A 43,429-nucleotide genomic window follows, 5' to 3' on the forward strand; every position below is an offset into this window, starting at 1 on the left:
AGGCCTTCCTCTCAGCCATCGCGTTAGCCGCAACCGTCATGTTCTGGCTATGAAATGTGAATGAGTCCTGACCCTAAGGTTCGCGGCGGATGGCGTCAAATCCAAAAGGCCACGGCCTTGCAGCACGATCTGGTCTTCCGGCGCCGGGTGTGGAATACCAAGCGCAAGCCATCGGAAAGGAGCCTGTCTTGAGCGATTACGATTACGATCTGTTTGTCATCGGCGGCGGCTCTGGCGGGGTGCGCGCGGCGCGCGTGGCGGCCGGTGAGGCGGGCGCGAAGGTCGCGCTGGCAGAGGAAAGCCGATACGGCGGCACCTGCGTGATCCGGGGCTGTGTGCCGAAAAAGCTGATGGTCTTCGCCAGCGGCTATGGCGACATGCCGGCCGAGGCGCGCGCCTATGGTTGGGATATCGCCGACGGGTCCTTTGACTGGACGAAGTTCAGCGGCAAGCTGAACCAGGAACTCGACCGGCTGGAACAGGTCTACCGCAACCTGCTGTCCGGCTCGGGGGTCGAGATGTTCGACTGCCGCGCGCGGCTCAAGGATGCGCATACGGTCGTGCTGGACGACGGCACCGAGAAGACCGCAAAGAACGTCCTGATCGCCACCGGCGGTCGCCCGGTGAGGCCCGAGATGGAGAACGCCGGGCTGGGCATCGTGTCGGACGACATCTTTCATCTGCCCGAGCTGCCGAAATCCATCCTGATCATCGGCGGCGGCTATATCGCCTGCGAATTCGCCTGCATCCTGCAGGGGCTCGGCGTGAAGGTGACGCAATATTACCGCGGCGCGCAGATCCTGCGGGGCTTCGACGACGAGGCGCGCGGGCTGATCGCCGAATCGATGCGCGAGCGCGGCATCGACCTGCACACCGGTACCAACATCGTCGAGATGCGCCGCGCCCTGCCCGAGGATTACGAGGACGACGACGGCCACATGGCCACCGCCCCCGTCGAGGCGCGCCAGATCGGCCGGCGCGAAGACGACACCGACGGGCAGGGCCCGGTCTGGGTCAAGGCCACCAACGGGCGCACCGGCATCTTCGACCAGGTGCTCTTTGCCACCGGGCGCAGGCCCAACAGCGCGGACATGGGGCTGGAGGATCTGGGGATCGAGCTGGGCCGCAACGGTCAGATCGCGGTGGACGAATTCAGCGCCACCTCGGTGCCCTCGATCCACGCCATCGGCGACGTGACCGACCGCGTCAACCTGACGCCGGTCGCCATCCGCGAGGGCATGGCCTATGTCGAGACGGTCTTCAAGAACAACCCCACGCCGGTCGATCACGACCTGATCCCCAGCGCGGTCTTCACCCAGCCCGAGATGGGGACCGTGGGCCTGAGCGAAGAGGCCGCCCGCGAACAAGAGCCGGTCGACATCTTCTGCACCTCGTTCCGCCCCATGCAAAGCGCCTTTGCCGGCCAGTCGGCGCGGGTGCTGATGAAGCTGGTGGTGTCCAAAGAGACCGACAAGGTGCTGGGCTGCCACATCGTCGCACCGAACGCGGGCGAGATGATCCAGCTGGCGGGCATCGCGATCAAGATGGGCGCGACAAAGGCCGATTTCGATCGCACCGTCGCGGTGCATCCGACCATGTCCGAAGAGATCGTGACAATGCGCAATCCGGTCCGCAGCGCTTGAATTTCATGGTTTGGCGCACAGGTATGAACCCAGACGCGTGAAGCCAGGACGATGAGAAAGGGAAGTTTCCATATGGCAGGTAACAACGGCGGCCCCTGGGGCGGCGGTGGCAGTGGACAGGGCGGCGGACGTCCGCCTAGCGGTGGCGGCGGGGGCGGCGGCGGTCGCAGGCCCGATCACGAGCCCGGCCAGATCCCCGAAATCGACGAGCTGATGAAGAAGGGCCAGGAACGGCTCAAGGTGCTGATGGGCGGCCGTGGCGGCGGCGGGCTGAACGGGTCCGGCGGCGGCGGTGGCGAAGGCCCCGGCCTCGGCAAAGGCACGGTCGGCCTTGCGGTTCTGGGCGCGCTGGCGCTCTGGGGCTTCGGCAGTTTCTACACCGTCAAACCCGAAGAGCAGTCCGTCGAGCTTTTCCTCGGCGAATACGCCTCGACCGGCAACCCGGGTCTGAACTTCGCGCCCTGGCCGGTGGTCTCCTACGAGGTGGTCAATGTGACCTCGGAACGGACGGAAAACATCGGCACGGGCCGGGGCACCGGCGACGGGCTGATGCTGACCACCGACGCCAACATCGTGGACATCAACTTTCAGGTGGTCTGGAACATCAACGACCCGGCCAAGCTGCTTTTCAACATCCGCGACCCGCAGCTGACCGTGCAGGCGGTGTCTGAATCGGTGATGCGCGAGATCATCGCGGCCAGCAACCTGGCGCCGATCCTGAACCGCGACCGTGGGCTTATCGCCAATACGGCGCTGGAAAGCATCCAGACCACGCTGAACGAATACGACAGCGGGATTACCGTGGTCCGGGTCAACCTCGAGACCGCGGACCCCCCGCGCGAGGTGATCGACGCCTTCCGTGAGGTGCAGGCCGCCGAGCAGGAACGCGACCGTCTGGAACGCCAGGCCGACGCCTATGCCAACCGCGTCGTGGCCGAGGCCCGAGGCGAGGCCGCGCAGGTGCTGGAACAGGCCGAAGGCTACCGCGCACGCGTCGTCAACGAAGCCGTCGGTGAGGCCAGCCGCTTCAGCGCGGTTCTGCAGGAATACGCCAAGGCCCCGGAAGTGACCCGCAAGCGTCTTTACCTCGAGACGATGGAAAAGGTGCTGGGCGGCGTCGACAAGATGATCCTCGACGAATCCGTGGCCGGCGGCTCTGGCAGCGGGGGCGGCGTCGTGCCGTACCTGCCGCTGAACGAACTGAACCGCAACGCGACGGGAGGAAACTGAGATGCGTAAAACGACTCTGCTTCTGCCGATCCTCGTGATCGCTGTCGTGACCTTTCTGTCGTCGATCTTTGTGGTCGACGAACGCGAAAAGGCGCTTGTGCTGCAATTCGGCCAGATCCGGGCCGTCAAGGAAGAGCCCGGGCTCGCGTTCAAGATCCCGATCATCCAGGAGGTCGTGCGCTATGACGACCGGATCCTGTCGCTTGACACCGAAACGATCGAGGTCACGCCCTCGGACGACCGGCGTCTGGTGGTCGATGCCTTCGCGCGCTACCGCATCTCGGACGTGGTGCAGTTCCGTCAGGCCGTCGGCGTCGGCGGTCTGCGCGCCGCAGAGGACCGGCTGAGCTCGATCCTCAATTCGCAGATCCGCGAGGTGCTGGGCGCCGATCAGGTGACCTCGGACACGATCCTGTCGGAGGATCGCCGCGATCTGATGACGCGCATCCGCGACCAGTCGCGCCGCGAGGCGCGGTCGCTGGGGCTCGATGTCGTCGACGTGCGTCTGAAACAGACGAACCTGCCGGCGCAGAACCTCGAGGCGACCTTTGCCCGGATGCGGGCCGAGCGCGAGCGCGAGGCCGCCGACGAGATCGCCCGCGGTAACGAGGCTGCGCAGCGGGTCCGCGCGCTGGCCGACCGGACCGTGACCGAGACCCTGTCGGTCGCCAACCGCGACGCCAACGTGGTCCGAGGCGAGGCCGACGCCGAGCGCAACGCGATCTTTGCCGAGGCCTTCGGCGCGGACGAAGAGTTCTTCGCCTTCTACCGCTCGCTTCAGGCCTATGAGAACGCCCTCACTGGCAGCAACAGCCAGATGGTCATGACCCCCGACAGCCAGTTCTTCGACTACTTCAAGAACGAGACCGCGGGCGCCGGGCGGAATTGACCGGATCGGACATCATAACAGGGATCGCGATGGTCCTTGTGATCGAGGGGCTGGTGTACGCGCTGGCCCCTTCGCTTGTGGAGCGCATGCTCGAGGCGCTGCGCCTTATGCCGGTCGAGACGCGCCGCCTGCTGGGGCTGGTGACGCTGACCACGGGGCTGATCATCCTCTGGATTCAGTTCGGCTGATCCCTGCCGGTCCGCAGCCCCCGCCGCGCCGGGGGCGGTTGTAAAAAGACGTTCGGATATCAAATACCAATCACATCCAGTTGATTGAGAGTTTTCAGCCTTTGGTGTTGCCGATCAACACCTATCTTTGACACACTGACACGAGCCATCCAGTCCGGCGACAGACCGGGCAGGATGACGCAGACAAGGAGTTCCATGTGAAACCGCAAGCAATCGCCAAGACACAAGAGGACACGACGCCGTTGCGCCTGTTCTGGCTCACGTCGCTGTCGATCTTTCTGATCGTGTCATCGACGCTGATGGCCCAGGCGCGGGGCGTGCCCGAAAGCTTTGCCGACCTGGCCGAACGGATCAGCCCGTCGGTGGTGAACATCACCACCTCGACCACGGTGGCCGGGCGCACCGGGCCGCAGGGTATCGTGCCCGAAGGCTCGCCGTTCGAGGATTTCTTCCGCGAATTCCAGGACCGCCAGGGCCCGCGCGGCGACCGTCCGCGCCGCAGCTCGGCGCTGGGGTCGGGTTTCGTGATCTCTGAAGACGGCTTCATCGTCACCAACAACCACGTCATCGAGGGCGCGGACGAGATCCTGATCGAGTTCTTCTCGGGCGAGGAGCTGCCGGCGACGCTGGTTGGCACCGACCCCAACACCGACATCGCGCTGCTCAAGGTCGAGGCGGACGCGCCGCTCGACTTCGTCAATTTCGGCGACAGCGACACCGCCCGCGTGGGCGACTGGGTCATGGCCATGGGCAACCCGCTGGGTCAGGGCTTTTCGGTGTCGGCCGGCATCGTGTCGGCGCGCAACCGGGCGCTGTCGGGCACCTATGACGATTACATCCAGACCGACGCGGCGATCAACCGCGGCAACTCGGGCGGGCCGCTCTTCAACATGGACGGCGATGTGATCGGCGTGAACACCGCGATCCTGTCGCCCAACGGCGGTTCGATCGGCATCGGTTTTTCGATGGCCTCGAACGTGGTGACGCGGGTGATCGACCAGCTGCAGGAATACGGCGAAACCCGCCGCGGCTGGCTGGGCGTGCGCATCCAGGACGTGACCGACGACGTGGCCGAGGCGCTGGGCCTCGAAGAGGCCAAGGGCGCGCTGGTCAGCGACGTTCCCGAAGGTCCCGCGATGGAGGCCGGCATGGAAGCGGGCGACGTGATCGTGCGCTTTGACGGCAAGGACGTCGAGGACACCCGCCAACTGGTGCGCATCGTCGGCAACACCGCCGTCGGCAAGGCCGTGCGCGTCGTGGTCAACCGCAACGGCGAGACCAAGACGCTGATGGTCACCCTGGGCCGCCGCGAAGAGGCCGAGACCGCCGTTCCCGCCGCCCAGCCCGTTGAGCCCGAAGAGCCGATGCAGTCCGAGCTGATGGGCCTCACCCTCAGCCCGCTCAGCGACGAGATCCGCGGCGAACTGGGTCTGCCGGAAAGCGCCAAGGGGCTCGCGGTGATGGATGTCGACGAAACCTCGGAGGCCTTCGAGAAAGGCCTGCGCGCCGGTGACGTCATCACCGAGGCCGGCCAGGCAAAGATTCTGAGCGTGAGCGAGCTCGAGGACAAGATCGAGGAGGCGCGCGAAGCGGGCCGCAAGTCGATCCTGCTGCTGGTGCGCCGCGCCGGCGACCCGCGCTTTGTGGCGCTGGGGCTCGACGCCGACGAGTGACGCTTTGACCGGTTAGACATAGGAGGGGGCGGCCCGGGGCCGCCCCTTTTTGCTGTCCGGCGGGCGGCGCTGTCAGCCCGCGCCGCGTGCGACCGCGACCAGCCCCAGCGTGCGCGCGGTTTCAAGCGACAGCTGCCCGCTGTCCAGCCCGCGTTCGGACTGGAAGCTGCGGATCGCGGCGGTGGTGGCGGCGTCGAAGCGGCCGGTGACGGGCCCGCGGAAATAGCCCCGCGCGGCCAGCGCGCGCTGGACCGAGCCGATGAACTCGGGCGTCAGCATGGCGGCGCAGGGGGCCTCGAAGCGAATCTCGCCGCGCGGCTGCACCACGCGCGGCACCGGTGCGCGGCGGTAGATCGGCGGGCGGATCACGGTGCCGTCGGGGGCGATCTCGGCCTGCACGACCTGTACCTCGCCCATCACCTGTTCGTAGACCGCCGGGGTGATCTCATGCGCCCAGCAGCTGCCGTCGGCGGCCTGGGTCTGGGGCGGCGGTTCGGGTGCCAGCTGCGCGCGGCTGACGGTGTCGCCGCCGCTGCAGGCGGTGAGCAGCGTCAGGGCGGCGGCCGCGCCGGCGGGAAGGGGCAAACGTGTCATCGGAACTGCTCGGGCCTCGTGCTGCGGGCGTCGTTGCGGCGCAGTCTATCCGCTTTGCGGGCTTTGGGGAAGATGCCCGGGATCGGTCGGCAGGCTGTCGAGCAGGGGCGAGATATCCTCGATCTCTTCGGCAATGACATGGGTCACGGCGGATTCGCGCTGCAGCCGCCCGGTGACGCGCAGCAGCCGGCCCGCGATCACCGCCCGGCGGAAGCGTTCGTAGAGCTTGCGCCAGACGATGACGTTGACCACGCCGGTTTCATCCTCGAGCGTCATGAAGATCACGCCCTTGGCGGTGCCGGGGCGCTGACGCAGGATCACGAGCCCCGCCACGGTGACGCGCGCGCCGCCCGGCGGATCGTCCAGCCGGTTGGCGGGCAGGGCCGAGGGCGGGCGCGGCCAGGTGTCGGGGGCGGTGCGATGCATGAGAACAATTGTAGAACATTTACCGATCCTTGCAAGACCGGTGCGAAAGGACTGGCGCGGGGCGGGGGCGGGCATTAGGTAGTGCCGCGACGTATTTTCCAGGAGAGACAGTAAATGGCGAAGATCACCTATATCGAGCATGGCGGCAAGGAGCACGTTGTCGACGTGGCCAACGGGCTGACCGTGATGGAAGGCGCGCGCGACAACGGCATTCCCGGCATCGAGGCCGATTGCGGCGGCGCTTGCGCCTGCTCGACCTGCCATGTCTATGTGGACGAGGCCTGGGTGGACAAGCTGCCCGCCAAGGAGGACATGGAAGAGGACATGCTCGACTTTGCCTACGAGCCCGATCCCAAACGCTCGCGCCTGACCTGCCAGCTGAAGGTGAGCGATGCGCTGGACGGGCTGGTGGTGCAGATGCCCGAAAAGCAGATCTGATTTGACCCGGGCGCCGCGTCCGCCGTCGCGTCTGTGCAGCGGTTCCGCCCGCGGCGCGTGGCGGGTGTTGTGCCTGTGGCTGGCGTCGCTGGCGCTGGCGTCCTCGGCCGGGGCCGAGATCGTCTCGGCGCGCTATGGCGAGCCGACCACGCGCTATGCACACGGCGTGCTGGGCGACGCGGTGGAATGGGGCGCGCTCGAGCTGGTGCTGTCCGGCGGACAGAAGCTGCGCGCGGTGCTGCCCGAGCGGCTGGTTTTCGAGGATATCGCGCCGCGGCTTGCCGATCTGGACGGGGACGGCGCGCCCGAGGTGATCGTGGTGGAATCCTCGCTGACGGAAGGCGCGCGGCTGGCCGTCTGGGACGAGACCGGGCGCATCGCCGCGACCGCGCATATCGGCCAGCGCAACCGCTGGCTGGCACCCGCGGGCGCGGGCGATCTGGATGGCGACGGCAGGGTCGAGATCGCCTATGTCGACCGGCCGCATCTGGCCAAGGTGTTGCGGGTGCTGCGGGTCGTGCCGGACGATCCGATACGGTTGGAGCCGGTGGCCGAACTTGCGGGGCTCAGCAATCACCGGATCGGCTGGGATTATATCCTCGGCGGCCTGCGCGATTGCGGCGCGGGGGCCGAGCTGGTGCTGGCCGATGGCGGATGGTCGCGCATCCTCGCGGTGCGGCTGGATGCCGGGACCTTGCAGGCTCGCGAGATCGGCGCGGACCCGTCGCGTTCACGGATCGGCGACGCGCTGCGCTGCGGTTTCTGAATGGCGCGTCGCCAGCTTTGCCTGGCCGTCGACGCAAGCACCGCTGGCGGCGTCCTTACCAGCCCTGGCGTCGTTTCGTCAGTCCGCGCGGCGCCGCCACGGCTGCCCGGCAGGACATCGACGGCAGCGCTGGTGGCTGTGTGCGTCCCTCGCACCACGTGCATCGGCACCGGCAGGGCGGCATTGCCATCAATGGACCCGTCGCCGCTATTTTTCGAACCGATCCGGGCTTCGGTGTCCGATCTTTAGGTGAAGTCGTGCCCCGGCATCGGCAGCGCGGCGCGCCCTATGGATCGACGCCCTGCCGGTTGGGGCAGAAGCCGCCGGGATGTGAGGCGCGCGAGGAGGTGTCGGAGGAATCGGGAAAACCGGTTGCCCCTGGTCAGGGCCAAGCGAGGCGCCGTTTGGCCTACAAAGTCGCGCGCGCCCGACCGCGTTCGCGGCCAACTTGGGTTGCTGCGGGATACGCGGTCGGTCTCTGCGAGCACCCGTCCAGCGGTGCCAGGCTCGCGGATGCCGCCATGCCGCGCCCTTTGCGGGCGCGTGCATGTGCGACAGGCGCGGGCGCTATTCGACCATGCGGAAATGCTGCGCTAGCAGAACGGGATCCATGCCGATACCACCGCAAAAGCCCATGACCATGTTGGAGGTTCCAATGACGTCCTGCCCGGAAATCAGCGAGATCCCCTGAATGCCGCTGGCGTTCGCGCTGAACTCGATGGATTTCCTGGCAATGATCTGGCCGCCATAGGACTGCATATCGGCAGGGGCCTCGAACCCGCCATAGGTCATCAACGTGGCGCCGCCGCCCGGCGCGCAATTGTCGTTCCGTCCGATCTGCAGACCCGAGGTGGCGCTCATGGCCTTGGCGGTCGTCGAGGTCGAGATGATCAGCGCATCCTCGAGGATCACGCCGTTCTGGAACTTGATCTTGCAATTGGTGATCAGGACCATCTGGCTGTAAAGACCGCCCACCATGTTCATCTGTTGGTTGGTGCCGGGGCACTCCATGCGATGCACCGAGCCGGGGACCACATCGGTTGTGCGGAATTGCTTGTTGGAGTGATAAACCGGGAGCGGGTTGACGATGTAATCCGGCAGATAGCTCGTGCCGCCGGCCCAGATATCTTCCACCATCATCTCCATCTTGCGCAGGATGCGCAGACGGTAGGACCCGTCGTCCAGCGCTTCGTCCAGACCCGGGTTCGATTCCATGCCGGAGGTGGGCAGCTGCACATTCGTTTCGATGGGCAGGGTGACATGGGTGTTGTCCTCGAACACGTTGCCCGAGCTCAGCTTGAGGTTCTGGTTCGAGTGGATGCAAAAACCGCTCTTGAATTCGTTGTTGGATTGCATGTCCACGGTGCGCTCGGCCACGAAGCCTTCGAGCATGCATTCGGGCACGTAGGTTTCCCAGGTGCTTTGCGCCGCGATCTCGAAGCCCTTGAAGCCGACAATGCGCAGCAGCAGGTTCTCGACGATGTTGCCGCGCTCGACGTTTCTCAGGGCGGTGACGCGCACGGCGTCGTTCGAGCCGGGCACGGCCAGGAAGGTGCGGGTCACCGGATCCCAGACGCCGAATTCGATGTCGTCCGCGGTGATCGCCGCGCCGTAGACCTCGGAGGGCATGCCGACCTGGGCCACGGCGAGAGCGCCTGCCTTGGCGTCGCCTTCGCTGTTCTCGTCGCGGAGATAGAGCGCGGCATGCGCGACGGCGTCCGTCGCCGCCTGCGCTTTGGATTCGCTGGCGCTTCGGTTGGTGAAGTCGATCGCGATTCCGGCGAGGATCAGCGACGCCATGAAGAAATACAGCGAAAGAATGGTAAAGGACCCGGTTTCGTCGCGATGCCATGCCTTGATGCGGGCCGTGATGCCGGAGTTGGACAAGCCGATCATGATCAGAACTCCGCGTATTGTTGTGAACTGAGCGTGACCGTCTTGGAATTCAGCGCGGCGAAGATCCCGAAGGGCATCAGATCGCCGGTGGGGATGTCGACGCGGGTGGTGATGATCCCGCCGGCTTCCTGGCTGGTCACGATGGCGTTCGAGGTCAGGCCGCCGATGGCGGCGCTGATGGCGTTCTGCACCTCGTTGGTGCTTTTCAGATAGCCCGTCGAATACGAGCGGTTGGCGTCCTGAACGATGCGGATGACCTCGGCCTGACGGTTGAAGATGATCGAGATGTTCACCAGAAGAGCGATGACCACAAAGAAGATCGGCAGCCAGATCACGGCCTCGACCGTGTGACTTCCGTCCTGATCCTTCAGGAATGTCTTAACGCGACGGAACAGGGCTGTTCTCGCTCGCGGCTGTCTTGCAGGCATTTTCGTGCTCCTTTGCGAACGCTGTTCTACCGGAAAACCATCAACACTCGGCGCAGGTCGCGAACATGCTCCGGGGATTTGGCGAACTTAAGGCGAAATTTCGGCATTTTCCGTTTGATCAGTTGTCCCGGTGCCGCGCGGCGCGATCCGAATGGCGCTGGCTTTCGGCAGAGCCTCCTGATGCCAGCAAAAATGGGCAGAACGAAGGCGGCGCCATGAACAAAATTGGCAACCGGCGGATAAGGTGCTTTTATTGCAGGCGGACCAATCGGAAGGGCGGGGGCGACATGGCCGGCGGGCTTTCACGCGACCTGATCGCGGATCGGCTGGACGAGGCGGCAGAGCTTCTCGAAGCGCAGGGCGCCAACAGGTTCCGCGTGCGCGCCTACCGGATGGCCGCCGATACCGTCCGCAGCTTGACCGAAGACCCCGCCGAGATTCTGGCGCGGGACGGGTTTGCCGGGCTGACCCGGCTGCCCAATATCGGCGACCGTCTGGCACGCGCCATCGACGAGATGTGCGCCACCGGCCGCTGGGGTCAGCTGGAACGGATGCGCGGCGAGGCCGAGCCCGAGGAGGTGTTTCAATCCGTCCCGGGCATCGGGCCGCAGACGGCGCGGGCGATCCACGAGACCCTGCACGCCGACACGCTCGAGGCGCTGGAGATCGCCGCGCATGACGGCCGGCTCGAGGACGTGCCCGGCATCGGGCCGCGCAAGGCGGCGGCGATCCGGGCCTCTTTGGCGTCGATGCTGGCGCGGCGGGGGCGGCAGGGGCCGGACGATCATGCCGAGCCTTCGGTGGCCGAACTCCTGGCGGTCGACAGCGACTATCGCCAGCAGGCCAAGGCCGGGACCTTGCGCAAGATCGCGCCGCGCCGCTTCAACCCGGGCGGCGAGGCCTGGCTGCCGATCCTGCATACCGACCGCGACGACTGGAGCTATACGGCGCTCTTTTCGAACACCGCGCTGGCCCACGATCTGGGCCGCACAGACGATTGGGTGGTGATCTATTTCGCCCGGGACCGCGGGCGCGAGCATTCCCGCACCGTCGTGACCGAAACCCGCGGGCCGCTGGAGGGCCGGCGCGTGGTGCGCGGGCGCGAGGCGGAGTGCAGGGCGCATTATTTCGCAGAGTAGACGCGCGGGAAAGAGCCCGCCCTGGCGGCGGGCTCAGATCCGGTTTTGTCAGGCCGCTTTGGCCCACGCGCCAGCGGCTGCGGCTTTCGTGCAATAAGACGCGAAATCGCGGGCCGGGCGGCCAAGCGCGCGCTGGACCCCGTCGCCAAGCCGGGCGTTGCGCCCGTCGAAGATCTGGCGGCAAACCTCGGTGAAGACATCCGCCACCTCCGGCCCCTCAAGGCCGGTCAGCGCCTCGTGGAACATGTCGAAGCCGATCGGGGCATAGCCGACCTCGCGCCCCATCGCGGCGCCAAGCATCGCCGCGGCGGCGTGGAAGGTCAAAAGCTGCGGGCCGGTCACGTCGTAGACCTGCCCGGCATGTCCGTCGCCGGTCAGGGCCGCGGCTACGACCTCGGCCACATCGTCGATATCGACGAAGGGCTCGGCCACGTCGCCGGCGGGCAGGGCGATCATGCCGTCCATGGCCGCGTCGAAAAGGAAGCCTTCGGAAAAGTTCTGCGCGAACCACGCCGCCCGGACCAGCGTATAGTCGATGCCGGAACGGCGGACGATGTCCTCGCAGGCCTCGGCCCGGGGCTCGCCACGCCCGGCCAGCAGCACCAGACGGCCGACCCCGGCCTGTGCCGCCATTTCGGTCAGCGCCTGGATCCGGTCGGCCGCGCCGGGAAAGGCCATGTCGGGGTAATAGGTGATGTAGGCGGCCGAAACGCCGCCCAGCGCCGGGGCCCATGTGCCGGGCTCTTCCCAGTCGAACGGGGTGTCCGAACCGCGCGAGGCGCGGCGCACGGAATGCCCCGCCGCGTCGAGCAGGTTGGCGACGCGGCTGCCGGTCTTGCCGGTGGCGCCGATCACGAGGATGGGGGAGGTCTGCATTGTCGCATCCTTCGGTCTGTTTTTACGATGGGCGACAGATAGGCAGGCGGGGCTGGACGATCTATGACAGTTGATCCGGATATCTGTGCATATCGTCCAAAACGATGGACGCCCCGTTCAACCGCCTGTATCAGGCCGCATGAGCCATCCGGATCCCGACCAGCACGATCCCCTCGGGTCCAGCCTGCATCTGCTGCGGCTGGAGGGCACGTTCTATAGCCGCGGTGAGCTGACCGCGCCGTGGAGCATTTCGGTGCCGCGCGACAACGGGCTCTTGAACTTTCTTGTGGTCACCTCGGGGCGCTGCTGGCTGGTTGTCGACGGCGAGCCGCCGCTCTTGATGGAGCGTTCGAGCCTGGCGCTGATCCCCCACGGCACGCCCCATCGGGTCTGCAGCGACCCGGATCTGCCTGCGGTGCCCCTGGCGGATATTCCGGTCGACCGGGTTTCGGACCGGCTGGAGGTCATGCGCCACGGCGGCGGGGGCGAGGTGACGCGCACCATGTACGGCTGCGTGCGGTTCGATCATGTCGCGGCGCAGCACCTCTTGCGCCACCTGCCGCCGGTGATCCGCATCCACAGTTGGGAGGACGGCGCGGACAGCTGGCTGCAAAGCACGCTTCAGTTCATCGCCGACGAGGCTACTGGGATGCGGCCTGGGGGCGAGACGATCCTGACCCGGCTGGCGGACGTTCTGGTGATCCAGGCGCTGCGGGCTTGGCTGGCGTCGACCAACGCAGAGACAGGTTGGCTGGCCGCGCTGCGCGATCCGCAGATCGGGCGGGCGCTGTCGATCATCCATGCGGACCCGGGGGCGCCGGTGTCGCTCGTTGCGCTGGCGCGGGCCGTCGGCATGTCGCGCTCGGCCTTCGCGGCGCGGTTTGCGGCGCTGGTGGGTCAGCCGCCGATGGCCTATGCCGCGCAATGGCGCTTGACCACGGCCCGCGCGCGCATCGCGCAGACCTCGGACCCGCTGGCCGTCATCGCGGCAGAGGCGGGCTATCGTTCGGAACCTGCGTTTTGCCGGGCGTTCAAACGGCATTTCGGCGTGCCCCCGGGCCGCCTGCGCAACCGCCCGGACAGCGCAAGCGTGCTTTTCGGGGTCGCCGGACCAGCGCTTTTGTAAGGCTTTCTTTCAAAAATCAATAATTCTTATTCCTTTTCGTTAGCTGGTGCCGGGGTTATGATCCGCCTGCATTCACGAGAAGGGATTCCGCGTGTCCGAAGCGTCCACACCATTGTCGGTGACCGTCCAGAGGGGGGACGGCGACACGCAGCATTCGGAAAATTTCACCGTCCCGGCCTATGAAAACCAGACGGTTCTGGACGTGGTGTCGTGGATCCAGCAGAACGCCGACGCCACGCTAAGCTATCGCTTCGCCTGCCGCGTGGGCATGTGCGGAAGCTGCGCCATGATGGTCAACGGCGTGCCGCGCTGGACCTGCCGAACCCATGTCAACAAGGTGCTGGAGGACGGCAGTCTTAAGATCGCGCCGCTGCGCAACCTGCCGGTGATCAAGGATCTGGCCGTCGACATGGACCCGTTCTTCGACAAATGGGTGGCGGCCGAGGCGGTGCATCACCCGACCCGGGGACGAGAGGACGAGATCGCCCGGATCGACCCCGCCGACGCCGCGCGCCAGACCGCGAATGCGGGCATCGAATGCATCAATTGCTCGGTCTGCTATGCGGCCTGCGACACCGTGGCGGGCAATCCGGATTACCTCGGTCCGGCGGCCCTGCAGCGCGCCTGGACGCTGCTCAACGACGCCAAGGACGGCGACCGCGAGGGCATCCTCGCTGCCGTCAGCGGGTCGGGCGGATGCCACAATTGCCATTCGATGGGCAGCTGCACGATGTATTGCCCCAACGAGCTTGACCCGATGTCGGCGATTGCCGGGCTGAAGCGCGAAACCATGCGCGGCTTTTTCAAGGGGCGCGGCTGATGCTCGATCTTCGTCTCTACATGCTGCAACGGATCACGGCGCTCATGATGGCGCCTTTCGTGCTCGTGCATCTGGGTGTGATGATCTACGCCATCCAGGGCGGGCTTTCCGCCGCTGAGATCCTGGGGCGCACGCAGGGGTCGGTCGGCTGGTTGCTGTTCTACGGAACGTTCGTGCTGGCCGCGGGCGTGCACGGAGCCATCGGGCTGCGGGTGATCCTGCATGAATGGGCGGGTCTGGCTGGGGTCAGGCTGAACGCCCTGAGCTGGGGCATCGGCGCGCTGCTGATCCTGATGGGTGGCCGCGCGGTCTTTGCCGTCACCTTCGGAGCAGGCACATGAAACGTCCGGCGCGCGCGCATCCGCTCTGGCTGGCCTTCGTGCTGCACCGGCTGTCGGGGCTGGGTCTGGCGCTGTTCCTGCCGCTGCATTTCTGGGCGCTGGCGCTGGTGCTGACCGGGCCCGACCGGCTGGACGCCATGCTGCATTTCACCGAGACGCCGCTGGTCAAGCTTGCCGAATTCGGGCTGGTCTTTTTGCTGGCGGTTCATGCCTTCGGCGGGCTGCGGCTGATCGCGCTTGAATGGCTGCCGTGGTCGGGCCCGCAAAAGACCGCCGCCGCGGCGGCTGTTGCCGCGTCGCTTTTCCTGTCCGGCGCATTCCTTCTGAGGGCGATCTGACCCATGCTTTCCATGCAAGACATCGACCGTCACGACACCGACATCCTGATCCTAGGGACCGGGGGCGCGGGGCTTTTCGCCGCGCTGCACGCCAGGCAAACGGCGCCCGAGGGCACCAGGATCACCATCGCGGTCAAGGGGCTGATCGGCAAATGCGGCTGCACCCGGATGGTGCAAGGCGGCTATAACGTGTCGCTGGGTCCGGGCGACAGCGTCAAGCGGCATTTCATGGACACGATCAACGGCGGCAAGTGGCTGCCGAACCAGGACATGGCCTGGCGGCTCTGCGAACTGGCGGTCGAGCGGGTGCGCGAGCTGGAAAACGAGGTCGGCTGCTTTTTCGACCGCAACCCGGACGGAACGCTGCACCACAAGGCCTTTGCCGGGCAGACCGCCGACCGGACGGTGCACAAGGGCGACCTGACCGGCATCGAGATCATCAACCGCCTGATGGAAAAGGTGCTGGCCAGCGGTGTCGAAAAGCTGCAGGAGCATCGCGCGGTCGGGCTGATCCCCACGCGGGACGGCAGCGCGCTGGCGGGCGTGCTGATGATCGACATGCGCACCGGGCGCTTTCGCTTCGTGCGCGCCAGGACGGTGCTGATGGCGACGGGCGGCGGGCCGACGATGTACCGCTACCACACGCCGTCGGGCGACAAGACGATGGACGGGCTGGCCATGGCGCTGCGCGCGGGCCTGCCGCTGCGCGACATGGAGATGGTGCAGTTCCATCCCACCGGGCTTTTGGCCGGGGATCACACGCGGATGACCGGCACGGTGCTGGAGGAGGGGCTGCGCGGGGCCGGAGGGCAATTGCTGAACCACGCCGGGCACCGGTTCATGTTCGAATATGACGGCAAGGGCGAGCGTGCCACCCGCGACGTGGTCAGCCGCGGCATCTATGCCGAGATGCGCAAGAACAACAATCCCGACCAGCAGGGCGTCTTCATCTCGATGGCGCATCTGGGGCCCGACAATGTCCGCCAGAAGTTCAAGGGCATGGTCAAGCGCTGCGCCGATTGTGGTTTCGACCTTGCGGGCGGTCTGGTCGAGGTGGTGCCGACCGCGCATTACTTCATGGGCGGCGTTGTGGTCGATGTGGATACGCGCACCGCTTTGGAGGGCCTCTACGTGGCCGGCGAGGATGCGGGCGGCGCGCATGGCTCGAACCGGCTGGGCGGCAACGGGGTGGCCAACTCGACCGTCTATGGCGGCGTCGCGGGCGACACGATGGGGCAGGATATCCGCAAGATGGGCGCTTTGCGCGATCCCGATGAGACCGTGCTCGAGGCCGAGCTCGCCCGCGCCTGCCATCCGCTGACGCGGACGCCGGACCTGGTGCAGCCGCTGCGGCGCGAATTGCAGGACGCCATGTGGGATCACGTGGGCGTCATGCGCACCGCCGAGGGCATAACCGCGGGGCTGGGCCGCATCGCCGAGATTTCCGACCGGCTGATGGAGATCGGCGTCGCGCCGGACAACCTCGCCTTCAACCTGACCTGGCACGACTGGCTGAACCTGCGCTCGCTCTGCGACGTGTCCGAGGTCATCGCCCACGCGGCGCTGGCGCGCGACAATTCCCGCGGCGCGCATTACCGCGAGGATTTCCCCGACGCCGGCGCGCTGGAGGACAGCTATTTCACCGTGGTCCGTCAGGACGGCGGCACGGTGACCACCGAACGCCAGCCCGTGGAATTCACCATCGTGCGCCCGGGCGAAACAGTCCTTCCCGCAAACGAACCCGAAACACTGGTGGCGGCGCAATGATGGAATGGGTCTTGGGCATCCTCGGCTCTGTGGGCGTTGCATTCGTAACGGCACAGATCACCACCCGCCAGCATCTCCAGAAGCTGCGAGAAGAGCGCAAGTTCGACTATTCGGTCGGGGCCGCCATCGAACATCTGCTCAGCAACCCCAACTACAAGAAACGCTCGCTGAAGAAGATCAAGCACCATTCGCAGGGCTTTTCGGACGACGATGAATTGCGGCAGGCCCTTGTGCGCGCAGGCGCCGTGTCGTTCGGGGGCGAGGGCGAAGAAGAGATGTGGGGCCTGATCAAACGCAACATGGAGGATATCAAATGATCCCCCTTTCCCTCATCCACGACACCGCCCGGACACTGATGGACAAGGCGGCCATCGAGATCCCCGAGGATTACCTCGACGGGCTCAAGAAGGCTGCCGAGACCGAGGACGGCGATTTGTCGTCCTTCGTGCTGCAGGCGATGCTCGACAATTACGAGGCGGCCAAGGAAGACCGCCGCGCCATGTGCGGCGACACCGGCGTGCCGCGCTGGTTCGTCAAGCTGGGCAACGACGCGCGCGTCGAGGGGGGCATGTGCGCGCTGGAAACCGCGCTGCGCCGCGCCACGGCCGAGGCGACGGATGGCGTCCCGCTGCGCCCCAACCGGGTGCATCCGCTCTGGCGGACGGATCACAACAACAACGTCGGCATCGGCGCGCCCGAGATCGAGTACGGCTATGAGCCCGAGGGCGACTGGATCGACCTCATCACCTTGCACAAGGGCGGGCTTTTCGGCACCGATTACCGGATGCTCTTTCCCTCGGACGGGATCCAGGGGATCAAGCGGTTCTATCTCGACAGCCTGATGGCCTTTGGCAAGCGCGGGCTGGCCTGCCAGCCGGCGATCATCGGCATCGGGCTGGGCGGGTCCAAGGATATCTGCATGACGCTGGGCAAGCGCGCCTCGACCCTGCGGGTGGTTGGCTCGCGCAACTCCGACCCGCGCATCGCGGAACTGGAGGACGAATTCAAAGAGCTCGGCAATTCCATCGGCATGGGGGCCATGGGCTTTGTCGGCAAGAACATGGTGATCGATTGCAATATCGAGGTGGGCTATTGCCACACCGGGGGCATGCCCATGTCGGTCCATGCCTTTTGCCTGTCCTCGCGCCGGGCGGTGGCGCGGCTCTGGCCCGACGGGCGTGTCGAATACCGCACCGATCCCGACTGGTTCACGCCCTATCAGCGCCGCGAAACCGTGGACTGGACCCCGATGCAGGAGGCCGCCGAATGAAACCGCGCGAGGTCCGCCTTTCGACGACACCCACGGACGAGGATATCGCACAGCTCCGGCTGGGCGACATCGTCTATCTCGACGGGCTGATGTATACGGCGCGCGAGGGCGTCTACATGCGCGCGCTCGAAGAGCGCGCCAACATCCCTATGGAGCTGCCGCGCGATTCTGCGGCGAATTTCCACTGCTCGCCCGCGGCGACGATCCGGTCGGACGGGTCCTTCGACATGGGCGCGGTTACGGCGACCGCCTCGTTCCGCTTTGCAAAATGGCTGCCCGAATGGATGGCCAAGACCGGCGCGAAGCTGATCATCGGCAAGGGCGGCATGACCTCCCGCGACTACAAGCAGTATTTCGTGCCCAACGGCGCGGTTTACCTCTCGACCGTGGGCTACGGCACCGGGGCGCTGCTGGGGCGCGGGGTCGAGAATGTCGAGGCGGTGCACTGGCATCAGGAGCTGGGTCTGGCGCAGGCGATGTGGGTGATCAAGTGCAACCGCATGGGGCCTTTCATCGTCGCCTCGAACCTGGACGGCGAATGCCTCTTCGAGCGGGAAAACGCCAAGATCGCGGGCAATATAGAGCGGCTTTACGAAGGCACGCGCCCCGCCGTCCTGCGCCGTTACGGCGAAACCGACGACCGCAGCGACGAGGTGATCTGAATGGCCAGCGTGACCGACATCTTCCGCAACAACCCCGGCAAGCCCAAGACCGTGGATGGCGTTTACTCTGAACAGGAGGTGCGGCTGGCCAACCGCAACTCGGGCATCATTCTGGAAACCTTGCGGCACGACGTGACGCCGACGGGGGCGCATTACCTGCTGACGCATTTCGACGTACCCGCGCTGGATGAGGGCAGCCACCGGCTGACCTTCGGCGGCGGGTTCGAGCAGCCTTTCGATCTGAGCCTCGACGACATCCGCGCCCTGCCGCAGGTGACCATGCCCGTGACGCTGGAATGCGCGGGCAACGGGCGCGCGCGCGTCTCGCCCCGGTCCCATTCCATGCCCTGGAGCGTCGAGGCGGTGGGCACCTCGGAATGGACCGGCACGCCGCTGCGGCCCCTGATCGAAAGGGCGCGCCCGGCGCAAGGCACGGTCGATATCGTCTTCACCGGCGCCGACGAGGGTTTCGACAACGGCGTGCGGCACTTCTTCGGGCGTAGCCTGACGCTGGATCTGATCGCGGATCTGGATGTGCTGCTGGTTCATGCGATGAACGGCCAGCCGCTCTTGCCGCAGCACGGCGCGCCTTTGCGCATCGTCGTGCCGGGGTGGTACGGTATGGCGTCGGTCAAATGGCTGTCGCGGATCGAGGCGATCGACACGCCCTATCAGGGGTTCCAGCAGGTCCAGACCTACCGCTACCGCGACCACCCGGAGGACGAGGGGCGGCCCGTAACCGCGATCCGGGTCAAGTCGCTGATGATCCCGCCGGGCATCCCCGACTGGCTGACCCGGACGCGGCAGGTCGAACCGGGGTCCGTTGAGATCACCGGGCGCGCCTGGGCCGGCAAGGTGCCCATCGCGCGGGTGGAATTCGGAGATGGCGACACCTGGCAAGAGGCGCAGCTCACCCCCGGCAGCGGCCCCTACGCCTGGTCGAAATGGTCGGTCACCTGGCAGGCGACGCCGGGCGAGCATCTGCTGCGCTGCCGCGCCACCGATGCCGAGGGCAACACCCAGCCGCTGGAACAGCGCTGGGACGCCTCAGGCTTTGGCAACAACGCGGCGCATTGCGTCGCGGTATTCGTCCCGGCAGAGCCTGCATGAGAGGTGCCGACGCGCTGGTGCGCACGCTCGAGGCCGAGGGCACCGACACAGTCTTTACGCTGAGCGGCAATCAGATCATGCCGGTCTTCGACGCCTGTCTCGGGACGCGGGTCAGTCTGGTGCACACCCGCCACGAGGCGGCGGCGGGCTTCATGGCCGAGGGCCACGCGCAGATCACCGGACGTGTCGGCGTGGCACTTGTGACCGCCGGGGCTGGGCTGGGCAATGCGATCTCGCCGCTTTTGACCGCGCGCGCCTCGCAGACGCCGCTTTTGCTGATGTCGGGGGATAGCCCCGTCGCGAAGGACGGGCAGGGCGCGTTTCAAGAGATGGACCAGATCGCGCTGACCGCGCCGGTGACCAAGCTTTCGCGCCGCATCACCGATCCCGCGATGATCGAGGCAGAGCTGCGGGCGGCCATCGACACGGCGATGTCCGGCCAGCCGGGGCCGGTGCATCTGTCGCTTCCCGCCGATGTGCTGGAGGCCGAGGTCGGGCCTCTTGCGGGCCGCGCCGCACCGCCCGAGCCGGCGCTGCCGGATGCAGGCGTGATCCTTTCGGCGCTTCAGTCCGCGCAAAAGCCTTTGATCCTTCTTGGCCCCGAACTCAACGCCACGCGCGCAGCGCTGGATTTCGCGTCTCTCGGCATTCCGGCCATCGCGATGGAAAGCCCGCGCGGCGTGAACGACCCGGGCCTCGGGCGCTTTGGCCATGCCTGGGCGCAGGCGGACCTTGTGGTGGCCTTGGGAAAACCGGTGGATTTCACCTTGCGGTTCGGGGCTGCCGAGGTCTGGCCCGCCGCGCGCTGGATCACGGTCCACGGCGATCCGGACGAGGCTGCGCGGGCCGAGCGGAACCTTGGAAGGCGGGTGACCGCCCTGCACGCCGCGCCGCGCCCGATGGCGCGGGCGTTGCTGGCGGGCGCCATGTCCGATCTGGCCCGTCCGACCTGGCTGGCCGAGGTCACGGGGCTTTGCGCCGCGCGGTCCGAGACCCCGGTAGCGGGGCCGAAGATCGACTCCGCCCGGCTTTGCACCGCCGTTCAGGCGCTGGTTCACGGTGCCCGCGACCCGATTTTTGTCAGCGACGGCGGCGAGATCGGGCAATGGGCGCAGGCGCTGATCCATGCCCCGCGGCGCATCGTCAACGGTGTCTCGGGGGCCATCGGCGGCGGGCTCTGCTATGCCATCGGGGCCAAGGCCGCAGCACCTGGATCGGACGTGATCGCGGTGATGGGCGACGGAACCGCAGGCTTTCACCTGCCCGAATTCGAAACGGCTGTGCGCGAGGACCTGCCCTTCGTCGCCGTAATCGGCAACGACCACGCCTGGAACGCCGAGCATGAATTGCAGCGCCGCAAATTCGGCGCGGACCGGATGCACGGCTGCACCCTGTCGGGCGCGCGCTACGATCAGGCGGTCGCCGCGCTGGGCGGCTTCGGCGCGCATGTGACCCGGCAGGACGAGCTTGCCGACGCCCTGTCAGAGGCCCTGCGGTCGGGCAGGCCCGCCTGCGTCAATGTCGAGATCGAGGGGCTGCCCGCGCCGACGCCGGGCTAAAGCCCATGGGCGGCCAGAACGGCCCTGGTCGCGTCGCGTCCCAGCATCGCCTCGTGGTGGCGCGCGAGCTTGGGATAGCCGTCGAGTGCCACGCCAGAGGCCGCCATCCAGCGCGGCACCAGAAAGACGTAAGGGTCGCAGATCGAATAGCGCTCGCCCAGGACCCAGGGACCCTTGAGGTAATGCGCCTCGATCAGGGCCGCGCACTCGGCCAGATTGGCGGCGACCTTGTCTTTCATCCCCTCGATGGTCGCCGGATCGTCGGACCAGCGCGCGCCGCGCTGCTTGTGCGCAAAGGCGACATGGACGGTGGCGCAGATATAGGCGTTGATTTCCTGTGCCTTGGCGCGGTCGAAAGGTCCCTCCGGCAGCAGGCCACGGTCGGCAAAGCGCTCGCCCAGATACCACAGGATCGCGGGGTTTTCGGTGACGACCCCCTCGGGCGTTTCCAGCGCCGGGACCCGGCCCTTGGGGTTGATGCTCAGGTAATCGGGCGCAAGATGCGCGCCCTTGGCGATCGGTTTCTCGACCGTCTCGTAGTCAGCGCCAATCTCGTCGAGCAGGATATGCGGCGCGAGCGCCGAACTGGACTTGGAATAGTAAAGCGTAAGCATGGCGGCCTCCTTTGCCGTGTCAGAACAGGCCCAGGTCGCGGGCCAGAATACCAAGCCCCAGCGCAAGGCACAGGATGATCAGCGTGCGGCGGAACTGGTCGTCGCTGACCCGGCGGAACGCGAAAATCCCAAGTTGCACGGCCAGCAGACCCGCCGGAAGCGCCACCGCGAAGGCGGCCCAGGTCGCCGCGTCGAAGGCGCCGTTCCAGGCCAGCATCGCCACCGTGGTCGACAGGATGACGACGTTGAAGGGCTGCAGGACCGCACGGGTCTCGTGCTTGGGCCAGGGGCGCATCGACAGCCAGATGGCCGGCGGCGCCCCCGAAAGCGAGGCAAGCCCGCCCAGGATCCCGCCCGCCAGCCCAACGGTGGCGTCGGTCTTGGGCGTGCGCCGGTCAAAGCGCGGCAGCGCCCGGCGAAAGCCGAAATAACCGCCGTAGAAGATCAGAAACCCAGCCACCACCAGCCGCAGCGTCCCGGCATCCACATAGCGCAGCAGCGAAATGCCGATGGGCACGCCGATCAGCCCGGGGACGATGAACCGCATAAGCCGCGCGGTGTTGGCGAAAATCTCGCGCCGGACGACGAACAAGCCCTGCAGCCCGATCAGCGCCGACATCAGCGCGACGATGGCCACGGCCGATTTCGGCTCTAGCACGGTCAGAAAGAAACCGAGCGCGAAAAGCGCGGTTCCGGTCCCGGCAAAGCCGTTGATGAACCCACCAGCCAGCCCGCCGAGGATCAGGTAGAGGATCGTTTCGCTGGTCATTCGGGCATCGCGCCCCCGGTGCCTGCGGCGTCTCTCAGCGCCTGCTCGATCTCTGCCAGGATCCGCGCCTTGGGTGTGTCGGACTTGAATGCCAGCCCCAGGTGCCGGACCGGCGCGGCGGGGCCCAGATCGAGCCACTTCAGCGGCAGCGAATGCGCCGGCGCGACACAGCTCTGCGGCACGATCGACACGCCCAGATCCGCATGCACCATGCTCGCGATGGCGTCTAGGTTGTCGAGCTCCATGGTCTCGCTCACGCGCAGTTTCCGTTCCTGCACCCAACTTTCGATCTGGGTGCCCACGACCGCGTCGCGGTTGAACCGGATGAAGGGCCGGGTGGCCAGCAATTCCAGCGGATCGTCGCAGGCCGTCTCGGCCGAGGCGATCAGGCGCAGCGGTTCGGTGGCGATGTGGCGGAACTCCAGGTTCTCCGGCAGAACCACAGGTTTCGTCATGACCGCCGCATCGAGCTGGTCGCGTTTGAGCGCCGACACCAGCGGGCCGGTCAGGCCGGGCCGGATGCTGAGGCGCAGCGCGGGGCAGGTGCGTTTCAGCAAGGTCATTGCCCGCGGCATCAGCCCGGTCAGCGTGGTGGGCACCGCGCCCAGCGACACCTCGCCCGCCAAAGTCGTCTCGTCCAGGATCGAGGGCACCATGTTGTCATAGCCGCGCAGCACCTCGCGCGCCTTGGCGACCAGCGCGCGGCCCGTGGCGTTGAGCGTGGGTGTCCGGGTGCTGCGGTCGAAGAGCGTCAGCTCCAGCTCGGCCTCGAGCGCGCGCATCTGCTGGCTGACCGCCGCATGGGTCAGGCAAACCGCATCGGCTGCATCGCTGAAGGTCCTGTGTTCGGCGACGGCGACGAGCGTTCTGAGATGCTTGATGGACATCAGCCCCTTTAGGGAAAGGAGAGCTTTCCAGAAGTGTAAGCTCTTATTTCTTTGATTAATTTATTCTTACGGTTATCCTCGTGCAAGCGAGAAAATACCACAGTCTCATGGGAGGAGAACTAATGGGTATCAAACGAGTCGCGTCCATTCTGGCCGCCGTGGCCGGGGTGTCGGCCACCGCCGCCTTTGCCGAATATCCGGAACGGCCGATCAACATGGTGATCCCCTACGGTGCCGGCGGTGCAACGGACATTTCCGCGCGCACCATCGCCGAGCCGCTGGGCAATGCGGTCGGCAAGGCGCTGGTCATGGCCAATGTCACCGGCGCGGGCGGTGCGACCGGATCGGTCGCCGTGCAGAATGCCAAACCCGACGGCTACACCATGCTCTTCGCCCGCGTGGGCTCGCATTCGGTGAACCCGGCGATGAAGGCCACGCTGCCCTATACGCTGGACGATTTCCGCTTTGTGACGGTCTACGAGATCAACCCGGTGGCCTGCGCCGTGAACCCCAGCTCGGGCATCGAATCGATGGACGATCTGCTGGCCAAGGTCGAAGAGGGCGGCGTGACTTATTCGTCCTCGGGCGTGGGGTCGCTGCTGCATCTGGCGGCGGTCATGGTGCTGAGCGAATTCGGCGTCGAGAACCCGCTCGAAAAGACCACCCACATCCCGCAGCAGGGCGGGGGTGCGGCGGCGACGGCGGTGCTGAACGGCACGGCGACGTTCCTGTGCACCAACTCGTCAGCGCTGGCGAGCTTTGTGGCCAACAACCAGCTCAAGCCGCTGATGGTGACCACGGCCGAGCCGGTGCCGGGCTTTGACGCGCCGACGGCGAACGACGTCGGGCATCCCGATCTAAACGCGCTTGTCGGCTGGACCGGGATCGCCGGCCCCGCGGGGCTGCCCGACGACGTGGCCGACAAGTGGGGCGCATGGATGGCCGAGGCGACCGCGGATGAGGGTTTCCTCGAGAAGATGACCGCGCGCGGCTCGGTGATCGAGCTGATGGACCCGGCCGAGGCCAATGCCTTCATCCAGGCGCAGTACGAAAAGTTCCGCGCTCTGGTCGACGAACTGGGCATGCGCATCGAAGGCTGAACGGCCCACACGGGTCTTTCATGACAACGGCAAGGCGGGGCATGTCCACAAGGTGTGGCCCGCCTTTTTCGGGAGGCATCCGCACGTGTCCTTCAAGGATCTGAATTTCCGGTTGGGCCTGGTGGCGCTGGCCGGATCGGCGTTTATGACCTTTTACGCGATCCCCAACTGGGTGTTCAGCCCGTCGAACGTGGGCAACATCGTCCTGTCGCCGACGTTCTGGCCCTATACGCTGGCGGGGTTTCTCGCGCTGACGGGGCTGGGGCTGTTGCTGAGACCGGCGCATCGCGAGGCAGAGCCCGACGACCACGACGGCGGTGCGGCATCGTGGCTGCGGCTCGCGGGGCTGGCGGTGATCATGGGCCTGACGATGATCGCGCTGCCGCGGCTGGGCATGGTCTGGACCAGCATGCTGGCCTTTCTGGTCACCGCACTGATGTTCCGCACCCGCTATCCCAAGACGGCCCTGGTCTGCGCGGTGCTGATCCCGCTGGTGCTTTATGCCTTCTTCGCGCATGTGGCGGGGGTCGCGATCCCGCAGGGCGACTTTGTGAGGCTGCCATGAGTTTCGTCGACAGCATTCTTGCGGGCCTCTCGCTGGTCGGCAACGTCGAGGCGTTTCTGTCGCTCTTCATCGGCATCATCGTCGGCGTCATCGGCGGCGCGATCCCGGGGCTTTCGGCGACGATGGCGGTGGCGCTGACGCTGCCCTTCACCTTCGCCATGGCCCCGATCAACGGCATCCTGCTGCTGCTTGGCGTCTACAAGGGCGGCATCTTCGGCGGCTCGATCCCGGCGATCCTGATCAAGACGCCGGGCACGCCCGCGTCGTCGGCCACGATCCTCGACGGCTATCCGATGGCCGAGAAGGGCGAGGCGGGCAAGGCGCTGGGCATGGCGCTCTGGGCCTCGTGCACGGCCGATTTCGTGTCCAACATGGCGCTGATCGTCTTCGCGGGCTGGCTTGCGTCCTTTGCGCTGAATTTCGGCCCGCCAGAGTTCTTTGCGCTGATCCTCTTTTCGCTGACCATCATCGCGGGCGTGTCGGGCGAGAGCCTGCTGCGCGGCGCGCTCTCGGCGATCCTGGGGCTCTTGCTGGCCACGATCGGGCTCGATCTGGTCTACGGCACCAACCGCTTCACCTTCGAAGACCCCAACATGATGGGCGGGCTGAATTTCATCGCCGTGCTGATCGGGCTTTTCGCCATCCCCGAGATCATCGCCATGGCCTGGCACCCCGAGGGCCATCTGGGCAAGGCGCGGTCGCTGGGCAAGGCATGGGTGACGATCCCGGAATACCTGCGCTGCCTGAAATCCATCATCCGCGGCAGCCTGATCGGCGTGTTCCTGGGCTCGATCCCCGGGATCGGCGCCGCCCCCTCGGCCTTCCTGAGCTATTCCGAGGCGCGGCGCACCTCCAAGAACAAGGACAATTTCGGCAAGGGCGAGATCGAGGGCGTGGCCGCGTCCGAGGCGGGCAACAACGGCGTCGCGGGGGCCACGCTGATCCCTCTCTTGGCGCTGGGCGTGCCCGGCGACGTGATCACCGCCATTATCATCGGCGCTTTCATGATCCACGGGTTGCAGCCGGGCCCGATGATGTTCGTGCTGAACGTCGACATCATCTATGGCCTCTTCATCGGCCTGATCGTCAGTTCGTTCTTTCTGTTCATCGTCGGGTCGGTGGCCATTCGCGGCTTTCGGTTCGTCGCGGATATCCCCAAGCGCATCCTGATGCCCGCCGTCCTGATCCTCTGCATCTACGGCGTCTTTGCGGTCAACAACAACATCTTCGACGTGGGCGTGATGTTCGTCATGGGCTGGGTCGGCTATGTGATGATGCGCGCGCATGTGCCGGCGGCGCCGTTCCTGATCGCCTTCATCCTGGGCCCGCTGCTCGAGGACAACTTCCGCCAGTCGATGCTGATGTCGGGCAGCGATCCGTCGATCCTGTTCCGGGGGCCGATCACCTGGTTCTTCTGGACGCTGACGGCAATCACGATCTTTGCGATCGTGCGCGGCACGCGGCGAGCGGCTAAGCTGTCGAAAGAGCTGCAGGGCTGAGCCATGGGCCACGGGCGCAACAGGCGGTCCAGAGCAGTGCGCCGCCAAGCACGGCGCGCCGCCCCGTGACCGGGGGCGGGCGGCATACCATCGCGCGGATCGAGGCCTTTGCCTTTCGCCATCCCATCGACCGGCCGGTCGAGACCTCGTTTGGCCGCATGACCGACCGGCCCGCCGTCTTTCTGCGCGTGGAAGCCTCCGACGGTGCGTTCGGCTGGGGCGAGGTCTTTGCCAACTGGCCCGCCGCGGGGGCCGAGCACCGGGTCAACCTGCTGGAACGCGACATCGCCCCGCTGATCGTCGGCGCAACGGTGGGCGCGCCCGAAGAGGTCTTTGACAGCCTGACGCAAAAGACCCGGATCCGCGCACTGCAATGCGGTGAATGGGGGCCATTCCGGCAGGTGATCGCGGGGATCGACGCGGCGCTCTGGGATCTCAAGGCGCGCGCGGTGGGTCTGCCGCTGCGCAAACTGCTGAACCCCGACGCCGCAGACTACATGCCCGCCTACGCCAGCGGGATCGCCATCGCGGCGGCGGCGGCAGAGGTGCCCGCCGCGCGCGCCGCCGGGTTCCGGGCCTTCAAGGTCAAGGTCGGGTTCGACCTGGATCGCGACCTGCGGCTTCTTAGGGATCTGGCCGGAACCCTGCAGCCGGGCGAACGTCTGCTGACCGATGCGAACCAGGCCTTCGACACCGCGACCGCCCGCCGGTTTTTGCAGGCGACCGAGGATATGGGCCTCGGCTGGCTGGAAGAACCGATCCCCGCCGATGCACCGACCGAGGATTGGGCGGCTCTGGCCGCGTCGTCGCAGACGCCGCTGGCGGGGGGCGAGAACATCGCGGGCGAAGAGGCCTTCGACGACGCAATCCGCGCCGGGCATCTGCATTTCATCCAGCCGGATCTGGCCAAGTGGGGCGGGGTGACGGGCTGTCTGCGCGTGGCCCGCGCGGCCTTGGCGGCGGGGCGGGTCTATTGCCCGCATTTCCTGGGCGGTGCCATCGGTCTGAGCGCCTCTGCCGAACTGCTGGCGGCCGTGGGCGGCGACGGGATGCTCGAGGTCGACGTGAACCCCAATCCGCTGCGGGATGCCTTCGGTTTGCCGGGGATGGACCCCGCCACCGGGCTCTGGTCCGCGACGCCCGATGCGGGCGTCGGCGTCGAGACACTGCCGGAATTGCTGCGCCCCATGCTGACCCACGCGGCCTGCGTGACCGGCTAAGAGGCCCCGCGCAGGCTTTGACCTCTCGCACGACGCGTTTGACCAAGATCAACGCCGCCGCGCCGCCATCCAGAATACTGCGCGCATGGAAGCGTTATTGCTGATATCAGGCATCGCGTTCGTCGCGTTCGTTCTGGTGACGCCATTCGTGGCTTTCAGCGCCTTTCGGCGCGTGCGCCGGCTGGAAAGATGGGCGGACGATTTTGCGCAGATGGAAACGGCTCTTACCGAACGGGTCGAGCGCCAGCAGGCCCGGTCGGACCGGCTGGAACAGGAGATCGCAGCGCTTCGGTCCAGGATCGGGCCGCGTCCGGAAGAGGCGGTCGCCCCACCGCCCAGACCCCAGGAAACCCCGGTCACACTCGAGGAAACGACACCCGCCCCCGCCCCTGTGCCGGTCGAGGCAGAGGATACCGCCGAACCTGCCGCCCCCGAGGAACCCGCACGGGTCGCGGCGTCGAAGATCGAGACCCCGGCCGATGCCGTGGCCGTCACCGACGCCATCCCGGAGACCCCGCAGGCCGAAACGCCGCCCGTCGCGCCCAAGCCGGAGCCGCCCGAGGAACCGGTGCCGGAGGCGCCCAAGGAGCCCGCTCCGGAGCCGCTCGTGCCGGACATTGCCGCGTTCGAGAAAGGCGCCGAGATCGCCAAGGCGCCCGCAGGCGCCTGGACACGCGCGACGCCGCATCCAACGCCGAAACCGAGGAAAACCGAAAAACCCGAGCCGCCCCGGCCTTCGCGCCATCGCGCAGCGTTTTCGGCGCTGCTTCAGCGCCTCGGCGGCGGCGACACCGATTGGGAAACCCGGATCGGGCAGAACTGGCTGAACATCATCGGCATCGTCATCCTGATCGTCGGCCTGGTTCTGCTGATCCAGCAGAGCCTGATCCTGCTGGCCCCGTTGGGCAAGATCATGATCGGGGTCGGGGTCGCGCTCGCGCTTATGGCCGCCGGGGCCTATCTGCAACGGCGCGCCCGCTACCGGGTCTTTGCCTTCACGCTTGTGGGCGGCGGCTGGGGGCTGCTTTATTTCACCGCCTATGCCGCCCACAACATCGAAGCCGCCCGGATCATCGACAACGCCTATCTGGGGACGGCCGTGCTTTTGGCCGTGGCGGCGGGGATTTTGGGCCAGTCGTTCCATTACCGGCGGCAGGCGGTGACCGCGCTGGCCTATGGGCTGGCCTTTCTTGCGCTGCATCTCAGCCCGCTGTCGTTCTATTCGCTCTTGGCGACGGCGATGCTGGCGGGGACCATTCCTTTCGTCCTGCGGCGCACCGACTGGCGGCAGCTGGGCGTGATTATCGCGGTGGCGAGCTATGCCACCCATGCCCGCTGGCTCTGGGCGACCGAACTGGCGGCGGACGACCCCGCGCGCGTGCTGATCCTTGGCGGGCTGGAGGCGAGCCAGGTCTTCTGGGGAAATATCGCCGTGCTGGCGGTCTATTGGGTCATCTTCTGCGCCGCGGCCATCGCGCACAAGCCCGGCGGCGCGAAGGCGCGCTCTCTCGACGTGGCGACGTCGCTGGTTAATACGGCCGGGTTTATCGGGCTGCTGGGCTGGCAGGTCGAGACGTACCTGCCGGGCAATCTGCATTACATCGCACCCCCGGCGATCCTGGCCTATGCGGCGACGGCGCTGGTGGATGCGCGCATGGCGCGGCCGGTGCTGTCTCGTCTGAATGGCACGATCGCGGTTGTGCTCTTTGCCATCGCCATGCCTGTCGCCATCGATGCCGAGGGGCTGAACTGGGGCTGGCTGCCGCCGTACTGGGCGCTGGGCGGGCTCGTGCTCTGGCAGATCGACTGCCGGTTCGAGCTGCCGCTCTACCGGGTGCAGGGCTATGCGCTGACGGCCCTGGCCGCCGCCGCCGCGCTGGTCACCAGCCTCGCCCCGGTGCGGCCCTTCGACGGCTGGCTGCTGGTCGTGCTGGGGCTGAGCCCGATCCTGCCGGCGGCGTTGATGCGCGAATGCATCGACCGCGCGCCCGAGCGTTATGCGGGCGGGGCCGACCGGCTGGTGCGTCTGGCGTCGGTCGCCGTGATGCCGCTGCTGGCCGGTCTGGCGCTGTGGAAGGCGTTGCCCGAACATGTCGCCGGGCTGGGGATGCTGGCCGTGGCCTACGCGCTGCTCGAGGCGGGCATCCGCACGCGCCGCAGCTATCTGCGCATCGAGGGCTATCTGCTGGGCGCGGCCGGTCTTCTGACCTTGCTCAACCGCGACCTGGTTCTGCCGCCCCCCGAGGCCGCCGAGGCGGTGCGCGCCGTTCTGGCGGCGGGCGCGGGTCTGGCCTATCTCGCCGGGCTGCGGATGCGTCATGCGGGCGGCCTGACCGTCAAGGAAACCGCGCTGGCCTGGATCGCGCCTGTCTTCGCGACTGTCTTCGTCTACGGCGCGGTCTATCAATGGCTGCCGCCCGACGAGGTGCCGGTGGTCTGGGGGTTCTGGGCCATCCTGCTGCTGGAGGCCGGGCATCGGCTGCACTGGACAGAGTTCCGCGTGCTGTCCTACGCCGCGATGGGCGTCGCGGCCGCGCTGCTCTGCCAACTTATCCTGCAACCGGGCGTGTCGAGCAACGCGGACCAGGGGATCGCCCAGCCGTGGCTGCTGGCCGGTGCGGTGATCGCGTATCTTTCCGGCGCGAAGATGCGCCACGCCAGCGGCTTCGGCAAATACGAGCGCGACTTTTCCTGGGTCGGGCCGGGGTTCGCGACCTTCTTCGCCGCCGTCGCCATGCTGCGCTGGCTGCCGCTCGAGCAGGTGGCCATCGCCTGGGCGCTCTGGGCGCTGGTGCTGCTGGAGGCCGGTCAGCGCCTGCGCTGGGCCGAACTGCGCTGGCAGGCCGTTGCGCTGTTGGCGGTGGCGGCGGGGCTCTGTGGCATGACGCAGGCGTCGATCCTGCCCGATGCGCTGGCAGTGGCGCCCTGGACCCACACCGCCATCGTGTCGCTGCTGATGCATGTGGCGGCCTGGCGCATCGCCTTCCCTTCGGTTGAGTTGCAGCAGGCCGAGCAACGGACGTCGTCGCTGGCGCTGTTCTTTGGCGCGGTGCTCTTCGCTGCAGCGGCCTGGACGGCGCTGCCCGCTGGGCTTGTGGCGGCGGCCTGCATCGGCTGGGCGCTGATCTTCGACGAGGCGGGACGGCGGCTGCAAAAGCCGGATGTGCGGGCGATCGCGTGGGCGATGGCTGGGGCGGCCTTCGTGCTGGCGATGGGCGTGAACGTCTACCGCCTGGTGCCGATGCCGCCGCCTCCCGATCAACTGGCGCGGATCGGGATGGCGGCGGTTGTCGCCGGGCTTTACGCGCTGCACCCGCGTGTCCGGGGTTGGGCCGGACCGGTCAAGCTGCCGCGCCTCGTGACCGAGGGTGCATTCCTCAACCTCGGCACGATCCTCTTCGCCTTCGCGCTTTGGCGCGAACTGCCTTCGGTCGCCGTCGCCGTGGCCTGGGCCGCGCTGGCCTTCGCGCTGATCGAGATCTCCGAGCGGGCCGCGAAACCGGTGCTGGCGCGGCAAGCCCAAGTGCTGATCTTCGCCGCCGCGATCCGGCTTTTCTTCGCCAATTTCCTCGTCCCCGGAGAGGCCTTCGGCCTGTCGCACCGGTTGCTGACGGTGGGGGCGGTGACCCTGCTGGTCTATTACATGCGCGCGCTCATGGCGGGCGGATGGGGCCGGGGGCTGCGGCTTTTGCCGGCGCCTGTGTTTTCGTGGGGAGGGGCGGGGCTGATCGTCGTTCTGGCGCGCTTCGAGGTCGGGCGGGAATATGCCGTCGCGGTCTGGTCGGCGCTGATCCTGGTGCTGGCGGTGCTGGGCACGCGCTGGCCGGACCGGGATTTCCGCTATCAGGCCTATGCCATCTGCCTTTTGGTCTTCGGGCGGGCCTGGTCGACCAACGCCTATCTCGAAGGCTCGCTCTGGGGGATGTCCGAACGGGTGGTGACGACGCTGCCGTCGCAGGCCGCGCTGCTGGTCGTGGTTTTCCTGATCCCGCGGTCCTTCGACGCCGCCCCCTTCGGCGCGCCCGAGACGCGGCTGGGCCGGGTCTTTGCCTTCGCCGACCGGCACGCGCGGGCGGTGGTGTCGCTGCTCTTCGCCGCGCAGCTGACGCTGCTGGTCTTCTACGAGATGACCATCGACCTCGTTTCCATCGGCTGGGCAGTGTCGGCGCTGGTGCTGATGCTGATCGGCTTCGTGCTGAACGAACGCAGCCTGCGGCTTTACGGCCTGGCGCTGCTGATGGTCTGCCTGCTCAAGGTTGTCTTCATCGATCTCGACGGGGTCGAGACCATCTACCGCGTCTTCTCGTTCATCGTGCTTGGGCTGGTGCTGCTGCTGGTGTCGCTGGGCTACAGCCGCTTCCGTGACGTACTGGGACGGTATCTGTGATGACGGGATCGCATCGAAACATCTTTCGCGCGCTGCTGGCGGGGGTCTTTGCCGTCGCAGCGCTGGCCATGATCGTCAGCCCCACACGCTACAAGGTCGATCTGGACACGCTGGGTGCGATCTGGGGCGATGTCATGCGCGACCTCGACAGCGTGGTGAAGACCGTGCGCATCTCGACCGAGCTCGAGATCGAATATGGCGACGAGATCGCGGCGTGGTACTGGGGCGACGGCGGCACCGAGGCGGACCGGGCCTATGTCGCGGCGGTGGGCGCGCGGGTCGCGGCAGAGGCGCGGCGGCAGGATCTGCCCTGGACCTTCCATGTGGTCGACGCGTCATATCCCAACGCCTGGGCGATCCTCGGCGGCCATATCTACATCACCACCGAAATGCTCGACATGATCGACAGCGAGGCAGAGCTGGCCGCGCTCTTGGGTCACGAGATCGCCCATGTCGACCTGATGCATTGCGTCGATCTGGTGCAGAACCGGCTGCTGCTGGAACATGCGGGCCTCGACATCGCCGGATACCTGCTGGCCATTGCCGAAGACATGGTTCGCGTCGGCTTCAGCGAAGTGCAAGAGAATGAAGCGGACCGCTATGGCATGCTGCTGGCCGCCAAGGCGGGCTATAGCCCGCTCAACGCCATCGACACCTTCCGCAAGTTTTACCTCCAGCACGAATACGGGCCGGGGGAAGAGCGGCCCGGCGGCGGGCCCGAGACCGAGATCCTCGGCTCGCTCGACCAGGTGCTGAGGGATTATTTCAACACCCATCCCCCCTTTGCCGACCGGCTCGACGCGCTGCGCGGAATGCTTGAAACGAACGCCCCCGGTTGGGAGGGTGAGACCTTCCGCGTGGGCCAGGCGGCCTATGACGAACGCGCTTTCGAGCTGGGCGAGACGCCCGAGGACCAGACCTGGACCTTTTCAGAGCGCGCGCCCGACTACCTTGCCGCGCGGGCCGAGCTGGCCTTCCTTCTGGGACGCGACGCCGAGGCGGCGCGCTTTGCGGATGCGCTGCGCGAGACCGCGCCGCAGGACGACCGCCTGGAACGCCTCACAGGCCTTCTGGCCGGCGAGAGCCAGCCGGAACGCCCCGGCACCACACCCGATCCAGAGCCCAAACCTGAGCCCGAGGCGGCCCGGGAACCCACGGATCAAGACACCTCGGAAACGCCCAAGGAAATCGCGCAACAGGGCAGGGACGCGTTCGACGACGGCCGATACCAAGAGGCCATCGACAAGCTGGAACGCGCCATCGCGGAACGACCCGATTACAGATGGGCGCTGAACAACCTCGCGTGGGCCTATGTGACGGCCGGGCTGCCGGACTTCCGCAACCCGGAACGCGCCATCGTTCTGGCCACCCGGGCCATCCGGATCAAGGAGGATGCCGACTATCTCGACACCCTGGGCGCGGCCAATATCCTGCTGGGCGAACATGTCCGCGCGCGCGAAGCCTACGACCGCGCCATGGCTGTCGATGCCGAATATGCCGAACGGTTGCGGCAGGATCTGGCGTTCCTCGGCTATCAGGACGACACCGATCCGGGCGACGCGCTGACGGCGGCGATCCAGGACGGGCACGCGCCCTTCACCCTGGCCCAAAGCCTGGAACGGATCCGGCGCCTGATCCCCGGCAGGCCCGATCAGGCGCGCGCCGAATATGAGGTGCAGGCCGCGCTTTATCCGTTCCACCCCGGGATCGCGGCGCTGGCGCGCGAGCTGGGCGTCACGACCCCCATCGCCCGGATCGCCGAGCTGTCGGCCAGGGGCGACCACGCCGCCGCCGTCACGCTGGGGCGCGATCTCATGTCCAAACGCCCGCCGGACTCGTGGGCCGTCAAAGAGCCGCTGTCCTCGGCGCTTTTTGCGCTTGGCCGGGCAGAGGCCAGCGGCGGCGCGCTGGACCAGGCGCACGCGCATTACACCGAGGCCATCGACCTGCGGGAGGGCGATTTCGCGGTCGCCCTGAACAACCGCGCGCTTGTGAACGTCAAGCGCGAGGAAACCTATCACGCCCTGCAGGATATCGACGGCGCGATCCGTCTCGACCCCGGGAACGGGCTCTATCACGCCAATCGCTGTTTCATCCTGAGACTGCGCGATCAATACGACGCGGCGCTGGTCAGCTGCGAAAGGGCGTTCGAGGCCGGGCTGCCTGAGAATCGCGAAAACCGGGCCTGGGTCTATCTGCAGCGGGCGATGGTCGGGCGTGTGTCGGGCGGGATCGACGGCGCAGTGGCCGATTTCCGCGAGGCCCTGCAACTGGCCAGTCCCGAGACGATCCGCCAGGTGCAGGAGGCCATGACGGCCGCGGGGCTCTATTCCGGGCCGGCCGACGGACGGGTGAGCGAGACCTTGCTGGCGGCGACGGAGACCTGCATCCGGTCCGATCAATGCTACGCCGAGGGGATCGAGCGAATGGGCCGCACTGTCGACTTTCTGCAATAGCCCGGCCCGGTACCGCCAGCGCATGTCAGCCTTGGCCAAGGTCCGGCCAACGCGCCCTCGGCCTTTCCGGCGCCAGCTTGGTTGGAACCCGGGTGGCGCCGCCATACTTGACCACGGTTTCGACCTTGCCTTTCCCAAGGGCGGGGTGGCCTCGCGCACCGCGTGCACAGTGTCCGGCCCCGGGTCGCGCCCCCCGGAAGACCACGCCGCCTGCACCCGTCAGGACCACGCGGCGCGGATCGAAGGGGCGACCGCCCCCACAACGGCGGACCGCACCTTTCAGTCAGGGCCCTCTGTCTGGGTACGGCCCGGGCCCTGCGCTCGCCCGCCCATCTTGAACGGGTCGGCGCTGCGTCAGGATCGGTCAGGGTCTTTTGCAGGCCGGCCGAGGCGTTCCACGAAAGGGGTTGCCGGACAACCCCGCCATCACCCTGCGCAGGGTCATCGTCGCCGCGCAATCCGGCGGCATCCAAGCCGGTCGAAGCGCCTCGCCGTTCCGTGGGAACACGCCGCGCGCTGGACTGGCGAGGTCGCGACCCTCGTCACCACCGGTGTGGCGCCGATTGACGTCGTGGTGGCCGATCGGGTGATGTGTCGGAGGATCCGGATCGGGTCTTTGCCGATATCCGCACCTGCATGGAACAGACCGCGCCGCGACTGCCGGAGGGGGCGAAGCGCCTGTTGGCGAACACCAGTTCCGGTGATGCGGCCCGCGCGGCATTCACCGTCGCCGCCGAGGCAGGCGGGCCTTTAAGCCATGGACGGGCTCACCGGGGTCACGCTTTCAGGCCTTCAGGTCGAACGCATCCGGCCGGAAGCTGCCGCGCGCCGCGCGGTCGCCGTGGGCGTGCAAGATGTCCGAACTTCTGAGCGATCTGCCTGCGGCCGGGATCGACGCGGCGGGCACGGCGATCCTGCTAGCACCCAATGGCAGTCTCTGCACGATCGACGATGTGGGCGCATTGCTTGGCCAGCGACCCACCGGCGATACCGCGCCGGGGCCATGTCGTTCTGGTCAGCCTCTGGACGGCCGAGGACCGCGATATCCAAGAAGCCGGTCCGCAGGCTGCGATCCGAAATCGCCCGGTTCAGGACGGGGCAGCCCATCGGGAACGCCTTCAACATCCCGACCCTACAGGACACCATCGGCCCCCAGTCGCTCGACGGCGCGCCGAGCAATGTGGCGCGGGCCATCGTCGTGGTGTTTCCGATGTTCCCGGGCCTGCGCCGGGCCTTCATCATGCGCAAGGATCGTCCCCCTTTGCGGTTCCGGGTATGGCGCAATTGGGCATCGACCTTGAACGGCTTTCGAATGCCGCCGTCACGGTCTCGTTCGGGCTGCGGGTCGGCGACGGGCCGGTCGCGGGCATCGACGCCCGTATCCATGAAGCCTGCGGTCCGCCTCGCCTCGCCTCGCGTCAGACCCGGATCCGGCGCCGGGCGCCGACGCCTGCATCTTCGGCGCGATGGACCCGCTGACGGGGGTCGTGACGGTCGGGTTGACGACAGCGTTCCTGGCCGGGGCTTTCGCGCGCGCGTTGGGAACCGAACCCGCGCCCGGCCTGGGCTTCCTTGCCTGGCCGCGCCTAGCGCCCCGACAGGAATGTCACCAGCGTGTCCATGAAAGGCTCCCAGGCGGGCGTTCCGGGCAGCGGCAGGTGATTGGCCGTCTCCAGGATCGCCAGTTCGGACGATCCGATCTCGGCGGCGAGCTTTTGGGCTTCGGCGAGCGGATGCACGCCGTCGCGCCGACCGTGGATCATCAGGGTCGGGCAGGCGATGCGCCCGAGCAGATCGACGACCGAGGCGTTGTTGATCACATCGCGGATCGCGACCATATGGTCGGAGTTCATCGAACTCTGCATCAGCCGCACCAGCTCCTTGACCACCTCGAACGGACCTTCGGGAAAATACGAGGCGAGCACCGCCGTGGCAAAGGCGCCCTCGGGTTCGTCCCAGCCTTCGGCGATCAGGCTGCGGATCACATCCTGCTGGCCCGGCGCGCGGCGGCGGACGCGGCCGTTGGCATAGCCGCCGACGATGGCCAGCCGGGTGATCCGGTCGGGATAGGCCGTGGCCAGGTGGATGGCGGGCAGCACGCCGCCCGATGTCGAATAGACGCCGAACCTGTCGATCCCGGCGGCGTCGGCCACCGCGATCGCGTCCTCGGCGATACGTCCAAAATCGGTCTCGGCGACGGTGCGGTCGGACAGCCCCGCGCCGATGGGGTCAAAGCGCAGGATCGTGAAATGCCGCGACGGTTCGGCAAAGAACGCCCGGCCCGCCGCCAGGCTCCATTCCACCTCGAGATTGGCAGCCCCCGAGAGGCGCATGTATAGCACCGGCGGACCCGATCCGCTGAGGGCATAGGCCAGCCGCCGCCCGTCGGCGTTTCTGGCGTAGCGGATGCGCTGGACGCCGGGCGTGGCCATTGGCGCGGCGGGCACGCCCGGCACGGGGCCGTCCACGCGCTCGACACCGGCGATCAGGGTGTGGCCCCGCCGCGGGACCGTGCGGATGACCGCCTGATCCTTGCCGCTGTCGCCGACCGCCCGCCTGGCGGCGGCGATGCAGGCCGAAATGGCCGAGTCCGAAACGAACCGGCCGTCCCAGACCTCGTCGATCATTTGCTCGCGCGAGACCAGCTCGCCAGCCTCGCGGACCAGCAGGTGCAACAGGTCGAAGACCCGCGGTTCCACATGCACCGGCGCGCCAGACGATGTCAGAGTGTGCCGCGCGTCGTTCAGCACAAATCCTGCAAAGCGGTATTCCATGATCCGAGTGTACCCCGGCGCTCGCCCCGAAATCCAAGCATTTCCGACCGAACGGACAGGCCGCATCGGCGGCTGTTCCCAGGCGCGCGCCGCGGGTCACGACAGGCAGCCGGTCAGGTCCCGCATGGCGGATCCGGCGACGCGTGGGCGGGCGGGATATTCCGCGTCATATGCAAAGATTGACATGTGTTCCATCTGTGCGACCATGGTGGAATTCAAAAAAGGGAGGTTTGCGATGAAGATCATTCAAGGTATCGCCTTTGCGGCATCGGCTTTGGTTCTGGGATCGCTGGCAAGCGCCCAGGACGAGGCCGGATTGAACAAGGACTACCGGACGTTCCATTCCGACGGATCGGTGGTCTATGGCGAGATCGGCGACAGCTACACCTCGGATCTGGTGATGTATCTCGCGGGCAACCAGTTCATGGTGATGGAAGAGCTCATCAAGGACTTTCAGTCGATCAATTCCGACATCGGCACGATCTATGTCGAGACGATCCCGCCGGGGCAGATCCTGAACGGCCAGATCCTCAAGCAGGGTCAGATCAACGATCAGGACACCGCGATGAATCCCGACCTTTATGCGTCGGTGAACCTCAATCACCTCAAGAAGCTGGCTGGAATGGACAAGATGCATGACTACATGATCTACATCCACAACAAGCTCGAGCTGATGGTCGCCGAGGGCAATCCCAAGGGGATCGAGGGCCCCGAGGATCTGGCGCGCGGCGATCTGGTCCAGTCGCATCCCAACCCGCTGACCGAGGGGATCTTTCGCTTTTACGGGTCCGAGATGCTCAAGGACATGGGGCTTTACGAACAGGTCACCGCGAATGCCGAATGCAAAAGCTGCTGGGCCATCGAGGGCAAGACCTGGTTCACCTCGCGCCATCACCGCGAGACGCCGCAGCGGATCGGGGACGGCGAGGCAGACGTGGGCATCGTCTGGACCACCGAGGTGATCGAGGCCAAGGCAGAGGGACGCATGATCGACGGCGTGGCGATCCCGGCGCCGCTCAACAAGCAGGACAAGGTCAGTTATGCGATCGGCGCGCTGAGCGACGCGCGCAACCCCTACAACGCCTACCGCTTTCTGTCCTATCTCGGGACCGAGCGGGCGCAGGGGATCTATGCCTCCTACGGGTTCGTCCCCGCGACGACCGAAGAGCTGCAGCTCAAGCCGCTTATGACGAACTGAAAACCGGCGCGGCCCCTCGGGGCCGCGCGCGCCGCCCGCGTTCGAGGGAATGCGCCTTCGGTCCGGCGATTGCTTTGCACTTCGGGTCGCGATGCCAGAACAATCTGTTTCCGGACGCCATGTTTAGAATTTTGGCAAAGTCACCGCAATCTGCGTTCAGCCAGAGATTGCGCGACTGTTTCGCCATTCGTCGTATTGCGGCGCGATCCATGGCATTTTCGCAGCTCCGTCGGATTGTTCGCCTTTGACGTGCGGTCGCCCGGTGTCACGTCGCGTGAAGCATGCGGGTCCGGGTTAATCAATCGGGCAACATCATGTGGCAGGTTTCATGATTAGGTCGAATTTGCCCGTCATTCCGTCCGTCGAGCGGGGCCAAATCGGATTGCGAGAGTTAGTTAGTGAAGAAGAGTGTTTTTGATGACAGTACCGACGAGTTCCCGGGCGTGACCCCCTTGCAAGACCGTGCGTCTCCTGTTCGGAGCGCGCTGGCCCCTCTCACCAGATCGTCCCGCACAATGCTGCCGTGGACCGAAATTCTGGCGGCCCTCGGCATTCTGGTGCTGATCCTGAAGGGGGGATGAACGCGCCGCTCACCACGTGATGTCCGGTGCGCGGGGCGGTGCGTTGCGCCCGCCGTGGCGACCATGCACTCAGCGCATGGCGGCGATGAGCCATTGTCGATTGTGCACCTGCAGCATGCGGCTATCTAGGTCTCAACGGCATCGGGACGATGCCACGGCATAGAATGCAAGGACGCACATCATGGCTTATGTTTCGATCAACCCGACGGCGGCAACCGGGCTCTTTTCCCGGATCAAGGATCTGCGCGCGGCGTTTGCCGCGTATCGGGCGCGGCGCGCCGTCTATCACAAGACCCTGACCGAGCTGGACGCGCTCAGCGACCGCGATCTGGCCGATTTCGGGCTGCACCGCAGCGAGCTTCCGCGCGTCGCGCTGGACGCGGCCCGCGAGGTCTGACCCGGGCGGGGCGCTCGGCCTTGTCCTGACGCATGGCGCGTCGGGACAGGGCGGGCGGCCCGATCCCAAGGCGGCACCTGCCGCGCGGCGCAAGGTGCGTCGCCACAGGGCCTGGTTGTCTCTTCGGTAGCTTCCCGCCCCGCCGCCCGGCGGATCAGCCGCCCATGCAGCGAAAGCCGCGCATTGGCGGCCAGAACGCTGGCCTCCGCGCCTGGCATAATGCGCCTCGCTCGCCTCGAACCGGGCCTGCGCAGCTCTTGCGCGCCCTTTCGGGGCTTAGTCCAGCACGACGATCCCGGTATGCTTGGACTTGTGCTCGGGTTCGACATGGATCGTCACGCGCGCGTCGGGCACCGCCTTGCCGATGCCGGCCTCGACGCGGTCGCAGATCTCGTGCGCGTCAAAGACGGTCATGCCGCCCGGCACCACCAGGTGGAACTCGACAAAGGTGGCGCTGCCCGCGTGGCGGGTCCGAAGGTCGTGCGCCTCGACCGCGCCGGCGGCCTCGGTCGAGATGACCTCGCGTATCAGCGCAAGCGTTTCCTCGGGCACGGCCTCGTCCATCAGGCCGCTGAGGGACTCCTTCACGACGCGCCAGCCGGACCAGAGGATATTGACCGCGACCAGCCCCGCCATCAGCGGATCGAGGATCCACCACCCGGTCAAAAGCGCCAGCAGAACACCGGCCGCGACACCGGCCGAGGTGACCACATCGGTCCACAGATGCCGGCCATCGGCCACCAGCGCGGGCGATTTCAGCGCACGCCCCCGCCGTACCAGCACGAAGGCCCAGACGGCGTTCAGCGCCGTTGCCGCGCCGTTGACCAAAAGGCCCTCAATCGGCGCATCCAGCGCGCGGGGGGCGAGGATGCCGTCATAAGCCTCGCGCAGGATGAAGAGCGCCGCGACGATGATCATCACCCCTTCGAGCACCGCGCTGAAGAACTCGGCCTTGTGGTGGCCGAAGGGATGACCGGCATCCGCGGGCCGCGCCGCGACCCGGATCGCCACCAGCGCTGCGAACGCGGTCGCCAGGTTCACCGTGCTTTCCAGCGCGTCCGACAGCAGCGCGACCGACCCCGTCATCCACCACGCCAGCATCTTCAGGCCAAGAACGACGATGCCGACGGCAAGGCTTCCGATGGCCAGTTTGAGCGCAGCAGACATGGGCCTTCCCCTTTCGGTCATACCGGGGATAGCCGAGCGGCGCGGATCACTCAAGGCGTTGAATTTGCGAATGATAATGCCTCGCAAGATCAGTCCGCGAGGCGGCGCCCGATCGATGCCCGGTCTCGGGACGGGATGCGCCCATGAAGCCCGCGGGGCAGGCCGTTGTCTTGGGCCGCACTCGGCGGCGCCACGGCAAACCCATGCAGGCGGCTCGCCTTATCCGCGCAGATCGGCCAGGGACCTGGCGGGGGCGATCTGGCGCAGCTGGCCGGTCTCGACGTCGTAGAGCATGGCCGACACGTTTGTGCCGTCCGGCAGGCCCGGCGCATCGCGCAGCCGCGCGATGTCGGTCGTCAGGTCGCTTTCGGGATCGGTGATCGCGCTTTCGGACACATCGACGCCGATGCTTTCCAGAATCCGCGCACGGAAGGCCGGGTCGGCAAGGCTCTGTGCGCCGCATTTGGTGTGCTGCATCAGCACGATGTTTAGCCCGGCCTCGGGCTGGTCCGTCATCCGGGCCACCATCAGCGCGAGGGTCGCGACCTCGTCGATGAACGCCTGCGTGACGCGTCCGCCGTTGTTGCGGAAAACCACCGCATCCCCCAGCCCGAGGCCGAGCGTATGGGCCGGATCGACGCGGGCGTCGATGCAGGTCAGGATCAGGGTGCCGAGCCGGGGCAGCGGCGGCATGTCGGCATGGGCAAAGCCCTCGGCAAAGTCGCGGTTGCGGTCGAGCAGGATGTCATTGGGGGTCATGTCCGGGTCCTTGTGGCTGGGGAGTGGAAAAGGTCAGCGGGCGGCGAGGGCCTTGGGGGCGGGCGCGGGTCCGTCCTCCAACAGCAGCCGCCCCTCGGCGGCGGCGGCCTGCCAGCGTGGGTTCTGGTGACCGCCGCGCGGCGAGGCCAGCCGGGCATGGCCCTCGAAGCTGTCGAGCTGCCGCAAATCCGGCGCAGGCGTCAGCAGCATCCGCAGCATGAAACCCACCGCCCCGGGCAGCGACGCATCGCGCACGTTCGGCGCCAGCCGGGTCACGTCGCGGGCATAGCGTTCGGCGGTGGTGGCAAAGCTTTCCGCCGGGCGCCCGGTCAGACGCGCCACATGGTCGGTCGGCGCCCCGATGGCAAATGCGCCATTGGCCAGCTCCTCGGCGTAATGGCGCAGGTGGTGGCTGTCGAAGTCGGGAAACCCCATGGCCCGCGCGGCCTTTGAAAACATACGGAACGAGATCGGGCGGTAGCGCACGGGGCGGCCAAAGACCTGCGTCAGCACCGCCGCCACGTCCGTCCCGGTCAAAAGCGCTGGCCCGGTCGGCCGCCAGGACGTGCCGGCGTACCGCTGCGGATTGTCCAGCAGGGCCGCCGCGCAGCGCGCGATGTCGCGCTCGGCCACAGGCGCGTTCGCACCGTCGCCGAAGGGCAGGGTTAGCACCCCCAGCTTGCGGGTGATCGGCGTGGTCAGCAGGTAGGGAAAGGCGAAAATCCCCGGGTTGAGGTGAATGACCGCGACATCCGGCATCCAGCGCGCGACGTTGTTGGCGATCCAGTGTTCCCGGGTCAGCATCGAGGGATGCTCGGGGCTGGGGTTCCACCCCGAGAGCAGCACCAGCGACTCGAGCCTGGCCGCCTGCGCCGCGAGGCAGACCAGCATGGTGTTGTGCAGCAGATGCGGGGTGAAGGGCGGAATGTGAAAGGCGCGGTCGACGCCCTGCATCGCGGTCTCGACGTCGCGATAGTCGAGCAGGTTGCCGACGACGACTTCCGCGCCCATCCGCCCAAGCTCTGCCGCGCGATCGTCGCGGCGGTGCACCATGGCCCGGACCTCATGCCCGGCCTCGATCAGGAACGCGACGGCATCGCGACCGATCCGCCCGGCGGCGGAGGTCACGAGGATTTTCGATGGGTTCGGCATGGGATCGACCTTTTAGATGATAGTTGTAATCTTATAATTTAGATGATACCTGAAATCTTAATCGTCAACCCCCAAAATCACGAGGCCACCATGCCCAGAGTGTCCAACGCCGAAAAACTCAAGTCTCGCAGGCGCATACTGGATGCCGCCTCGGCGCAATTCCGGGAAAAGGGGATCGAGGCGACCAGCCTTTCGGATGTCATGAAGGCCGCCGGGATGACGCATGGCGGCTTCTACCGGCATTTCACGGACAAGGACGAACTGGTCGCCGCGGCCTTCCGCAATGCCGTCGACGACCTGATATCAGAGATCGAGGCCCTGCCGGACCGGTCGGTAAGGGATCGCGCGCGGGCAGACTATATCGCCACCTATCTGTCGCAGGATCACGTGGACCGGCGGGCGGCGGGCTGCCCGCTTGCGGCGCTGGGGTCGGAACTGGCGCGGGTCGGGGGCGGGACCAGGACCGGCACCGCCGAGGCCGTGGACCGCGTGGCGACGTTTCTGGGCGCGGATGGCGTGCCGGCGGGCGGCTATGCGCTGTTGTCGCTACTGGTGGGGGCGGTCACGCTGGCGCGGCTGGCGGACGATCCGGCGCAGTCGCAGGCCATTCTCGATGCCGCCCGCGCGGCGGCGGAGAAGTTGACCCCGGCGTCCTGACCCTTCTGTATCTGCGCTCTGCTAAACTTGCCCCGTCACCGGCCCCGGCCAGGGTCGGTGACGGGGTG

At 66.9% G+C, this 43,429-nt stretch carries 41 protein-coding genes; 28 read left to right on the top strand and 13 right to left on the bottom strand.

What is annotated here, in order from left to right; translation table 11 throughout:
* Nucleotides 1-188 precede the first annotated feature (188 nt).
* The 5 genes from RXV88_RS17860 (at nt 189) to RXV88_RS17880 (ending at nt 5,623) form a co-directional block, all read left to right on the top strand.
* Nucleotides 189-1,643, top strand: coding sequence for an FAD-dependent oxidoreductase (locus RXV88_RS17860; protein ID WP_316294859.1), 1,455 nt, complete (start codon nt 189-191; stop codon nt 1,641-1,643).
* A gap of 72 nt (nt 1,644-1,715) precedes the next feature.
* Complete coding sequence (hflK, locus tag RXV88_RS17865) at nt 1,716-2,873, top strand: FtsH protease activity modulator HflK (protein WP_316294860.1); 1,158 nt, start codon at nt 1,716-1,718, stop codon at nt 2,871-2,873.
* Between the two features lies 1 nt (nt 2,874).
* Complete coding sequence (locus tag RXV88_RS17870; protein WP_316294861.1) at nt 2,875-3,762, top strand: protease modulator HflC; 888 nt, start codon at nt 2,875-2,877, stop codon at nt 3,760-3,762.
* Entirely contained in the window at nt 3,759-3,950 is a 192-nt protein-coding gene (locus RXV88_RS17875; RefSeq protein ID WP_316294862.1) for a DUF2065 domain-containing protein, read from the top strand. Before RXV88_RS17870 ends, RXV88_RS17875 begins: the two co-directional genes overlap by 4 nt.
* A gap of 299 nt (nt 3,951-4,249) precedes the next feature.
* Nucleotides 4,250-5,623 (top strand): Do family serine endopeptidase, encoded by a 1,374-nt coding sequence (locus tag RXV88_RS17880; RefSeq protein ID WP_410468841.1) that lies wholly within the window; start codon nt 4,250-4,252, stop codon nt 5,621-5,623.
* Between the two features lie 72 nt (nt 5,624-5,695).
* Here RXV88_RS17880 and RXV88_RS17885 read toward each other — a convergent pair whose 3' ends face one another.
* Both RXV88_RS17885 and RXV88_RS17890 read right to left on the bottom strand, forming a co-directional pair.
* The gene (locus tag RXV88_RS17885) at nt 5,696-6,217 is read right to left on the bottom strand and encodes a peptidoglycan-binding domain-containing protein (protein WP_316294864.1); all 522 of its coding nucleotides are present in this window, start codon (nt 6,215-6,217) and stop codon (nt 5,696-5,698) included.
* Between the two features lie 45 nt (nt 6,218-6,262).
* Nucleotides 6,263-6,643, bottom strand: coding sequence for an OB-fold nucleic acid binding domain-containing protein (locus tag RXV88_RS17890; protein ID WP_316294865.1), 381 nt, complete (start codon nt 6,641-6,643; stop codon nt 6,263-6,265).
* 114 nt (nt 6,644-6,757) lie between these two features.
* Between RXV88_RS17890 and RXV88_RS17895 the strand changes: the two genes are divergently transcribed.
* On the top strand, nt 6,758-7,081 hold the full coding sequence (locus tag RXV88_RS17895) for a 2Fe-2S iron-sulfur cluster-binding protein (RefSeq protein WP_316294866.1): 324 nt from the start codon (nt 6,758-6,760) through the stop codon (nt 7,079-7,081).
* 67 nt (nt 7,082-7,148) lie between these two features.
* On the top strand, nt 7,149-7,847 hold the full coding sequence (locus RXV88_RS17900; RefSeq protein ID WP_410468840.1) for an FG-GAP repeat domain-containing protein: 699 nt from the start codon (nt 7,149-7,151) through the stop codon (nt 7,845-7,847).
* Nucleotides 7,848-8,414: 567 nt separating this feature from the next.
* Here the strand turns inward: RXV88_RS17900 and RXV88_RS17905 are convergent.
* Together RXV88_RS17905 and RXV88_RS17910 are read right to left on the bottom strand one after the other, a co-directional pair.
* A complete protein-coding gene (locus tag RXV88_RS17905) occupies nt 8,415-9,743 on the bottom strand; it encodes a TadG family pilus assembly protein (RefSeq protein WP_316294868.1) in 1,329 nt (442 codons plus the stop codon).
* Nucleotides 9,744-9,745: 2 nt separating this feature from the next.
* The gene (locus tag RXV88_RS17910; RefSeq protein ID WP_316294869.1) at nt 9,746-10,171 is read right to left on the bottom strand and encodes a TadE/TadG family type IV pilus assembly protein; all 426 of its coding nucleotides are present in this window, start codon (nt 10,169-10,171) and stop codon (nt 9,746-9,748) included.
* Nucleotides 10,172-10,458: 287 nt separating this feature from the next.
* Between RXV88_RS17910 and RXV88_RS17915 the strand changes: the two genes are divergently transcribed.
* Entirely contained in the window at nt 10,459-11,310 is an 852-nt protein-coding gene (locus RXV88_RS17915) for a helix-hairpin-helix domain-containing protein (protein ID WP_316294870.1), read from the top strand.
* Nucleotides 11,311-11,358: 48 nt separating this feature from the next.
* On the opposite strand, the gene RXV88_RS17920 is transcribed toward RXV88_RS17915, so the two are convergent.
* Nucleotides 11,359-12,186, bottom strand: coding sequence for an SDR family oxidoreductase (locus RXV88_RS17920; protein WP_316294871.1), 828 nt, complete (start codon nt 12,184-12,186; stop codon nt 11,359-11,361).
* A gap of 139 nt (nt 12,187-12,325) precedes the next feature.
* Here RXV88_RS17920 and RXV88_RS17925 point away from each other — a divergent pair, with 139 nt between their 5' ends.
* The 10 genes from RXV88_RS17925 (at nt 12,326) to RXV88_RS17970 (ending at nt 21,179) form a co-directional block, all read left to right on the top strand.
* Complete coding sequence (locus RXV88_RS17925) at nt 12,326-13,312, top strand: AraC family transcriptional regulator (RefSeq protein ID WP_316294872.1); 987 nt, start codon at nt 12,326-12,328, stop codon at nt 13,310-13,312.
* A gap of 91 nt (nt 13,313-13,403) precedes the next feature.
* Nucleotides 13,404-14,132: a succinate dehydrogenase/fumarate reductase iron-sulfur subunit gene (locus tag RXV88_RS17930; RefSeq protein ID WP_316294873.1), complete on the top strand. Its 729-nt coding sequence runs from the start codon at nt 13,404-13,406 to the stop codon at nt 14,130-14,132.
* On the top strand, nt 14,132-14,473 hold the full coding sequence (locus RXV88_RS17935) for a succinate dehydrogenase (RefSeq protein ID WP_316294874.1): 342 nt from the start codon (nt 14,132-14,134) through the stop codon (nt 14,471-14,473). The genes RXV88_RS17930 and RXV88_RS17935 overlap by 1 nt, the downstream gene beginning before the upstream one ends.
* On the top strand, nt 14,470-14,811 hold the full coding sequence (gene sdhC / locus RXV88_RS17940) for a succinate dehydrogenase, cytochrome b556 subunit (RefSeq protein WP_316294875.1): 342 nt from the start codon (nt 14,470-14,472) through the stop codon (nt 14,809-14,811). The genes RXV88_RS17935 and sdhC overlap by 4 nt, the downstream gene beginning before the upstream one ends.
* A 12-nt stretch (nt 14,812-14,823) precedes the next feature.
* Entirely contained in the window at nt 14,824-16,578 is a 1,755-nt protein-coding gene (locus RXV88_RS17945) for an L-aspartate oxidase (protein ID WP_316294899.1), read from the top strand.
* The gene (locus tag RXV88_RS17950) at nt 16,578-16,895 is read left to right on the top strand and encodes a hypothetical protein (RefSeq protein ID WP_316294876.1); all 318 of its coding nucleotides are present in this window, start codon (nt 16,578-16,580) and stop codon (nt 16,893-16,895) included. The genes RXV88_RS17945 and RXV88_RS17950 overlap by 1 nt, the downstream gene beginning before the upstream one ends.
* On the top strand, nt 16,892-17,848 hold the full coding sequence (locus tag RXV88_RS17955) for a fumarate hydratase (RefSeq protein ID WP_316294877.1): 957 nt from the start codon (nt 16,892-16,894) through the stop codon (nt 17,846-17,848). The genes RXV88_RS17950 and RXV88_RS17955 overlap by 4 nt, the downstream gene beginning before the upstream one ends.
* Entirely contained in the window at nt 17,845-18,510 is a 666-nt protein-coding gene (locus tag RXV88_RS17960; protein WP_316294878.1) for a fumarate hydratase C-terminal domain-containing protein, read from the top strand. Before RXV88_RS17955 ends, RXV88_RS17960 begins: the two co-directional genes overlap by 4 nt.
* On the top strand, nt 18,511-19,620 hold the full coding sequence (locus RXV88_RS17965; protein ID WP_316294879.1) for a sulfite oxidase: 1,110 nt from the start codon (nt 18,511-18,513) through the stop codon (nt 19,618-19,620).
* Entirely contained in the window at nt 19,617-21,179 is a 1,563-nt protein-coding gene (locus RXV88_RS17970; RefSeq protein WP_316294880.1) for a thiamine pyrophosphate-binding protein, read from the top strand. The genes RXV88_RS17965 and RXV88_RS17970 overlap by 4 nt, the downstream gene beginning before the upstream one ends.
* On the opposite strand, the gene RXV88_RS17975 is transcribed toward RXV88_RS17970, so the two are convergent.
* Genes RXV88_RS17975 through RXV88_RS17985 form a run of 3 tightly spaced genes read right to left on the bottom strand, consistent with a single transcriptional unit; the run spans nt 21,176 to nt 23,449 of the window.
* Entirely contained in the window at nt 21,176-21,793 is a 618-nt protein-coding gene (locus tag RXV88_RS17975) for a glutathione S-transferase family protein (protein WP_316294881.1), read from the bottom strand. The genes RXV88_RS17970 and RXV88_RS17975 overlap by 4 nt on opposite strands.
* 19 nt (nt 21,794-21,812) lie before the next feature.
* A complete protein-coding gene (locus tag RXV88_RS17980; RefSeq protein ID WP_316294882.1) occupies nt 21,813-22,562 on the bottom strand; it encodes a sulfite exporter TauE/SafE family protein in 750 nt (249 codons plus the stop codon).
* The gene (locus RXV88_RS17985) at nt 22,559-23,449 is read right to left on the bottom strand and encodes a LysR substrate-binding domain-containing protein (protein WP_316294883.1); all 891 of its coding nucleotides are present in this window, start codon (nt 23,447-23,449) and stop codon (nt 22,559-22,561) included. The genes RXV88_RS17980 and RXV88_RS17985 overlap by 4 nt, the downstream gene beginning before the upstream one ends.
* A gap of 122 nt (nt 23,450-23,571) precedes the next feature.
* Here RXV88_RS17985 and RXV88_RS17990 point away from each other — a divergent pair, with 122 nt between their 5' ends.
* From RXV88_RS17990 to RXV88_RS18020, 7 genes are all read left to right on the top strand, one after another.
* The gene (locus RXV88_RS17990) at nt 23,572-24,549 is read left to right on the top strand and encodes a tripartite tricarboxylate transporter substrate binding protein (RefSeq protein WP_316294884.1); all 978 of its coding nucleotides are present in this window, start codon (nt 23,572-23,574) and stop codon (nt 24,547-24,549) included.
* A gap of 85 nt (nt 24,550-24,634) precedes the next feature.
* The gene (locus tag RXV88_RS17995; protein WP_316294885.1) at nt 24,635-25,114 is read left to right on the top strand and encodes a tripartite tricarboxylate transporter TctB family protein; all 480 of its coding nucleotides are present in this window, start codon (nt 24,635-24,637) and stop codon (nt 25,112-25,114) included.
* Nucleotides 25,111-26,613 carry a tripartite tricarboxylate transporter permease gene (locus tag RXV88_RS18000; RefSeq protein WP_316294886.1) on the top strand — a complete coding sequence of 501 codons (1,503 nt, stop codon included), beginning with the start codon at nt 25,111-25,113 and terminating at the stop codon, nt 26,611-26,613. Before RXV88_RS17995 ends, RXV88_RS18000 begins: the two co-directional genes overlap by 4 nt.
* A 65-nt stretch (nt 26,614-26,678) precedes the next feature.
* Entirely contained in the window at nt 26,679-27,833 is a 1,155-nt protein-coding gene (locus tag RXV88_RS18005) for a mandelate racemase/muconate lactonizing enzyme family protein (RefSeq protein WP_316294887.1), read from the top strand.
* 97 nt (nt 27,834-27,930) lie between these two features.
* Entirely contained in the window at nt 27,931-32,220 is a 4,290-nt protein-coding gene (locus RXV88_RS18010) for a DUF2339 domain-containing protein (protein WP_316294888.1), read from the top strand.
* Nucleotides 32,220-34,676 (top strand): M48 family metalloprotease, encoded by a 2,457-nt coding sequence (locus RXV88_RS18015; protein WP_316294889.1) that lies wholly within the window; start codon nt 32,220-32,222, stop codon nt 34,674-34,676. The genes RXV88_RS18010 and RXV88_RS18015 overlap by 1 nt, the downstream gene beginning before the upstream one ends.
* Nucleotides 34,677-35,951: 1,275 nt before the next feature.
* Nucleotides 35,952-36,155 (top strand): hypothetical protein, encoded by a 204-nt coding sequence (locus tag RXV88_RS18020; RefSeq protein ID WP_316294890.1) that lies wholly within the window; start codon nt 35,952-35,954, stop codon nt 36,153-36,155.
* Nucleotides 36,156-36,262: 107 nt separating this feature from the next.
* Here the strand turns inward: RXV88_RS18020 and RXV88_RS18025 are convergent, their stop codons facing one another.
* Nucleotides 36,263-37,450 carry an alpha/beta fold hydrolase gene (locus RXV88_RS18025; protein WP_316294891.1) on the bottom strand — a complete coding sequence of 396 codons (1,188 nt, stop codon included), beginning with the start codon at nt 37,448-37,450 and terminating at the stop codon, nt 36,263-36,265.
* 96 nt (nt 37,451-37,546) lie between these two features.
* Entirely contained in the window at nt 37,547-37,696 is a 150-nt protein-coding gene (locus tag RXV88_RS18030; RefSeq protein WP_316294892.1) for a hypothetical protein, read from the bottom strand.
* Here RXV88_RS18030 and RXV88_RS18035 point away from each other — a divergent pair.
* Both RXV88_RS18035 and RXV88_RS18040 read left to right on the top strand, forming a co-directional pair.
* Nucleotides 37,686-38,648, top strand: coding sequence for a substrate-binding domain-containing protein (locus tag RXV88_RS18035; RefSeq protein ID WP_316294893.1), 963 nt, complete (start codon nt 37,686-37,688; stop codon nt 38,646-38,648). The two genes, RXV88_RS18030 and RXV88_RS18035, sit on opposite strands and share 11 nt — an antisense overlap.
* A gap of 762 nt (nt 38,649-39,410) precedes the next feature.
* Nucleotides 39,411-39,626: a DUF1127 domain-containing protein gene (locus tag RXV88_RS18040; RefSeq protein ID WP_316294894.1), complete on the top strand. Its 216-nt coding sequence runs from the start codon at nt 39,411-39,413 to the stop codon at nt 39,624-39,626.
* Between the two features lie 276 nt (nt 39,627-39,902).
* On the opposite strand, the gene RXV88_RS18045 is transcribed toward RXV88_RS18040, so the two are convergent.
* The 3 genes from RXV88_RS18045 to RXV88_RS18055 all read right to left on the bottom strand — a co-directional run bounded on the left by RXV88_RS18045 (nt 39,903) and on the right by RXV88_RS18055 (nt 42,704).
* Nucleotides 39,903-40,793 (bottom strand): cation diffusion facilitator family transporter, encoded by an 891-nt coding sequence (locus tag RXV88_RS18045; protein WP_316294895.1) that lies wholly within the window; start codon nt 40,791-40,793, stop codon nt 39,903-39,905.
* A 219-nt stretch (nt 40,794-41,012) separates the two neighbouring features.
* Entirely contained in the window at nt 41,013-41,552 is a 540-nt protein-coding gene (locus tag RXV88_RS18050) for a carbonic anhydrase (RefSeq protein WP_316294896.1), read from the bottom strand.
* 33 nt (nt 41,553-41,585) lie between these two features.
* On the bottom strand, nt 41,586-42,704 hold the full coding sequence (locus RXV88_RS18055; RefSeq protein ID WP_316294897.1) for an NmrA family NAD(P)-binding protein: 1,119 nt from the start codon (nt 42,702-42,704) through the stop codon (nt 41,586-41,588).
* 90 nt (nt 42,705-42,794) lie between these two features.
* On the opposite strand from RXV88_RS18055, the gene RXV88_RS18060 reads away from it, so the two are divergent.
* Nucleotides 42,795-43,361 (top strand): TetR/AcrR family transcriptional regulator, encoded by a 567-nt coding sequence (locus tag RXV88_RS18060; RefSeq protein ID WP_316294898.1) that lies wholly within the window; start codon nt 42,795-42,797, stop codon nt 43,359-43,361.
* Nucleotides 43,362-43,429: the final 68 nt, after the last annotated feature.

Source organism: Aestuariicoccus sp. MJ-SS9, assembly GCF_032586235.1.
GTDB lineage: Bacteria > Pseudomonadota > Alphaproteobacteria > Rhodobacterales > Rhodobacteraceae > Aestuariicoccus.

Coding starts and splice junctions, on each gene's coding strand:
- hflK (WP_316294860.1), top strand. CDS start 1,716: ATGGCAGGTAACAACGGCGGCCCCTGGGGCGGCGGTGGCAGTGGACAG.
- RXV88_RS17870 (WP_316294861.1), top strand. CDS start 2,875: ATGCGTAAAACGACTCTGCTTCTGCCGATCCTCGTGATCGCTGTCGTG.
- RXV88_RS17880 (WP_410468841.1), top strand. CDS start 4,250: ATGGCCCAGGCGCGGGGCGTGCCCGAAAGCTTTGCCGACCTGGCCGAA.
- RXV88_RS17885 (WP_316294864.1), bottom strand. CDS start 6,217: ATGACACGTTTGCCCCTTCCCGCCGGCGCGGCCGCCGCCCTGACGCTG.
- RXV88_RS17890 (WP_316294865.1), bottom strand. CDS start 6,643: ATGCATCGCACCGCCCCCGACACCTGGCCGCGCCCGCCCTCGGCCCTG.
- RXV88_RS17895 (WP_316294866.1), top strand. CDS start 6,758: ATGGCGAAGATCACCTATATCGAGCATGGCGGCAAGGAGCACGTTGTC.
- RXV88_RS17905 (WP_316294868.1), bottom strand. CDS start 9,743: ATGATCGGCTTGTCCAACTCCGGCATCACGGCCCGCATCAAGGCATGG.
- RXV88_RS17910 (WP_316294869.1), bottom strand. CDS start 10,171: ATGCCTGCAAGACAGCCGCGAGCGAGAACAGCCCTGTTCCGTCGCGTT.
- RXV88_RS17915 (WP_316294870.1), top strand. CDS start 10,459: ATGGCCGGCGGGCTTTCACGCGACCTGATCGCGGATCGGCTGGACGAG.
- RXV88_RS17920 (WP_316294871.1), bottom strand. CDS start 12,186: ATGCAGACCTCCCCCATCCTCGTGATCGGCGCCACCGGCAAGACCGGC.
- RXV88_RS17925 (WP_316294872.1), top strand. CDS start 12,326: ATGAGCCATCCGGATCCCGACCAGCACGATCCCCTCGGGTCCAGCCTG.
- RXV88_RS17935 (WP_316294874.1), top strand. CDS start 14,132: ATGCTCGATCTTCGTCTCTACATGCTGCAACGGATCACGGCGCTCATG.
- sdhC (WP_316294875.1), top strand. CDS start 14,470: ATGAAACGTCCGGCGCGCGCGCATCCGCTCTGGCTGGCCTTCGTGCTG.
- RXV88_RS17945 (WP_316294899.1), top strand. CDS start 14,824: ATGCAAGACATCGACCGTCACGACACCGACATCCTGATCCTAGGGACC.
- RXV88_RS17950 (WP_316294876.1), top strand. CDS start 16,578: ATGGAATGGGTCTTGGGCATCCTCGGCTCTGTGGGCGTTGCATTCGTA.
- RXV88_RS17955 (WP_316294877.1), top strand. CDS start 16,892: ATGATCCCCCTTTCCCTCATCCACGACACCGCCCGGACACTGATGGAC.
- RXV88_RS17960 (WP_316294878.1), top strand. CDS start 17,845: ATGAAACCGCGCGAGGTCCGCCTTTCGACGACACCCACGGACGAGGAT.
- RXV88_RS17965 (WP_316294879.1), top strand. CDS start 18,511: ATGGCCAGCGTGACCGACATCTTCCGCAACAACCCCGGCAAGCCCAAG.
- RXV88_RS17970 (WP_316294880.1), top strand. CDS start 19,617: ATGAGAGGTGCCGACGCGCTGGTGCGCACGCTCGAGGCCGAGGGCACC.
- RXV88_RS17975 (WP_316294881.1), bottom strand. CDS start 21,793: ATGCTTACGCTTTACTATTCCAAGTCCAGTTCGGCGCTCGCGCCGCAT.
- RXV88_RS17980 (WP_316294882.1), bottom strand. CDS start 22,562: ATGACCAGCGAAACGATCCTCTACCTGATCCTCGGCGGGCTGGCTGGT.
- RXV88_RS17985 (WP_316294883.1), bottom strand. CDS start 23,449: ATGTCCATCAAGCATCTCAGAACGCTCGTCGCCGTCGCCGAACACAGG.
- RXV88_RS17990 (WP_316294884.1), top strand. CDS start 23,572: ATGGGTATCAAACGAGTCGCGTCCATTCTGGCCGCCGTGGCCGGGGTG.
- RXV88_RS18000 (WP_316294886.1), top strand. CDS start 25,111: ATGAGTTTCGTCGACAGCATTCTTGCGGGCCTCTCGCTGGTCGGCAAC.
- RXV88_RS18015 (WP_316294889.1), top strand. CDS start 32,220: ATGACGGGATCGCATCGAAACATCTTTCGCGCGCTGCTGGCGGGGGTC.
- RXV88_RS18020 (WP_316294890.1), top strand. CDS start 35,952: ATGGCGCAATTGGGCATCGACCTTGAACGGCTTTCGAATGCCGCCGTC.
- RXV88_RS18025 (WP_316294891.1), bottom strand. CDS start 37,450: ATGGAATACCGCTTTGCAGGATTTGTGCTGAACGACGCGCGGCACACT.
- RXV88_RS18035 (WP_316294893.1), top strand. CDS start 37,686: ATGAAGATCATTCAAGGTATCGCCTTTGCGGCATCGGCTTTGGTTCTG.
- RXV88_RS18030 (WP_316294892.1), bottom strand. CDS start 37,696: ATGATCTTCATCGCAAACCTCCCTTTTTTGAATTCCACCATGGTCGCA.
- RXV88_RS18040 (WP_316294894.1), top strand. CDS start 39,411: ATGGCTTATGTTTCGATCAACCCGACGGCGGCAACCGGGCTCTTTTCC.
- RXV88_RS18045 (WP_316294895.1), bottom strand. CDS start 40,793: ATGTCTGCTGCGCTCAAACTGGCCATCGGAAGCCTTGCCGTCGGCATC.
- RXV88_RS18050 (WP_316294896.1), bottom strand. CDS start 41,552: ATGACCCCCAATGACATCCTGCTCGACCGCAACCGCGACTTTGCCGAG.
- RXV88_RS18055 (WP_316294897.1), bottom strand. CDS start 42,704: ATGCCGAACCCATCGAAAATCCTCGTGACCTCCGCCGCCGGGCGGATC.
- RXV88_RS18060 (WP_316294898.1), top strand. CDS start 42,795: ATGCCCAGAGTGTCCAACGCCGAAAAACTCAAGTCTCGCAGGCGCATA.